This is a genomic window from Alphaproteobacteria bacterium (assembly GCA_040216735.1).
Taxonomy (GTDB): domain Bacteria; phylum Pseudomonadota; class Alphaproteobacteria; order SHVP01; family SHVP01; genus CALJDF01.
Map to the genome: position 1 here is coordinate 227,873 of JAVJOO010000005.1, position 56,620 is coordinate 284,492.

Consider the following 56,620-nt stretch of genomic DNA (forward strand, 5'->3'; position numbering starts at 1 on the left):
CACCAACGGACTACTTAAAAAAGAGCCCGCCTCGCCGGGCGCCAAGCGGGCGCACTACCGCCTGACCGACAAGGGGCGCGACCTTTTGCCCGTGGTCGTTGGCCTCGTCCAATGGGGCGATCGATGGGTATTGGGGCCGGAGAACGCGCCGGTGCGTATGGTCGACCGGACGACCGGAGACGAAATCGGCGAAATCAGGGTACAAACCAAGGAAGGCCGCCCCCTGGCCCTCCACGATATCGGCCTAGAACCGGGGCCGGGCGCCGACGACGCCATCCGGGAACGCTTCCAGGAGACGGTTGCCGAAAAAGGCGCCGTCCGCTGGCGCATCCGTCGCCACATGGCGGTGTAATCTGCCGTCTCGACGTCATTGCGTCTCTACGGCATCGAATTATCGACGCTCCCTAGAGGCGGCCCGCCCGCGACGGGGCGGGCCCCTGCCCTAGTGGATCGATAGAAGCGAGCCGAAGCCGTCGACCTTGTCCTTGATCCCGTTGCTGCGCAGCGCGTGCCAGTAGGTCGCTGTATTGATCGCGACGACCGGCTTGTTGAGCCACTTCTCGGCGATGCCGGCAAGGCGCGCCATTGCGAGGTTGGTGCCGGCCTGGACGATCGCGTCCACATCGTCGCCGTTGACCTCCATGATAGCCTCGCGCAGGCGATCCTCGGACTCATGGGCGATCAGCACCGGACTCTTGCACTTCAGCCCCAGAACGGTCTTCACATCGAACCCAAGATCCTCGAAGAAACGCCGCACGTTCTTATCGCCAACCGGCATATAGGGCGTGATGCAGGCGATCCGCTTGATCGGCCCGTACTGTTCGGACAGCACTTTGAGCGCTTCTTGCGAGGCATCCGACCCCATGGTAACGCCGCAGCCCGACACCTTCTCCATATGCTTTTGCAAGATGGCCGAGCCTTCGAGGCCGTCCCAGAACGTTTCCGCCGACATCCCCATGACCAAATGATCCATGTGCATGGTCTTCAGTCGTTCGACCGCTTCGTCCTGTTTCTCGGCGATCACCTTGATCAGTTCGTTGAAGTCGTCGTCGTTGGCCACCGGCATGTCCGGGATATGGATCCGCGCCATGTGGTTGGTCACGCCTTCCGGGCGCATCCGATCGAATTCGGGCTGGACCGAGGTATTGGTCGATGGGGCGATAACCCCGAATTTCATCCGATAACCCAGTGAATCAGGCATGGCTTGTCCTCCCTTGATGCGCCTTGTTGATCAGCGCCGCCATAATGCGAATCGCCGGGCCCACCCGCAAGGGCCGCGCCGGCGCCTGCCCACGGGGAGGGCGCCGGTCCCGGTCAGTGCGCTGAAAGAAGGCTTCCGAACCCGCTCCGCCGATCGTCGAATCCGTTGGTCCGCAGGGCATGCCAGTAGGTTGCCGTATTGATTGCAATCACTGGTTTGTTGAGCCAACTCTCCGCGATCCCCGCGAGGCGCGCCATCGCAAGGTTAGTACCGGCTTGGATGATCGCATCGACGTCGTCGCCGTTGACCTCCATGATCGCATCGCGCAATTCGTTCTCGCTGAAATGGGCGATCAGGACCGGGCTTTTGGCTTTGAGCCCCTTGATCCGCACGACATCGAAGCCGCATTCCTCGAAGAACCGTTTCACGTTCTTGTCGCCGACCGGCTGGTATGGCGTGATCACCGCGATCTTTTTCGCGCCGTAAGCCTTGAGCGCGGCTTGGCTCGCCTCCGATCCCATCGTGACCCCGACCCCGGCGATCGTCTCGATGTGTTTCTTGAGCTTCTTGGAGGCTTCAAGGCCGTCCCAGAAGGTTTCAGCCGAAATGCCCATGACGATGTGCCCAGGATGGCAGGTCATGACCCGCTCGATCGCGGCATCCTGGGCCTCGGCGATTTCCCCGATCAGCTTATTGAAATCGTCGTCGTTGGCGATCAGGTTGTCGGGGACGTGGATACGCGACATGTGGTTGGTAATGCCCGACGGTGCCATGGCATCGAATTCAGGTTGAACCGAGGTGTTCGTCGAGGGGGCGATCACCCCGAATTTCATGCGATATCCCAGCGAATCCGGCATTCCGGCCTCCCATGGTTGTTGTTGAGTCTTGGGCCAGAACTTTCTGCCGTGGGGCGGGGAACTGCCATGATCTGGGTCAACGGAACGGATCGCCAGGCTCCGGAACCAATCCGACTTCACCCTGTGGGCAGGTGCGCCGCTATCCGGTACACTGCGCCCAGACGTCGGCTAACAAAACGACGCAACGCATGGGTCGACACTGGCCCGAAGCCACAGGGAGTAGAACGCAAATGAAATTGACCACTTTCCTCGCCACCGCCGCGGCAACGGTATTGATCGCCGCCGCCGCGTCTGCGCAAACCGTCGGAATCGGTACCACCAAAGGCGGCGCCACCGCGCAAACCTCTACCGGCATCGCGCAAATCGTGACCGAGCACTCCGGCCTTCGGATGCTGCCGCAGCCAATGGGCGGGACGCAGCAGTACATTCCCATGGTCAACAACGGCGAGCTTGAATTCGGTATCGCCAACATGATGCAGACGATCATGGCCTATGAGGGCGTCGGACTTTCAGAAGGTGATGGGAAGTTCGATAACCTCCGGTTAGTCGCGACGATGATGCAATTCCGCGTCGGTCTGATCGTCCGTGCCGACTCAGGCATCAACTCGGTCAAAGACCTCAAGGGCAAACGGGTCCCCACCGGTTACAGCGCGGCCCCGTTGTTCGCACTTATCATGGAGGGCATGCTCGCCAACGGCGGGTTAACTCTCGACGACGTTCAGGGCGTACCGGTGACGGCGCTCATCCCCGGCGTCAACGCCTTCAAAGAAGGTAAGGTGGACGCGGTGATCGGCGGCGTCGGTGCAGGTTTCGTCGACGATGCGGCGGCGGCCGTAGGTGGCCTCAAGTTCATCTCGTTCGATACTTCGCCAGCCATGGCAAAGGCTTTCGCCGACAAAGCGCCGCGTACCTACCTTGCGGCGGTAGAGCCAGGACTGACCGGTATTGAAACACCGACCAACGTCATGTTCTTCGACTACATGCTTTGGACCCACAAGGACGCTTCAGAAGATGTGGTCTACAAGGTCACCAAGGCCATGTACGACAATGAAGCGCAGCTTCATGGTTTTGGCCCCCTGTGGGAGACTCATTCCTCCAAGACCATGGCCAAGGACCAGGGCATGCCCTACCACCCTGGCGCGATCAAATATTACAAGGAAGTCTCCGCCTGGCCGGGTAGCTGACGTCAGGCCGCATTTTGAGAACGCCCGGCACGTCTGTGCCGGGCGTTTCGTTTTGCTAAACCACGAGTCAGCAGGGGCGGCATGACTAGTATTCCGGTGCATCGAATCACGCCCATCTTGGGCACGATACTGACGGTTGTTGCCTTGGCGATGGCCGGCGACGTTCCATTTCATTTCGGCATCGCGATCTTCGACCAACAAGCCCTCGGTATCGTCCTCGGGCTCGGCTTGGCCATCGTGTTCATCAACATCCCGGCTCGCCGCAGCGCGGGTGTGGAGCGAAAGGCGCCGATCATCGACGTCGCTCTCGCCGTGCTCGCCGCGGCAATGGGCATCTTTTTCGCGATCCGCTACCCCGTCCTTTCCAACGAGTACTACTTCCACCAGACAGAGACCTTTCTCATCGGAATTGTTCTCATTCCCCTGGTGATCGAGGCGCTGCGACGCACCGCAGGAATGGGACTAGTCACGATATTGGTTGTGTTCCTCCTTTACGGGCTGGGCGCCGACCTAGTGCCGGGACAATTGCAGGGACGCGCCCAGGGATTCCCCCAACTCACCTCCTATCTCGGCGTCGACTACAACGCGATGTTCGGACTTCCCCTGGTCATCATCACGGGAGTCGTCATTCTTTTTATCTTCCTCGGGCAGCTTTTGTTGCGCTCCGGCGGGTCTGAATGGTTTACCGACGTCGCCATTGCATTGACTGGACGTTCGCGCGGCGGGTCTGCCAAGATTGCCGTCGTCGCCTCGGGGATGTTCGGCTCGATCTCCGGTAGCGCGGTATCCAACGTCGCGTCGACCGGCGTTCTCACCATCCCCCTGATGCGCCGGGGCGGCTACTCCGCTCCGGCTGCCGGGGCTTTCGAGGCGGTCGCGTCGACCGGTGGCCAGATCATGCCGCCGATCATGGGCGCGGCGGCGTTCCTGATGGCAGAACGCCTAGCGATCGGCTATTCCGAGGTGATCGTCGCCGCCTTGCTGCCGGCCCTGCTCTACTATTTCGCGGTCTTCATCCAGGCCGACATCGAAGCCGCGCGACGCAACATCCCACCGATCCCGCGCGAACAGATGCGCCCCATACTCCAGGTATTGCGTGAAGGTTGGTTTTTCGCGCTGCCCTTCGCGGTTCTCATCGTTTCGCTGTTCTGGCTCAACCGGCGACCGGAGACGGCCGCGCTTTGGGCGGCCGGTTCGCTGATCGTGGTTTCCATCGTGTTCGGCTACAAGGGAAAGCGTATCAACGTCCGCGACGTCCTTCAGTGCCTGTCGGGTACCGGCGCCGTCGCAGTAGACATCATTGTCGTTGGCGCTATGGCGGGCCTCATTATCGGGGTCATCGAAATAACCGGGCTATCCTTCGGCCTGACCTTCCTCCTCGTGCAAGTGGGTAAGGGTAGCCTCCTCCTTCTTCTGCTCCTGACCGCACTGGTCTCGATCATTCTCGGTATGGGGATGCCAACGACGGCGATCTACTTGATCGTCGCAACGCTGGCGGCACCTCCGCTGCGCGAACTCGGGATCGACCCTATCGCCGCCGACATGTTTGTTCTGTATTTCGGGCTCCTGTCGATGATCACGCCACCTGTAGCGATCGCGGCGTTTACCGCGGCAAACTTGGCGGGGGCGCGACCGATGCAAACCGCCTTGCTCGCCTGTCGCTATGGCTGGCCTGCCTTCATCGTGCCGTTCCTTTTCGTGCTCTCGCCAAGCCTTCTGCTTCAAGGTTCAGTTCTTGAGGTCGCCCAGGCGGTGGTGACGGCAGTGGCCGGCGTATGGCTCGCCTCAGCCGGCTTCGGTGGCTTTTTCCGCAGACGCCTAGATTTGGCCGGACGCATCGTGCTTTCGGTAGCCGGTCTCGCGTTGTTGGTACCTGCGAACGCCTTCGACGGCGCCATCTGGGTAGAGATCGGCGGCATTGTCCTTGCGCTTCTCGGCGTGTTGCGCGAGACCATGGGCAGCCAAAAGCGGCCAACATAGAGTCGGTGCTGCACACCGTTCGAACGATGGAGAGGCATACGACTACATTGGCGCCCAGACACGAAGAAGGAACGGAACATGGCTGATCAAGGCGCTCACGGCCTCCTGCCCGATGCCACCCACGACGAATCCGCGCAACAGGGGTTCATCTACAGTCTCAAGACTCATCTGCAATCCAACGTGATCGGCGGCAATGCCAAGGTCTATGCCGCCAACGTCGAACCCGCCTTCGTCAAAAAGAACGGCCGCGCGCCCAAGGATCGTCATGAGGTGCGCGCCAGCATGGCGCGCGAACCCTACTACCAGATGTATTCGACGCTGCAGAAAAACTTGCAGATGATGAGCCAGGACGCCGTCGGCGATAGCATCTTCCGTCAGCTGCCGGGCCTGATCGGCGCGGCGAAACACATCGCTGCGCGCGCAAAGAAAAAAGGATCTCTGCGGCTCAACCCCGATGTGGCAATGCCGCGCTATCTCACGGCGGTCGACATTCACTTTACGCCGGGCTCCTATTACACCGATATGGCCGAAGACGATGTCTCGGCGGGCGCAAGGTACGATCGCGGATTCTTCCTCTACGTCATGGGTGCCCTGGGCAAGTACAACGAGAACATGGGCGTCTCAAGCGCGCTGTGGCTCAAGAACAACCATCCTGATTTTAAGCCTGCGCGCATTCTCGAAATGGGATGCACGGCGGGGAACAGCTTGGTCCCCTATGTCGATATGTTTCCGAAGGCCGAGGTGCATGGCATCGACGTTGGCGCGCCGGTTCTGCGCTACGGACACGCCCGGGCGGAGTCGATGAACAAACCAATTCATTTCTCGCAACAGAACGCCGAACACACCGACTTCGCCGACGACACTTTCGATCTCATCGTCTCGCACATCCTGCTGCACGAAACTTCGCGCCGCGGTGTCTACGGAATCATGAAGGAATGCCACCGCCTCCTGAAACCGGGCGGCATGGTCATTCATCTCGAAGCGGCCCTACGCTATGCCGAAATGAAACCGTACGATGCGTTCATCCGCGACTGGTCCACCCACAACAACGCTGAGCCGTTCTGGGGCACCGTCAAGGAAATGGACCTGGTCGAGCCCGCGTTGAAGGCCGGCTTCCGAAAGCAAGATATCATCCAAGACTACACGCCCCTGGTGACCGGCACGACCTATCTGATGGACACCGGCCGTGCGGCCAATGCCGGTCCCAAACAGTTCGTTTACGGCGCGATTAAAGCCTAAGCGGAGGACGCCCCATGGCCCGCCCCAACGGACAGATCATTATCGACTCGGACTCCCACGTCGAAGAGGCCGACGACGTCTGGAACCACCTCGACCCGGCCTACGCCCATCGCCGGCCGGTCATCGTGCAGCACCCCGGTCTACCCGGCCCCTACGCCCAGGACGCCTATTGGCTGATCGACGGCCAGATGTTCCCACGCCCTTACGGCTATGGCCCACTGATCTACGGCACCCCCGTCAGTTCGAAATTCGCCAAATCGAAAAAATTCTCGATCGAAAGCCAAACCGTCGTCCCGCCGTCAGCCCGCATCGCCGACATGGACAAGCTCGGGATCGACATCCAGGTGCTGTTTCCCACGATCTTTCTCGACATGCTGTCGCTCGACATGCAGTTCGAAGCGGCCCTCATGGGCAGCTACAACACCTGGGCCGCCGAAACCTGTGCGGCCTTTCCCCAGCGCCTCAAGTTCGCCGCGCCCATTCCGGTGCGCAGTCCGGCACTGGCAGTCGAGGAGCTACGCCGGGTCAAGAAACTTGGTGCCGCCGCAATGCTGGTCTACGGCAGCGCCGGGGAACAGTTCCTCCACGAACCGCAGTTCGATCCGATCTGGGCCGAGGCAGAGGCGCTGGACATGCCGGTTGCCATGCACGTCGGCTGGAACATGCCCTCGGTCCACAAGAAAATGGACACGATCTTCGCGTCCGCCACCTTCGTCGCGGTCCCGATGATGTTCGGTCTATTCTCCATGATCGGCGGCGGCATCCTCGAGCGCCACCCCAAACTCCGGGTCGGGTTCTTCGAGGCCGGCGCCGACTGGCTGCCCTACCTCGTGCCGCGCATGGAACGCTACTGGGGTGTCTATTCGTCGAAGGGCTGGCCCGGCACGCCCAAGCGCAATCCCACCGAGTGGCTGGCCGGCGGCAACATCTACTTTTCGTGCGAAGGCGACGAACGCTACCTCCCCGACGTCGCCGAGATGCTCGGCGAAGACCACTTGATGACCTCGGCCGATCTACCGCACGAAGAAGCGCTGGAGGATTCCATCGCAGAGATCGAGCAGCGCCCCGACCTGTCGGACACCCTCAAACGCAAAATTCTGGAAGAAAACCCGGCGCGGTTCTTTGGGTTTTAGTTTTTGTACTCGTCCAACCGGCTCGCCGGAACGAAATCCAGCTTACCGCCGAAGTTGATATAGGCCAGCGCACCGCCCTTACTTGCGGGGCGGGACTGCACGGTCAGCGGCGGCTTGAACAGGTAGGTGCCGGCCCCATAGGTCGCGCCGTCGTCGGTCTCCATGCTCCCTTCGAGGACGAACAATTCCTCGTACACGGTGTGGAAATGATCGCCGTTGGGGCTTTCCCAGCCCGGCAGGAAGCGTACCAGCATCGACCCCTCGCCGGTTTCGGGGTGCTTGCTCAGCAGGCGCCGCCGGAGCGTGACCTTGCCGGTCGCATCCTTCACGTCGATCCAGTCTCCTGCCTCGGGGTCGGCCAGCACGGTGACGCCGCGCGGGTCCACTTTGCCGTTCAACGGATACGGCGTATCGGTGTCGGTATCAGGGTGCAGACAGAAGTCGAGCTCCTTGCTGCACCGTGAAAGGAACCAGGCCTCATCGTCGATCCGGCTACGGAATCCGTGCACGGTTTCGGCCGGGTGGAAGCAATAGGATTTGGGGCCAAGCCAGTTCTCGCCGTCGAAGGTGAAGGTGCCTTTGATGACCAACAACTCTTCGTCCATGTGGTGATAGTGCGCGCTTGGCGGCGGCTTGTAGCCGCGCTTGGGATCGATGCACTGGAACGCGGTGCGCGCGCCGTTCTCGGGGTCGTGGCTCAGCATCTTGGTGAACAGGCCCGGCTGTTCACCCTGCTCCCACTCCATCTTGTTGGTATCGAGGAAAGTATAGGGGCGCATCGCGTCTCTCCCTTATTCCACGACCGCCGGGACCCAGTTTTCCCAGACGATCTTGCCCAATTTTAAATCCCAGCTCACGTCGATCATCCAAGCCCGACCGGTGTTCTTGGGATTGAGTTTCCAAATGTCCGACATGGCTTGACCCGGCAGTTCGCAAAAGCCGCGGCCGCGCCACACCGAATGCGCCTTGAACGAGCCCGACAGGCCCTGGCGGATCACCTGTTTCAACGCCGGACGCCCTTCTTCGGGCATCTGCACCTTGCGCACCGACAACCAGTTGCCACCGAGCGGTACGTCCTTCAGCTCGCACGTATCCTCCAGCGTGACCGAGGCGCGCATGATGGTCTCGCCTCGCCGCGTGATCTTGGCGTTGACGCCGCTGCCCATGATCTGCAGCTCGTTATGGTCGCACACCAGCTTGGGCCGGCCCGAAACTTCGCGCGCCGCGATCATCGCCTCGTCCGTCGAGGTCCAGATGTAGGGAATGTAGCTGCCAAGCTCGTCGCCGAGCTTGACCTTGAGGACGATCATGCCCTCCTGGAACTTGAGCGAGGTCGGCATCTGGCGGTTGTCACCGATACAGCACAACGCCGTCGTACCTTCCGCCCATTGCAGCGGATCGGGGACCGACGCCCACGCCGCTTCGGGATCGGGCTCGAACTCGACGCAAATCATCCGTGCCGGATCCATCGGGTGCGGCGGTTTGGTATAGGGCGAGCTCGCGAACGGCGTGCTCCAGCCCTCCGGCTTGATCTTTTTCTTCGGCCCCGACGGGCGTGGCACCCAGGTCGGTTCGGTCGGGGTGATCTGGGCGCTCTTCAACAGATGTGCCGTGGCACTTGTCGTAGACGCCTTTGTCTTGGCCGGTTTCCCGTTGCTTCGCTTCAACGGCAAAGCCTTGCTTGCCGTTGATTTCGCCTTGCCCTTACGCGTCGACGCCATGATCCGCTCCCCTACCGCGTGCGACCGCTGTGGGCCGCGTCAGCTATAGTATAGTCCGTAATTAACCCGACGTAGCCGTGTCCCGTCGACCCCGGTCCACCAGGAGAACGGCGCCAAAGGCGCCTGCAAAACCCATGGCTCAACCCCTCGACGGCAAGGTCGCCATTGTCACCGGCGCGGGCGGCGGCCTGGGCCGCGCACAGGCCCACGCCCTGGCCCGATTGGGGGCGCAAGTGATCGCCCACGATCGCGACGCCGAAGCGGTCGCCAATACGGTCGCGGCCCTCTTGGCCGAGGGCGCCAGCGGCGAAGCCGCGATCGGCGACATTGCCGATACCGCCGCCTTCCGGCAGGCCGCCGCCGACATCGAACGGCGCCACGGCCGCATCGACATCCTCGTCAACAATGCCGGCATTGGCGGCGGCGAACCCTTCGAGGACGTCAGCGAAGCGCGTTTCGACGAGATCTTCCGCACCAACGTCCGCGCACCGTTCTTTGCCGCCCAGGCCGTGATCGGCGGCATGAAGGCCCGGGGCTGGGGGCGCATCGTCAATATTTCCTCGCTGATCGCGCTGCGCGGCGCCGACGGCAACCCGCACTACGCCGGCAGCAAGACTGCGTTGTTCGGCTTCACCCGCTCATGGGCGATCGAGTTCGCGCCCTACGGCATCACGGTCAATACCGTGGTCCCCTCTTTCATCGAAACGCCCATGGCGACCGCCCATTTCGACGACGCTGAATTCGCTCGGCGCGCCGCCGCCAACCCGGCCCAACGTCTTGCCACGCCCGAGGACGTCGCCGGCGTCGTCGCCTACCTTGCCGGCCCGGGTGCCGCGTTCGTCAACGGCCAAACCATCAGCCCCAACGGCGGCGACTTCGTCGGCGCGATGTAGCGCTAGGCGCGAACCGGCAACAGGTCGTGCGCCAGTTGCACCCAGTAACGGGCACCCAGCGTCAGGATGTCGTCGTTAAAGTCGTAATGCGGGTTGTGGACCATGCATGCGTTCTCCCCCGCACCGTTGCCGATCAGAATGTAGCACCCCGGTCGCGCTTGCAGCATGAAGGCAAAGTCCTCCGAACCCATTAGCGGCGGCGTGTTCGGATCGACGTTGGCCGCGCCGACGACCTTGGCGGCGGCCGCTGCGGCATAGCCGGTTTCGTCGCCGGTATTGACCGTCGCCGGATAGCAGCGGTCGTACCGCATCTCGAAGGATGCCCCGAACGCCGCACACAAACGCTCGCCCATCTCGCGCAATTGACGCTCCATTCGGTCGCGGGTATCGGTGCGAAAGGTGCGGATCGTACCGCCCAGTTCGATGCGGTCGGGAATGACGTTATAGGCATCCCCTCCGTGGAACTTGGTTACGCTCAGCACGACCGAGTCGATTGGATCGGTGGCGCGACTGACCAGGGACTGCCAGGCGGTGACCAACTGGGCGCCGACGACGATCGGATCGATCCCGGTTTGCGGCAACGCCGCGTGCGACCCCTTGCCCTGGATATGCACGGTGAACCGATCGAAGGCAGCCATGATCGGCCCTTGGCGGACGGCAAAGCGCCCGACATCCAGTCCCGGCATGTTGTGCATGCCGTAAACCGATTCGCAGGGAAATTTCTCGAACAGCCCTTCCTCGACCATCACCCCGCCGCCGCCCTCGTTCTCCTCTGCGGGTTGGAAAATAAAATGGACGGTGCCGTCGAATTCGCGGGTCTCGGCGAGGTACCGCGCCGCCCCCAGCAGCATCGTGGTGTGGCCGTCGTGACCGCAGGCATGCATCTTGCCCCGGTGGGTCGACCGATGGTCGAAGTCGTTAAGCTCTTCGATCGGCAGTGCGTCCATGTCGGCTCGCAACCCAATGGCGCGGTTCCCTGTGCCAGCCTTGAGAACGCCGACGACACCGGTCTTGGCCAGGCCGCGATGGACCTCGATCCCATAGGACTCGAGCCGCTCAGCCACCAAATCGGCGGTACGGAATTCCTCGAACGCCGTCTCGGGGTGGGCGTGGATATCGCGCCGCAGCGCCGTCAGATCGTCCTCCCAAGATGTCCACCGGTCTGCCATGCCATGCGCCTCCTTGATGAGGGACGATGGCACCACTCGCGCGGGACGGCGTCAAGGCATCGGGGAGCGGGACGGAGAACTAGGGTTGGGCGATGCGCCAGACTCCGGCTAAACCGTGCCCAGTGATGTCGCCCTCGTTCTTATCCTTCGACCAGCGGTAGAGCGGCTTTCCGGCGTAGGTCCATTGCACGGTTCCATCGTCGCGCTCGATGGCCAGGAAGCGGCCGATCCGCTCGTCCTTCTTGCGCGCGGTCAGCGGCGGCCAATTCTGCGCGCAGGCTGCCTTGCATGAGGATTCAAAAGCCGCGTCGCGGTCGTAGACATAAAGGGTCATGCCGTCGTCGTCGGCCAGTGCGCGTCCGTGTTCGGTCTTAACGACCTTAACGCCGCGCGGCGCGTCGAAAGACCAAGCAGGCGTTCCCCATAGCAACGCGGCAACCACGGCAGCGATCGTTCGGTGCAACATCGATTCCCCCAAATCGTTTCGTCACACTGGAGTCTCGTCACAGTCGGCGTGACCGTCTGTGACGGTCGTCACGCGATAGTTTCGGCCCGCCGCAGTCCTTCGATCATGGAGGAACGCATCAGGAAGTCCCGCGCTTTCTTTTTATCCAACGCGGTTTGCTGGGTTTCCCGGAAGTTGGCGAGCCGGACCTTGGGGTCGCGCTCGTTCAACAGCTTGCGATTGCGCTCGGCCTGGGCCTGCACGTTCTCCACCGCGATCGGTTGACGCTGGCGGGTGTAGCGGTCGAATAGGCTTTCGTCGCCCTCGCCGCGCCACACCGCAGTCAACTTGTCGGTCAGATTGACGGCATCGTGGATCCCGCCGTTCATGCCCATGCCGCCCAGCGGGTTGTTCAGGTGTGCGGCATCGCCGGCAAGGAAGATTCGGCCCATGTTGTAAGTCGTCGCAACGCGTTGATGGATCCGGTAGATCGTCTTGTGCAACAGGTCGTAAGGCTCAGACTTCGCGTGAATGCCGTTCAGACGTTTCTGAATGCTTTCGTCGGCAATGGCCTCTTCCTGGGTTTCGCCGTCCCGCGAGGGGAACAGCGCACGCCACTTGCCGATGACTCGCAACAGCACGAACCATTCGTCCGAATCCGACACGTAATTGATCAGCGACAGGTTCGGCATGTAGTCCCGGAACTCAAACGTCGTCGTGCCCTGGACGAACCACTCAGGATAGGTAACGCCCTCGAAGCCGATGCCAAGCTTGATCCGCACAGCGCTACTGGCGCCGTCCGCCCCAATCAAGTAGCGACCGCGAACCGTTACCTTTTCGCCCTCACGGTTCACCACCGCCCAGGCCGAATCGGCGTCCTGGCCGACGTCTTCTAAGCGGCTGTTGAACCAGACCTCGACATTGTCCCAATTCTTGATCTTTTCGAGGATCAACCGCGTCAGCTTGTGCTGTTCGCATTGCAGCCGGTAGGGATGCGCCGTCTCGTCCTTGATCAGACTAAGATCGAACTCGGCCCGTTCGCCGGTTTCCCGGTCGCGGAATTGCCAGGTGGGGGCCAGCAGGCCATCGGCGATCATCTGCTGGGTGATGCCGTATTCGTCGAGCATATCCAGGGTCGGCGGATGGTGGGTCGAGGCGCGCAAATCGATCGCGAGGTCAGGATTGGCCTCGACAACCAGCACCGGAATCCCTCGATCTGCCAAGCGTAGAGCAGCGACCAGGCCAACCGGCCCCGCCCCCGCGATAACTACCCGATCCTCAGCGGCCATGGGCCGTACTCCCTTCAAATTCTTGGCATTTCCCCGGGACCACGGAGCGAACGGCACCGCTCATTCCTCGAAACCGGGGAGCGCCTTGTTATATAATAGCGGTTAGGCAGATCAAACACGCTGAGGAGATCATTCGCATGGCGGTCGTCAATCACATGTTCCTGGAGGCCAACCACGACGAAAACGCCCGCGACGCGTTCGTCCTGAACCTCAAATGGCATATCAACCTCGGCCTCGCCCCTGGGCTGAAAAAGGTATACGAGCAGCGGGCCAAGCCCGCTTTCAAAAAGGAGACCGGGCGCGACTTCAAGAATCGCCACGAACTGCGCAAACAGATGCTCGACGAGGACTACTTTCAGTCCTGGGCCTCGATGTGGCGGACGGCCCAGCACCTTATGTGGGAATCGGCCGAAACCAAGATCGACCGCCAGTACGACGAGTTGGTCGACAAGACGACCGTCAAAGGGAAGAAGCTGGGAAGCCTCAAGACCAACCCCAACTTAGAAGTTCCGCGGTACGTCGCCGCGGTCGATATTCACGAGCAGCCCGGCGGCTATGGCTTCGACATGGGCGACGGCGATATTACAGCCGGGGCGTTCTACGATGCCGCCGGCGGCCTCTATGGTCGCGGCCAGGGCTTGGCGATGGGCGACAGCCCGGCCCAGGCACTGATCAATTTCATCAAGTCCCGCTACCCCGACCTCAAGCCGAAGCGCATTCTCGATCAGGGATGTTCGGTGGGCGGCAGCACGATCGCTTGGGTCGACGCCTTTCCCGACGCTGAAGTGCATGCCATCGACGTCAGCGCAGGGATGCTGCGCATGGCCCATGCCAAGCTCGAGAAGCTCGGCAGGCGGGTACATTTCTCGCAGCAGAACGCCGAGCACACGGAGTTCCCGGACAACTATTTCGACCTGATCATCTCAAACATCATGCTGCACGAAACCTCGGGCAAAGCGCTGCCGCGGATCATGAAGGATTGCTATCGCATCCTGAAGCCGGGTGGGGTCGTTGCTCACATGGATGTGCCCCTGCGCAACCGCGAACTGGACGTCTACACCCAGTGGTACCGGGATTGGAGCACGCACTTCAACAACGAGCCGTTCTGGGGCGCGCTGCACGATCTGGACATCAAGAAACCGATCCTCGCGGCCGGTTTCAAGAAAGAAGAAGCCTTCGACGAGCTTATCCCGAACACCGCCGGTAACGGTGGGGTGTGGTGGGCGGCCGGCGGGCGTAAAACCTAACCGCTCCCCCCAAGATTATACCCGCCGGCGCTCTTAACGGGCGCCGGCATCGACGATCCCTAGCCCGGAGGTAAGCCTAAATGGACACCCAGATCCGTCACCCCATGTTGGTTCGCGGCAAGCACGACGAGCTATCGCGCCAGCAATTCGTCCACAATCTCCGGCTTTGCCTCGCTGCCGACGTCATGCCGGGTAACCGCACGGTGTACGAACAGCGTGTGAAACCCGCGTTCCGCCGCAAGAAGAAGCGCGATCCGAAAGACCGTCACGAAGTCCGCCGCGAAATGACCAAGGACCCCTACTACCGCCTGTTCTCCGCGACCCAGCGGGCAAGCCAGGAAATGATGTGGGACTCGGTAACCGACAGCGTCGAACGCGAGCTTCCGGAACTTAAGAAGCGCGCGCGTGGCAACCCCCACAAGACCAAGGGAACGCTGCGGATCGGCAAAAACTTTGAGGTACCGCGGTACCACACCGCCGCGGACATTCACCTCCAGCCGGGCGGCTATCATGCGACGCCTGACGGCGAGGACTCAATCGCTGCCGGCGCGCTCTACGACCGCTCCGTGTTCATCTATGCGGTCGGCGGTATGGGCGACATGAACGACGACCTCGGCAAAACCGTGATCGACTATTACCGAGCGAACTATCCAGGCGAAAACCCGACGCGCATACTCGACATGGGATGCTCGGTCGGGCATAGCACCTTGGCGTGGGCCCAAGCCTATCCAAAGGCCGAGGTCCACGGTCTGGATTGCGGGGCCGGCATGGTACGTTACGCCGATGCGCGCGCGCGACATCTCGGCATTACCGCACACTTCTCCCAACAGAATGCCGAGAAAACGGATTTCCCGGACAATCACTTCGACGTCGTCGTCTCGCACATCATGCTGCATGAAACGTCTGCGAGCGCGATCAAGAACATCATCCGCGAAAGTCGCCGCATCCTGCGCCCCGGCGGGGTCATGATGCATCTCGATCTAGCCCGCAACGAAGGCATGAAGCCCTTCGATTCCTTTCTCATGGATTGGGAGGCCTACAACAACAACGAAACGTTCCTGGTGCGGCTGCGCGATATGGATTGGAAGAAGATCGCTGTCGATGCCGGGTTCAAACCCTCTAAGTGCAAGATCGACGGCTCGATGATGCATACCGCGCGCAAAATGCTGGAGGCAGGCCAAAAACCGCACTACACGGCAACCTTCCCGATCCTCGTCGGGTGTAAATAGGTGGCGTCCGTGCGCCGCAAAACGGCCAAGAAGGCCGCCTCCAAACCCGCCAAGGCCAAGGCAAGACCCGCCAAGAAGAAAGCCGCCACGGCCAAAAGGGGCGTGGCCAAACGCGCGGCGTCAAAGCGGGCCGTCAATGCCAAGGTGTCAACGGCAACCACGCCGATGGCGCGGGCGGCAAAGGGCAAACGGCCGCAATATTTCGAAGACCCTGCGGTCGATAAGCTGCACCTCATGGTCATGGCCCTGATCGAAGAACTATCCGTGACCCGCGACCGCCTCGACACGGTCGAACGGTTGATCGAGAAATACGGGCTGTTCAAGGTAAACGAGGTCGAGGACTATTTCCCTGACCCGAAGGCCGATGCGGCGCGTACCGGCCGCCGCATCGCCTACATTCGCCGGGTGATGAAGGGCATCACCGACGAAATCGAAAACCTACGCGGGCAAGATCCGGCGTTGGAGTTTGACGAGGTCGTGGACGTCATTTCAAGCTGATCGATCTAACGAGCAAAAAAAGGGCGGCTCAACCGAGCCGCCCTTTCTCTTTGTGCGCGTCGCGCGGGCTAGCCGCCCAACGACATGTTTTCGTAAACCAAGATGCGGTTCCAGTTGGTGAACCCCTGCACCCGTTTGGACAGACCGAAGATGTCCCTGCCATGCAAAATGGCGATCGACAGCGCATCTTCGTTCGCCTTGACCATCAGCTCCTGAAGCATTTTCTCACGCTTGCCGCGGTCCATTTCTTGGGCCGAGGCATGCAACAGGTCCATGTGCTCGGGAATGCAGATCGTCACCGCCGTCGAGTCGCAGGAGTACCACCGGAACGGAGTCGATGCGTCCATTTCCGGATCGACCAGGTACGAGAAGCCCGTTGCCTCGCCTTCCCACTTCTTTTGTAGAAGTTTGTTCAACCACTCGGAAAACTGAAGCGGCCGCAGCTCGACTTCAATCCCGATTTGTCCCAACTGTTGGGAGACGAAGGTATAGATTTCCGCATCGTTCGCGATGGCGCCGGTGATGACTTCGGCTTTCATCTTGAACCCGTTCGGATATCCCGCTTCGGTCAGAAGCGCCTTCGCCTTGGCCGGATCGTAAGGATACGGTTTCACATTCGGATTCCAGCCAAAGGTGTTGGGATTAGCGGGTTGGCTCGCCGGCACGGTAATACCGCCGAACAGGTTGGCGACGATTGCCTCTCGGTCGATCGCGTAGTTCGCCGCTTGGCGAACACGCTTATCGGCGAAAGGCGTCTTGCCGTCTTTCCACTTTCCGGTGAAGTCCTCGGAGAACACCATCAGCGACATCACATTGGGAGAGTCGTTCACGACGGCGACATTGCCGGACGCTTCGATGACCGCGATGTCGTCGGGTGACATGTTGGAAATGAGGTCGACCTGCCCTGCTTCGAGCGCTTGGCGCCGGGCAACCTGCTCGGGCAACTCCACAATGCGGATATTCTTGATCTTGCCCGGTCGCCACGACTTGTCGTGGGCGGTGAACAGGGCTTCGGTATCCTTCCAACTCACGACCTTCCACGGACCGGAGGTCACGGGGTCCGCGGCGTAACCGTCCTTGCCGCGATCGGCGAAGGCCTGCATTTCACCGATATATATGCGCTGGATGGTTGCCGGCCAGAGCGGGTCAGGCACTTTGGTTACGAACTCGACGGTCCGATCGTCGAGCGCTCTGTAACTTTCAAGTTTGCGGGCATCGCGCGCCACCGACGCAGGTTTCCCCTCTTCGGTGAGGAGGTAATCGAAGACTTTGACAACGTTATGTGCGCTGTTCTTGACGCCATTGGAAAAAACTACGTCGTCGCGCAGCGTAAAGCGCCAAGTGTTGTTGTTGACGAGTTCCCAACTGGTAGCGCCGTGCGGGACGATCTGACCCTTGTCATTGACCCGGGTGAGGCCATCGAAAATCCCCTCCCACCAATACATGGAAGGCACACCGCTGCCCGAGGAATAGACGTTGCCACGTGACGGTGCCTTGGAGTACATGCCGATCCGCAAGGTGTCGGATGCGTCTTGCGCGACGCCGACCGACGCCGGCAGCGCGACAGCCGCCGACAGGGCCAAGGCCGCTACCGATTTCATTAGTGTCGTTCTCATAAAGCCTCCCTTTGACCTTGTGCCGGGGTTTTCCCCAGCATTCCCGACAAGCTTGTGGCGCTTCGCGAATGGGGTCAAGGAAACGTTCTAGGAACCAAGGAAATCGGCCATTGCGGCTTGGCGCAGCGTCCCGTCGCCGGTCACTTTCTTGCATACCGCTTGGCTCAATGCCTGCGCGAGTCGGTCGGCGTGACTGTCGAGCAGATCCTCCGCTACAGACGCAATAAGCACCGGTTGCGACACCTGTCCAACGATCGAAGGGTCCATCCCAAGACATGCCCTGACGTAGTCGCCGTAGGTCGCTGGCGCCTTGAGCCAGTCCAACAACCGCTGCTGCAACTGGACTGAATCAATCTCCGGGTCAGACCAGCGAATGGCCTCGCGCCGCCGATCGTACCAGGGCCAAAAGAATGCCCGGTCGCGTAGCATGTGCCACGCGGTGAGCCAGTGCGTACCGTCCCATATCGGTTCGATCGTTGGTGCGTAATGCGCGGCCAGTTCTGCGCGGGCAGCGTCTTCCGCAAACACCGGACGATCAAGAACGACCTTTTCAACCCGTTCTCCGTCGTGCACTGCCAGGGCCAGCGCCAACGCAGCGCCAAGGGAATCGCCATAAACGTCGTAGCGATCGAACCCCGTCGCCGCCACCACAGCACTAACATCCGCGGCATAGGCAGACAGATCGCCGGCTGCGGCAAGCGAATCGGACTCGGCATTGCCCGCGACATCGAGGGCGACAAACGGACGTCCGCGACTGAGTGCTTCGGCCTGCGGCAACACCGTCCGTGAACTCCCCATGTCACCATGCAACAACACGACCGGCCGACCGATGCCCGTGCCGCCACGCCGGACCAGGCGCTGTCCACCGTCGATGCCGACATAGTCCCGCCACGTTGCCGCACGCGGCGTCGGCGGCACCGCTGCTGCGGTTTTGGAATCGCCCGCGTCACACCAGGCGAGGCTGGCTCGGATCGCCTCGATCCATCCGTCCTTGCCGGTCTCCAAGACCCGCACCCCCGCCGGTAAGTCGGTCAGGCGCTTTGCCTCGGGTGCCAGGACATCGCCCACCCGGGCCACGACGGTCGACTTGACGCCAAGCAGGTACATCGCCGCGCGGCTATCGTGACCGAACGCCGCTCGGTAGCCGAGCCAGTACCCGGCTGCATCCATTTTCGCCAGCACGATATCGTGGATATACGCCGGTGGCGCCATCGCCGAATCAAGGCGCCGCGCCTTCTCGGTCCGGAACCACGGGTAGAACACGATCTGGTCTCGAGTGTGTTGCCACGCCCAGGCCAAATGGGCGCCGTCGGCCGTCGGGTGAAACTCCGGGGCGTAGCGGTCAAGCCGCTCCTTGGCCTCTGCCGGTGTGTTGAAGGAAATCCCATCCAACACCAGACCGGCAACTCGCTCGGGATGACGCAACCCCACTTCGAGGGCGATATGGGCGCCCGTATGGGTGCCATAAATCGGCGCCCGCGCAATCCCGAGGGCATCCATCGCCGCCACAGTGGCATCGGCATAATCCATCGCGCTGGGCGCTTCCTGCGGCAGCGGATCTGATCCGCCGTAGCCCGGCGTGTCCAACCCGATCAACGTCCAATCCTGAGCCAACGGCAACAGTCCCGGCAAGACAAACGCCGCCGACTGCGGGCTGGAATGCAGAAGGATGAACGGCGGCCCCGATCCAGCGCGGCGATAATGAATCTCGCGATCGCCCACCCGGAGGAAATGCCGGGTCGTCGCAGGCGTCGTCATGCGGCAGCCCGTCGACCGAGGGCCGCAACGGCCTCTTCGGTGGTGACGAGTTTGGCGAAGAGAAATCCCATCGACTCGAGCGCCGACGCATGGCGACCGCGGTCGACCTCGCCCACGGCGTCGCGTACGACAAAGGTACGGAAATCGAGCTGCGACGCATCGCGAACGGTCGATTCGACGCACATGTTCGTCGTCACGCCGCACACGATCAAATTGACGACCCCCCGGTCGCGCAGTTGCTTCTCCAGATCGGTACGCATGAACGAACTCATACGACTTTTCTCGACCACCACATCGCCGGGTTGCGGCGTCAGTTCTTCGACGATTTCCGCATCCCAAGACCCCCGCGGACACACCTTGCTCGACTTAATGTTCGGCATCATCTCGCGCACGATGAACCCGCCGTCGCTGTAGTCGGGCTCGTAGGCAAGGTAAGAGAAGCAAACTAGAGCACCCGCCGCCCGTGCCGCCCCCACCAAGGCGCGACACGGCTCGATCGCGCCCGCCAGCATGCCGATGTCGAGACCGAGTCGGGCATGCGACCCCTCGGGCTTGCACATGCCGTTTTGCATATCCACGACCAGCACTGCCGTCGCACCGTTCAAACTGTCCATTTGCGCCCCCTTTTCCCCGACGCAGTGTAGCGAAAAGAAAAAGCGCCGGGCAATGAATGCCCGGCGCCCTTCAGTTCGCTCGATGTCTGAGTTGGCTTAAGCTACTCGGACATCCGTAGGTCGTGCCACCGGAGCGCGTGCTCAGGATGGAAGCCCACGCCGGACACCTTCTCCGACATCGCCCACTGCAGGCGATTCTCGACCAGTGGCGCGATCGCGACTTCCTTCATCAGGATTTCCTGAATCTGGGCCATCAAATCGTTGCGCTTTTTGTCGTCGGGTTCGGTCTTGGCCTGCTCCAACCACAGCTTGTCGACCTCGTCGTTGCTGTACTTGCTGTAGTTCGACAGACCGCCTTTTTCCGCAGTTACGTACAACAACTGGATCGCGTAGCCCGCTTCGACGCCGATCGGCTTGGAGTGGTCGATCAACGCAAAGGGAAGATCCTTCTTCACCAGCTCGCGGTCCGAAAACTGCGACTGGGGAATCGGGTTCAACACAACCGAGATACCGACTTTCTTGAGTTCGGTCTGGATGATGGTCGCTGCCGGCCCGAGGATGTTTTCTTTCTCGGTCGAATAGGTCAGCTGCATCGTGTCGGGAAATTTCTCCAGGCCATCGCCGTTCGGGTAGCCCGCTTCGGCCAAGAGGGCCTTGGCTTTGTCGATGTCCTGGTTCCGTTCGAACCCTACGTCGTGATAGCCAGGATAGTTCGACGGCAGCGACCCGTTGTACTTGGTGGCCTCGCCGAAGAAGACATCCTTCTGGATCTTGTCGTACGGAAGCGCGTAGGCAATGGCTTCGCGCAGTTTGATATTGTCAAACGGCGCCTGTTGCCAGTTCATGTGGACGTACGTCGTTGCGTTGCCCTCGACACTCACGACCTTGATGCCCTTCGCCGACTTCAGCGAATCGAATTCCTTGGGCGTCAAGTGTTCGGTAAGGTGGGCTTGTCCCGAACGCAGGATCACCAAACGCTGCCCGCTCTGCGGGATTTTGCGCATGATCACGCGGTCGATATCGGCCTTGCCTCGGAAATAGTCCGGGTTCGCCTGAGCGACGAATTCCTTATCCTTCTCCCAGCGAGTCAGACAGTAGGCACCGAAGCTCCCGACGCCCTCGTTATTCGCGTAATCGTGCGACCAAGGATCTTCGGCGGTCGCGTGCTTCTCCATTGTCTCCTTGTCGAAGATGTAGAGCGCGAAGATCGTCAACACTGGCAGGAATAGTTTGTTCGGCGCCGACTGGGTGAACTGCACCGTGTATTGATCGATCTTCTTGACTTCGTCGTCCTTAAGTTTTTTCGCTTCGATGTTCTCCGGCTTGTTGCCGAAAACGGCGGGCGTGAAGCCTTTGAAAGACGCAACGTTGGACAAGAACCAACCGACAGGCGCTTTACCGCTGACCGATTTCGCCCGGGCCATCGTGTAGATCACGTCGTCTGCATCAAAGGTCGCGCCGTCGCAGCCCTTCACCCCACGGCGAAGGTTGAACGTCCAGGTCAGCGTACCAGGATCGTAGCTCCACGATTCGGCCAACCGGCCCTCGAACTTGTTCAAGTCGAGAATGACGGCACCGTCGGCGCGGCGTTCCTTCTCCGCGTAGTAAATCAACGGTTCCATCAAATTGACCATGCCGGCTTGAGTCGGCGGCGCCGATGCGTTCGGGCCGTCGTAGTTCAGGCTCGGCGGTACATCTTCCGAAAGAAAAAGTAGGTCCTTCGCGGCGGCCGGGCCGGACAGGCCCATCGCAAGTGCGGCCGGCGCGAGGGCACCCAACAGCAGTTTTTTCACAGTAGTCCTCCCTATTCGATAGACCGACCGGTTCTTGATACGACCGTCGGCCAGCGACCCAATGGTCGCAGTCATCGCAGATACTAGCCTATTGTCCGGACCGGGTACACCGGGGCTCACGCTAGCCCTCAAACAAAAAAGAGCCTCGGGGACGGATCCCCGAGGCCCTTTTCTTCGCGTCTGGGTTGATCTTAGCTGGTCGGTGCCGACAAGCCGTTGACCTTCCCGATCGTGTCATTGAACTGCTGGGCGCAGTTCGCCCCGCAGCGCTCGGCCCACTTGGGCAGAACTGTTTCGAGCATGATCTGCCGCAACAGCTTCAGATCCTCGGCCGACGCGTCGACCCGCACCATGCCGCCCGGCTCGCCTTCGGTGCACGGACCAGTGGTGTTGCAGTTGATGCCGAGTTCACCCTCATTGCGGTTCAGCGTCCACATGTCGTCTTCGTGCTGCTGAATGGTGTCCGAAATGACCTTGCGGACATCCGCATCTAGCTTGTTCCAGGCTTCGATGTTCACGACGGTGACGCCGGCGGCAAAGTTGATCGGCAGCGTGTAGAGGTACTTCGCACCCTCATACCATTTGGCCGAATAGCCGCCGAGGGTGCCGGTGATGGCGCAATCGATGACGCCCTTCTGCAGGCCCTGCTGGACTTCGCTGAACGACAGCGGAATTCCGGAGGCACCCAACGCACCGAGGAAATCGGACTGCGAAATACCCGAGCTACGGACCTTGCGGCCCTTCAGGTCGGCAAGCCCCTTCACTTCGTCGCGGCAATACAGGATTTGCGCCTGGAACGACTGCATGGTGAGAATCTTGAGGCCGAAGTTCTCTTCGTAGAACTTCTCCAAGACCGGGCGGAACGCCATCGTCACCTTGTGGAACTCGTCAATCGTCGGGGACATACCGGCCAAGTCGGTGGTGTCGTTGATCGGCGCTTCACCCGAGACGTGTCCAAGCTGGAACGACGCGAACTGAGTCTGGCCGCGTTGGCTCAAACGCAGACCTTCCGGGCCCTTGAGCCCCATTTCGTTCCAGCCCTTGAAGTTTACCTTCACCTTGCCGCCGGTGAGCGCCGGGATCTTCTCGGTCCAATAGGGCTTCTGGATGTCACGGAACTGCGTGGTGACGCTGACGTTGCCGATAACGTTGATTTCCGTCTCCGGAAACTTGCCGTCGGGCTCGTCAGCAAGGACGGCGGTCGAGCCGGCGGCCACGAGGGCTGCCGCGGCGACGGCGCCGATGAGCTGATTTCTAAACATTACTTCCTCCCTGGTTTAGCGAAAATAGCCCCGCGCCGGCGCGGCTCATTTCTCGATATTGTGGACTCCGGCGAGTCCATTCCACTCAATTAAACACGCTTGGCAGCCACAATGCCAACTGGGGGAACGCCAGCAACAGCATCATCATGGCAATCATCATTAGCAGGAACGGAACCGATCCGAGTACCACGTCGCGGAACGGGCCCTTGCCGCGCACCGCCTGGACCACAAACAGATTGACCCCGATCGGCGGGGTAATCAACGCCGCCTCGATCAAAATCATGAACAGGATGCCGAACCAGACCTGATCGAACCCCAGCGCCAGAATGACCGGCACAACGATGGGCGTCGTCGCGATCATCAGCGACAACGTTTCCATGAACATGCCTAGGACCAAATAGAACGCGATGATCGCAATCATCGCCCAGGTCGGGTTGATGTTCAGGCCCTCCATGAAATCGCTCACGAAAGCCGTCACACCGATCGACTGCAAAACGAAATTCAAGAAGAACGCAATGACGACGATCAGCGTCACCATCGCCGTCGTGCGCATGGTTCCTTCGAACGCCATCAACAGGACCGTCCGGTTGATACGGCGACGGTATAAGCCGAACAACAGCGACGCCACGACGCCCAGCGAGGCGGCTTCGGTAGGTGTGGCCCAGCCCGCATAGATCGACCCGACCACAACCAAAAAGAGAACGATCGGGGGAAGTAAATGCTTCAGCGACGATATCCGGTCGTTCCACGACGCCTTGTCGTGGGTCCCGCTGAGCGCCGGTTTGATAACGCAGGCAAGAAAAATCGCCAGCGAAAACATTGCCGCGAGCAAAAGCCCAGGGATGATCGCCGCGAGATAAAGGTCGTTGACCGACGTGTCGGTCAAGACCGCGTAGATAATCATGTTGATGCTCGGCGGGATCAGGATGCCCAACGTCCCGCCGGCGGCGAGCGACCCCAAAAATAGCGGGGCGCTGTATTGACGAAGCTCGATATTGGGGATCGACACCGTGCCGATCGTGGCGGCCGTTGCAACCGACGAGCCCGACGTCGCCGCAAATAGCGCGCTGGACGCCACGTTGGTGTGCATCAGCCCGCCGGGCATCCAGTTCACCCACTTGTCGAGCGCGCGGAACATGTCCGTCGCAATCCCTGTCCGTAACAGAATCTCCCCCATCATGATGAAGAGAGGGACCGCAACCAGAACGAATTCGGTGCTTGCCGACCATGAAATGTCGCCCAACGCCGGCAGGAGAGAGATGAAGGAGAAGGTTTCGCCGAGAAAGATCGCAAGGATGCCGAGAATAGCGGCGACGTATATGCCGAGCGCGGCGAGAACCAGCAATACGCCGAGAGAGAGCGCGGCCATCAGGCACTCCTCCCGCTCTTGGGAGCGTCCGTGGGGGGGGCGTCGCCCGCGACGAGGCTCAAGGCCTCGGAAAGTTCCGCCTCCCCTTCCCGCTGTTCGATGCCGATCAGTGCCGTTACCGCTGCAAGGTCGCCCCGCGCGAAACTATAGACTCCGCGCAACAGATACACGACGCAAACGAAAGCAAACCAGGTTAACCCGAGAGCCCAAACCGACTGGGGAATCACCAGCGGCACGGCAAGATCGGACGCCGACACCGCGCCGAGCGTCCCTGGCCCCGGTAAACGGTAACTCTCCTGGGTCAAGGACCAAGCGTAATACGCGAATATCACCGCCAACGCGGTGAGCATCGCAAGGGCGATAATATCGAGGACCGCCCGGCCGACCCGCGGAAAGCGCGCATAGATCACGTCGATACGAATATGGGTCTTGGTGGTCAACGCAAAGGAGAACGAAAACGCGACCGTCACCGCATAGAGATAGATCGTTATTTCGAAGCTCTCGAACAGGTTGTCGTTGAAAAAGTTCCGGGCAAACACATCGAACGTCACCAGAACCGCGCAAAACAGGATCGCGCCGCCGGCCGCCCAGGCGAGATAGCGCGATAGACGCTCCAGCACGCCCTCCCGCCGCGTTTCGGTAGATTCAATCAACCCTGCGCTCTCCCTCTTTGCCCGCCATCTAACGCGGCGGTGCCTAGGTATTATGTCTTGGCATCGGGGCAAAGGGGAGTCAAACCCTGGCGCACGATTCCCTCACGATTCGGCGGCCACCGAATGACAGAGCGTGCCGACCCCGCCCACCTCGACCTCGATCGAATCGCCGGGCTTCAGGTAAACCGGCGGCGTGCGCGCGGTGCCAACGCCGCTCGGCGTCCCGGTACTGATGACATCGCCCGGACGCAAATCCGTCCACGACGAAATGTAGCGAACGATCTCCGGGATTGAGAAGGTCAACTCGTCCAGTCGCCCGGATTGCATTGCTGTGCCATTGAGACGGGTCTCCAATCGAATGTCGCGCGCCGGCGGCATCGCGTGGACCGGCACGAACCACGGCCCCATGCCTCCAGTTGCGGGAAAGTTTTTCCCGGCGATCAGGTTCTGCTTCTGATAGTCGCGAACCGAGGCATCCATGAAACAGGTGTAGCCCGCGACAAAGTCCATAGCGTCCGACTCGGCGATGTGACGGCCGGCTTTCCCGATCACCAGGGCAACCTCCCCTTCGTAGTCGAAGGCATCGCTGTTGCACGGTTTAATCAACGCACCGCCATGGCCAACCAGCGTGTCGTTCAGCCGCACGAAAACGGTCGGGTACGGCCCCTTCTCGGTCCCCATCTCGATCCGGTGAGGCTCGTAGTTCAGGCCGATGCACACGACTTTGCCCGGCGACGGTATCGTGGGCAGGAACGTGACGTCGGCCAGGGCGACATCGATCCCCCGCCCAGTTGCCGCGCGCTCCAAACCGCCAAGGTCGTTTGCCGCGATCGCTGCCGCGAGGTTTGGGTGCGATACCCGACCGGTCAGGTCAATTAGACCGTCGCCGTCGACAATGCCAAAGCGGTTGCGCCCATCGTGGACGAACGAACAAATCCGCATCAGTGGAACTCGACCAGGGCGCGGGGAACCTCGTGGAGCAACCGGCACCCGTTTTCAGTGACGAGGACTGAGTCCTCCAAATGAAAACTGCCAAGGTCGACGTCGCGGTAAAACACTTCCGTATTGACCACCATGTCCTGTTCGAGCGTGAAGCCCTTTTGCAGGCTGTCGGCGTAAGGGAACTCAAATACCTCAAGACCCAACCCGTGGGTGGTGACCGACGTCAACTCACCGCGCAGCCCGTGGGCGCTGATCGTCGCCCGCACTAGGTCGCGCAAGTCCTGGGTATGGACCCCCGGTTTGATCGCCGCCTCCACAGCCTCCAGCGCAGCGACGGTCGCCTCGTAGCGCTTGCGTTGGTCGGGGGTGGCGTCTCCGACGACAGCGGTGCGTGCGAGGTCCATGTGATAGCCCTTGTAGGTGCCGAGGCAATCCAGCACCACGGCTTCCCCGGGGTTCAGGGTTCGGGACTCCCCGGATGGCAAACTAAAACTGGAGCCGTCGCCGGCGCCGAACATCATCCCCCGGTCGCCGAGATGCCGGGCGTCGGCCTCGACCAATGTGCGTCGGTAGATTTGCGTCAACTCACGTTCCGCCATGCCAGCGTGCCCGCCGCCGATCACGTTCGCCAAAGCCTCGGCGTTGATCTGTGCGCCGCGGGTAAGAACCGCCACTTCATCGGACGTCTTGACCACCCGGACCCGCCGCATGGGTTGCAACACGTCGGCGATCCGGGTGTTGCCGCCGATCCCGCCGTCCTCAAGCATTCGACCAAGACGCGTATCGTCGCACCCGATTTGTGCCGCGGCGAGTCCGCGGTCGCGCAACGTCCGAGTGACCGCGTCGAGAAATGTCGGTTGCTGGGTCACGGCGAGCCGGTCGCGCAGGGTTTTCAGTTCCCGCCGCAGCGGAGTCTCGAGGTGCCGCTCAAGCGTCTCGCCCATGAATGTCCCCACGGTACTCCAGGGCGTGCCGAACGGGCGGATATCGTCGATCCAAGTGCCCGCTTCGACGAGGAATGGCAAATCGAACTCCGGCAGCACCAGGGCTGGCGGTAGATCGGGGTCGGCTGGCAGAACGACGGCCGAGGTATAGTCCTCGAAGTGTCCCAGCATGAATTCCGAGGCTAGGCCGCTGGCGTAAAGAACATTGGCCGGCGTCGCCAGAATCACGGCATCGAGCCCTTCCTCGGCCAAAACCGCGCGCGCACGCGACAAATTCAAAAGCATGGTTTTCTCCCCCCTCGTCCCAATCGAAGCCGCCAGCTTGCCGCCTTACTTATAACCAAGGGTGGCGAACCTGGCGACACCGGTTCAAGCCTTGCTGAGGGCCAAAAACTGCGCTACCAAGGACGCGATTGGGGAATTGGCGGGTAGGGTCACCCGCTAGGAGCAGGCGCTCTGGGGGCTGCCGAAACACCCCCTGCTAGCGTTTCTTTGCTTCGTCTGCGGTACAACTGAGTTGGCCATGTCGAAGCGAAGGCAGGATGGGTGCGGGATGGCGACGACAAAAGACGTTCTGGCGGCGGTTGAGCGCAAGCGCGGTTACCTGCTGACCTACCACCGTATGATCGGGTCCTCCGACCCAGACCTCCTCGCCGCTTACGACAATTTCTACGAGAACCTGACGCTCGCGCCGCGCGCTTTCACGCCGCAGCAGCGCGAACTCGTTTGGGCGGCGCTCCAAGTGGCGGCCGACGAAGAGCACGGGCATATTCATATGCGCCGCGCGGTTAAGGCCGGCCTAGGCGAAGGCATTCTCACCGATTCGATTGCGCTTGCCGGCGCGGCCGAGGCGCACCGTGCGCTCTGGTTCGGGTCGCACCATTGGAACGAATGGATTTCGGTCGAGGCCGCGACGGTGCGTTACCTCAATATGTGCGAAGCGGCGCGGGGCGAAGTCGAACCAGCGCTTGCCGAAATTATCCTAGCGGTGTGTCACGGTGCGCGACGCACCTACGACGCGATGCGCATCCACTTGAAGCGGGCGTTCGAATCGGGTGCCACAGTGCCGCAAATGTCCGAAGCGCTCAGCTATATGCTGCTGCCCTGTGGCGGACCGACGTTGATCGACGCCGTCGAGGTATGGGAGCAGGAAGGCGCTGCCGGCAACTGCCCTTCGCCCTATGCTGCAGACGCGGCGCCATGATCTGGGCGCGCGTCGCGCCGTAGGGGTGCGCTAGTAACCCAATGAGTTCCCCATTCGACGTCATCGTGGTCGGTGCCGGTACAGCTGGCATTCCCTGCGCGTCGGCTGCCGCGGCGCGGGGCGCCCGCGTCCTGTTGGTCGAACAGAACGAGGATGTCGGCGGCACCTTGCATCTTTCTGCCGGGCAAATGAGCGCCGCCGGCACCCAACTGCAACGGGATCGCGGCATCGAAGACGACCCGCGATTGCACTTTCTCGATGCCATGCGCATCAGCAAAAACACAGCCGACCCGACGTTGGTGAACCTTGCCGTCAACCTTGCGCCCGACGTGATCGACTGGCTGATGGTCGAGGGCTTTGCGATGCACCCCGACTGCCCGAAAATCTTCTACGGCCACGAGGCCTACAGCATTGCGCGCACCTACTGGGGAGTCGACGGGGGCATTTCGATCCTCGAAGTCCTCCGCCGGGTTCTCACCCGGCAGCTCCGACGCGGCCGGCTGGAGTTGCGCATCAACACCAGCATGGTCGGCCTGGAACAAAAGAACCGCTATGCGCCGGTTACCGGCGTAAAACTGCGCGGCGCCGACGGCAAGACCGAAACCGTACTGGGAAAGAACGTCGTGCTGACGACGGGCGGCTATGCCGCGAACCGGCGTCTGTTTTCGCGTCTGACCGAAGGATTCAGTCTCTTTTCCGCCGGCATGCCGACGTCCAATGGGACCGGCATTCTTCTCGGTTCGGCCGCCGGCGGGGCGATCCGCAACGGCGACAAATTCCTCCCGACCTTCGCCGGCATCGCCATCGACGGCCAACCCCACCGCGTCGATTTTTACCGGATGCCGTCGTTGACGCCGCAGGTTCGCCCGCCCTGGGAAATTTTTGTCAACCTCCATGGCCGCCGGTTCGTCGCCGAGGATCACCCCAGCGTCGACGAGCGCGAGCAACGCCTAATGGAACAGCCAGAGATGTCGTTCTGGATCGTGTTCGACGACCGCATCTTCAACGACGCGCCGCCCTTGTTAGATGCAGGTGGCGGCTTGGCCGGCGGCGACTGGACTACCGATGCGGTGACCGAGGCGTTTGCGAACCACCCCTCGTTCAAAACCGCGGACACGATCGCCGGTCTCGCCGAGGCGTGCGGCCTGCGTGCCAGCGCCCTCGCCGAAACAATCGCCGACTACAACAAAGCCGTCGCCGGCGGCACCGACGCCTTCGGACGCAAGCACTTGCCGGCCGCGATCGAACGAGGCCCGTTCCGCGCCATCAAGGCGCATGGCACCGTGCTCAAGACGCCCGCCGGGCTAAGCGTCAACACCGACCTCCAGGTCGTCAACCGGAAGGGCGTACCGGTTCCAAACCTCTATGCCGCCGGTGAAGCGCTTGGCGGTGGCACCCTATCGGGCAAGAGCTTCGTTGGCGGCATGAGTGTCACCCCTGCCCTCGCCTTCGGTCGCTACCTCGGCAGCAACATCCTGACCTGGTAGGCGCGTCGCCTAAGCCTGCCGCTGCGCGGCCGCGCGGCTCGTGACAACGGTCTCGACGTTGATGATCCGACGGAAACATTCCGCCAAATAGGATTCGAGCTGGGAGTCGATCCCATCGAGGTGGAACTCGAAATTGAGGGCGCCGCCCGCGGCGACCTCGGCATGCCAATAGGACGGGACCATGTCGCGCTTGGCAATCAGATCGAGGCAACGCGACATGACGTCCGGCGCAGCTACCGCGCGAACGTGAAATTGGGTGCGGCTAGAATTGAATCGAGAGGGAGTCATGACCTGCAGACTTTCGTGACGGGTGGGAAACGGCAACGGACAACGCCCGACTTCCGAAGGAAGCCGGGTCCGTAATTCGCCCAATCCGCGTCTGCAGGTCGATCATCGCGTTACGTTGCCCCCTCTCCCGGCCCCCGTCAAGGCAGCCGGGCGAGCCGAGTTCAGGCCGAAGGCCTAGAACCCCAGGGTGACGCTGTAGGTGCCGGTATAGGTGCCATCGGTGTAGCCGCCCGATTCCGATCCCGCACCCTGCCGCAATCGGGTCTTCAGCGTCCCGCCAACCATCACGTTCAGATCGCCGGCGCTGTCGGTCACTGCGTTGAAATCCATCGCCACGGCGGTCGGCGTAAAGTCGAACTGTGTCGCCACCGAGTCCGCCGGATTGACCAACTGAATCGTACTGCCGGGGGTGATCGTCAACGTAGTATTGGGCGGCGCCCCGTTGATCATGATCTTGCCGGGTTCAGGCGCCACGATCGTCAAAATGCGCGACTCCGATCCCCCCGAACCTTGGGTGATGCTCGCCGCACCGCCGATCGCCTGCATGACGATCTGCGCTTGGGTCCCGGCGGTCGGCGACGCGATCGCCGCCACGGTCCCGAAGGTCACACTTTCCCAGCCACCGACGGTGAAGGTGTTTTGCACCGTCACGCTGGCCGAATAGTTGACCGTCTGGCTCTGGGCTTGGGCCTGGCTAACACTCGTCGTCGCAAGGACCGTGAGTGCGACGGCAACAAGCGCCGCACGAATCGAAAATTGAATACCTACCGAATGCATACTGCTCTCTCCCGGCGTCGCATTGCCCTGCGCCTGTTAACCTTTGCGCTTCTGCGCATCACTCATCCGAGAAATGCAAAGCAAGGAGCGAGCCAAGGCGTCATGCGGCCTTCAAACGCACGAACTGCACTAAACCGGACGTCGGTAACGATTCGTTAGGGTTAACGGCGCAGGAAACGTCTGCCTGTCGGCACGAATTGCCGGGCAGTTTCTACCGGGTCAAGCGCGTTGCCGCGCCAGCGACCGGACATCCGTCACGACCGTTTCGATGCAGAGGATTTGGCGCAATCCGTTCGCCAAGCGGCGAATGTCCATCTCGGCCAAGCCATCGCATTCGAGCGTCACATGAACGCGTGCATCGCTCTGGTGCATATTGCCGACCCAACGGTTCGGCACCAAACCGTGTTTGGCGAACAGGTCGAAGACGCGCGGCAACGCACCGGGGTCGGCGGCGGCCTGGATGGTAAAAACGGCGGTAGATTGATTAGTTCGGTCGGGAAAGGACATCACGAAAAGACTCCGGAATCAGCGAATGCGAACGGGCGTCATCCCGGCTCCCCAGGGGAACCGGGCCCGTAACTCGCACGCATGCGACTGCCCGGTCCGCCTGAAAGGCCGGGTCCGTAAGTCGCCGCTGAGAGGTCTTCGTGATCATCGCGCGGGAAAATGGCGAACCCGCTCGCGGCTGTCAACCGTCAGACAGGGTCGAGCCCGCGCGCGAGGTCGTTTTTGAGCACCTTACCGAACCCGTTCTTGGGCAGCGCATCGATAAAGAATACCGCGCGCGGCACCTTGTAGCGCGCGAGGTTGGCGCGGCAGTGAGCGCGCAAGGTCTCTTCGACTGCGGGCCCTTTGGCGACCACGAAGGCCGCAACCTCCTCGCCCAGTTCACGCGAGGGCCACGCCACGACCGCGACATCCGCGACCGACGGATGCTGCAACAGAACCTGTTCGATCTCGGCGGGATAGATATTGACCCCGCCGCGGATGATCATGTCCTTGGCGCGGCCTACCAAATAGAGGCGCCCTTCAGAATCGAAACGGCCGAGATCGCCCGGATAGAACCAGCCCTCGTGGAACGACTCGCGCGTTGCCTCGGGGTCGTTATGGAACTGCGTCGCACAGGCGCCGCCCCGGTAGCGGACCCGCCCGACCTCGCCGACCGGCAGCGGCTTGTGGTCCTCGCCGACGACCTCGGCTTGCGCATTGTGAACCGGGCGGCCCACCGAGCGCGCCGCATCGCCGGTATCGCTCGGCCGCAACACCGACAGCCCGCCCCCTTCGGTCGAACCGTAATAGTTGTAGAGATTCGGCGTCACCCGTTGCAGCACCGCGTCACGTTCGTCGGGATGAAGAATGGCACCGGTCGTGTACACCGCGCGTGGGCCCGGCAGTAGGTGCCCGCGTTCGGGCGCGATCGCCACCAAGCGGCGCAGCAGCGTCGGCACCAGAAGCGTTACCGTGATCTGTGACCGGGCGATGGCCGCGACCAAATCCTCAGGTTCGTAGGGGAGCGCCATCATTTCGACCGTTGCGCCGTGGTACAGCATCCCCATCACAAAGCTGCGGCCGGCACCAAAATAGATCGGCAACGCGCTCAGGAACCGGTCGCTGGATTGGAACCCGAGGGTGATTGACTGGGTCGAAAACCGCGCGTGCATTTGCCGGTGGCTGTGCATCGGGCCCTTGGGTATGCCGGTCGTCCCGGACGATAGCGACAGCACCAGGCCGTGGTCGTCGCTGCTGGGGAAATCCCGGTTGGGATCGGCGCGGCCGACCGCCGCCCACCAGTCGTCCGCGACCGGGGCTTGATTGAGACCGGCGCCCACCGATTCGCCCGGTTCGGTAAGCACCAACTTTGCGCCGAAGAAACCGGCAATGCGGTCGCGCTCCGCCGCCGTCCACCGCACGTCCATCGGCAAGATGACCGCGCCCGACCGGGCGACCCCGTAGAGGATCGCAAGGTGCGCTGCCGTATCGCGCAGGCACACGCCGACGATATCGCCGGGCCCGATGCCTTGGTCGGCAAGATGCCCGCCGATCCGCCGTACCAGATCGCCAAGATCGCCGTAGGGTATGGTCCGTCCACCACCAACGATCGCCGGATGATCCGGCTGCGTGCGGGCAAAATGGTCGATGCGGTCGGCAATGTTTCCGGACGTTTCCATGGGCCGGTTATAGGGGCTCACCTCCCGACCCGGAAGGGCCGCGCCAATCCCTAGGCTAGCGCCCGATTTGTCGGGTTGTGCGCCGGCAAGCCCGTCAACCTCCCCCACTCGCCGTAGAAGTTGCGCATCATGCCGTCGTCCTGACCGGTCAGGTTCTCGTCCCGCGCAATGATCTGATAGCGCGCGGCGCCCGACCCGAAAGACGCCTCGCAGGCCTCGGCGGCGAAACCGTCCTCGGGCAAATTCCGGCTCAAGGGCCCCCAGTACATGTTGTGGTGCGCCATTCGTTCGCGGCGCTGTTCGGGCGTGTCACCCTTGACGCCGAGGCCGCGGCATTCCAGCACCATCCGATCCGGCGCCACTGGAATCACCGTATCGATTCGAATGACCGTACCGCGCGCCAGGATCATCGCGTTCGGAAACAAATGCGCCGAGCGCATCTCGCTCGCTTCCAATCCTGGCAGCGCCAGACTGTCGGACCGCTCTTGCCACCCTTTGTAGTTCTTGTAGTCGGCGCGAAGCCCCTCGCCCGCTGCGTGTCCGTTGGGATGGATCTTTATTTGGCGCGCAGAGTCCACCTGGGTGCGACGCAGCACCACATGCATGAACGTGTGGTAGGCGTCGAGGTTAGTCTCCATCCACGCTTTCCAATTTGCTGTCAGTTCGGCCCGGTGAAAGTGGAACACCTCCAGCGGTCGCGCACCCATCGGCTCCTCGAAATGATCCAGCAGATGGCCGAGATAGGACGAAAGCGGTGCCGCCGCTTCATCCAGAGTGATGAAAATCAGCCCCAGTTTGGTTTCGGTACGGACCGCCCGAAGCCCGCAGTCCTCCTTTGTCAGACCAACCGTCTCGTAGGCCTCCGGGCGCGGGATATCGATGCACCGACCTTCGGCGTCGTAGGTCCACAAATGATAGAAACAGGTAAGACGTTTGGCGTTTCCCGACACCTCGGAAACCAACCGCGCGCCGCGATGCGAACACACGTTGAAAAAGGTCCGCACCACGCCATCCGCGCCGCGAATGCTGATGAGTGGAATGCCGAGATGATCGTAGGTCCGGAAATCGAACGGCGCCGCCAATTCACTCTCGTGGCAGGCGATTCGCCACGTGCGGGCGAAGATCTCTTCCCGTTCGGTCTCGAAGATCGCCGGGTCGGCATAGACATCGCCGCTAACGTAGCTCTCGGGTGCCAGCGCCGGTGGCGTCCTCCACTGTTCCGCGTTGCGCGCGCTCACAGTTCGGCCCCGCCTGCGTCGATCGCGGCCATGGCCTCGTTGTGCGATACGACGCGCCCGAACCCGAAAGCAATCGCATCGAGCGACGCGTCGTGACGGGCCTGGGCGAAATCGCCGCACGCGTCGCGCACGACGAATGTGCGGTAGTCGCGCTGCCCCGCGTCCCGCGCGGTCGATTCGACGCACATGGAGGTCGTCACCCCGCCCATCATCAGGCATCGAATATCCAACGCGTGAAGCAGAGACTCCAGACCGGACGAAAAGAACGCCGAGTTGCGCGGCTTGTCGATGATGAAATCCTCGGGCGCGACGACTGCCTCCGGAATCAGCGCGGCATCGTCGGTGCCCGCCTTGATCCCGCCCGCTTCTTTGAGGCCGGGCCGGATTTCATGAATCATCAAACCTCCGTCGGCGTAGTCCGGGCGCAACGCGATCTTGGTCCAGATCACCGGCATCCCTTTGCGCCGCGCCGCCGCGGCAAGCTCGATACACCGCAGCGCGGCGTTGCGGCACGCGGTGATATCGCGCCCCTGTTTGGCCACGGATCCCGTGTCCGTACAGAACGCTTGCTGGAGGTCGATGGCCAGAAACGCGGCCCGCGATACTTCGAACTTCATCGAAATCTATGCCCTTTGTTGGTATCCGGTGTTAAGCGTTCATGGCAGCCTAATCAAGGTTAGGCCGCCGCGACACCGCCATCGATGACGATCTCGGCGCCGGTGATGTAGGACCCTGCATCCGACGCGAGCAGCAGGAGCGCACCGTCCATTTCCTCGTCCCGCGCGGGCCGGCCCATCGGGATTTTCGCCAGCATGTCCTGGCCGCGTTCGGTCTTGAGGTAATCAGCACTCATTTCCGTCACGAACAATCCGGGTGCGATCGAATTGACCCGGATGCGCAACGGCGCCAGTTCCATCGCCATCTGCCGGGTAAGGTGCGCTAGACCGGCCTTAGAGGCCATGTAGGCTGGCACCCGAATCATCGTGCGCGTCGCGCCTACCGAGGTTGTGTTGATGATGCTGCCACCGCCGGCAGGTAGCTTGTCGCCGCGCACCGCCATACGTTTGGCCACCGCGCTCGCCATAAACCAAGCACCGTTAAGATTGGTCTCGATGACCGCGCGCCAATCCTCGGTCGTGTGATCTAGCGGTGGCTTGCTCCGCGTCGTGCCCGCGTTGTTGAACAGGACGTCGATCGGCGCGAACCGCGCTTCGATGTCGTCCAACGCGGTTTCCACCGCTGCGGCATCCGAAACGTCAAGTCCGACCGCATAGGCCCGACCGCCCGCGCCCTCGATCTCCGCGACTAACGCGTCGAGCCGGTCGCGCCGCCGTGCTGCAACGGCAACCTTGGCCCCGGCCTCGGCAAACAGCGTCGCCGCGTGCCGCCCGATCCCGCTGGACGCCCCCGTCACCAAGACGCAGCGCTCTGTCAGGTCGAACCGATCCGCCATGATGTCCCCTCCCGCGCGTTTCCTGCACCCAGCATACAACAATCGGATTGAGCGATCCCGGCGGAGCCCCTAGGGTCGCGGACATGAGCGCCGACCTTCGCCAGTACGCCCCCGCCTGCGACCGCAACCGCGATCCCATTTTGGCCGTCCTCAAGCGCCACCTGCCGAACGCGGGCGATGGCCTGGTTCTGGAGGTCGCAAGCGGAACCGGCCAGCACACCGCGTGGTTCGCCCAGGCCTTCCCGCACCTGACCTGGCAACCGACCGACGCCCATGAGCCCGCCCACGACAGCATTCGGGCCTGGATCGCCCACGAGGGCGCTGCCAATGCGCGGGCGCCCCTGCACCTCGATGCCGCCGCGGGCGATTGGCCAGACCTTGGGGCCGACCCCGGCCTCATCGCGATGCTCAACGTCAACATGATCCACATATCGCCGTGGGCGGCGTGCGAGGGGCTGCTCGCTAACGCCGGCCGCCGTCTGCCGCCAACCGGCCTTCTCGTCATGTACGGCCCCTACAAGCGGGGCGGCGCGCATACCGCGCCCAGCAATGCGGCCTTCGACGAATCCTTGCAAGGACGCGATCCGGCCTGGGGCATCCGCAACCTCGAGGACGTGATCGAACGCGCCGATGCGGCCGGTCTTGACCATGTCGAGACGGTCGAGATGCCAGCTAACAACCTCAGCGTCGTCTACCGGCGGCGTTAGGAACGGGTGCAGCGCAGGCCCCCAAGCGCTACAATGCAACAACCTTGGGAGGGCCATTCATGACCAGCGAAGCCAGCGGCGCGAAGCGCTACAAATCCGTCCTCACAGGACCGGTGACTACGACCGAGCCCGCGTTCCTCCATGATATCGGGATGGATCGCATGGTCGGTGCGTTCGTCGCGCTCGCCTCCGAGGTTTACATTCTGCGCGACCGGTTGGCCGCTCTCGAAACCGTCCTCGCCAACAACAAGACTATGGCCGCCGACGCGATCGAGGCGCTGGAGGAAACGCCGGACCAATCCAAGGCCCGGCAGGAAGACGCCCAGCGCTTCGTCACCCGCGTCCTCAGCGAACTGCACCGCTCGGATGTGCCGATCAGCCATATCGGGCGCAAGGTGCGGGAGATGTCGGCATGACGGTGGAGCGCGCGAACAGCCCCTTCGGATTCTCGCCCGAGCGCGAATTTCGCGCCTTCCATACCTTCCTCGCAGCCGCGCGCAACCACCGCATGGGACCGCTCTACGAACAGACCTACGCCGACTACCGCCGCGCCGGGGGCAACGGTCAGAACATGACGACGGTCCTCGACGTCATCGACGATCTCCCCGCCTACCAGCTTTACGCGTGGGCGATGCGGCATATGCAACAGTTCAAGTACGACCACCCGGATTTCGGCATCGTGCCGGCGGTCGGCGCGCGCAAGAAAGATCTGCGCCAGCGCCTGCGCGACCTGTCGGACGAGGGCGTCAAGGCGGGCACCCTCGTCCTCGATCCCGACCTAGCGATGCCCGACTACTTCACGATGACCGATTTCCACCAGCACCCGGGCGGCGTCGCGGGCGATCCCTTAGCCGGGCTAGCCTATGAAATGGCCCGCGCGGTGCGCTTCAAACCGGGCACGGACTCGAACAACCTCTACCGCAATATTTTCTCCTACCTGCCGCAGGACCGCGACTACCGGCGGATGCTCGACTGGGGCACCAGTTTTGGCGCGGGCGTCCGCACCTGGCTCGATCTGCACCCCGGTACCGAGGCCCACGGGGTGGACCTCTCCGAACCGTGCCTGCGCCTCGCCTACGTGCGCGCCCGCGAGCGCAACATGACCGCGCAGTGGCGCCAGGAAGACGTCGAACATCTGTCCTACGCGGCCGGCACCTTCGACATCGCCCTTTTCGCCTTCATGCTGCACGAATTCCCGGCCGAGCGGTTCCCCGCGCTATTTGCCGAGGCGGCCCGGGTTCTCAACGAGCGCGGCGTCTTCGTCGGCTTCGAACTCGCCTACGTCGACGGCAGCCCGTTCCAGAACGCCCTGCAAGACCAAGAAGGCTGGCTCAACGACGAACCCTTCATGCCCGACTGCTTCAAGAGCGACTTCGCTACCCTGTTCCGCGACGCCGGTTTCACGACCGTCACCATCCGCCGCTTTGACCAAATGGCCGACAACGTCACCCATTCCTCGCCGGACATCCCGAAACGCCAGACCTGGAATATTTACGTGGTGGAGAAGTAGGCGCGCGGAGAACTGGGTATCGAACACCCACCGGGAATCGGCTAACGCCCGACAACCGAGTTCAGCGGGCCTAAGCCGCCCGAACCACGAAATCGACGTGCCCACCGTCGTACGAAAAACGACACGCCCGTCCACGGTGCCCACGATTGTTGTATCTCGCCTTCGCAAGTCGCTGGCCTGCGACTTCGTCACCGCCAACGATCGCTTGCGGGACCGGATGAAAGAGGCGGACCTCCCTATCCCGGCGCTTTCGTAACCCGAAGCCGCCGCGCTCTGTCGTTGAACTCAACCGGGTTCGTCGCTCGTCGCCCCGCTGCGTTCACGTTTCCGGTCCCCGCATTGACGCTCCGAAAAAGCCCCCCACATCCATTCCAGCCCCCGCTTGCCGCCGCGTTGTCACCCAACCGAGATCGACGCGCTGGCGACAATCCGCGCCGAGGGGCACCCGCCAGGACGGGCCTACCGACGCGGGAGACACTGAACTGGGAAAAAAGTCCGGGCCGTTGGGTTCGTTTGTTTTATCCACAGACGGGCCATTGTTTTTAAACGATTTTTTGGCTTCGTTCGTGGAAACAGCCTCATCGGCACGGATACGCCGAGACGGAAAGCGTCGCCGCCCCCATCCTGCGTTCTCGAATGAAGACTTTCATGCAATGTTCTGATTTGAAAAGTTTTTTTGTTTTCTATTGCTAGAGCCCTCTGTGCCTAACCGCCGCGCGCGCTGCGTTCACCGTGCCCCAATCCATCCGCTATGATGGCTCCCCGCTCCACTTGCCTGGGAAGACCCACCATGCGCTCGAACCAGCCCGCCGACGTGACCGACGTTCTTGAGGATCGTTCGTTCCGCGCCTTCCATACCTTCATGCGGGCGAGCCGCGCCTATATGGATGCCGCTGTCTACGACGAAACCTGGCACAGCTACCGGCGTGCCGCCGGCGACCGTGGGCTGACCAACGGCGACGCGCCGAGAGATGCCGACGCGGCCTTTGATGTGTTGGACGCGCTGCCCGCCTACCAGCTCTACGCCTGGATGTACCGCCACCTGCAACGCTTCAAATACAACTATCCGGATCTGGGCCTCCAGCCCAAGGCCGAAGGCGAAGCTGCCCACATCCAGCGCGAACTCGATGCCGCCGCCGACTCGGCGATCGCCGCCGGCACATTACGGCTCAACCCGGACGTGACCTACCCCGACTATTACCGCCTCACCGATTTCCACCAGCACCCCGGCGGTGTGTGGTCCGACGAGATCGACGGCCTCGTCTACGAACTCGGGCGGCGCACGACGCGGCCGCACGAGGACGACGCCAACGACCTCTACCGCCTCGCCTTTTCCTATTTACCCAAACGCGATTATGCGCGGGTGCTCGACTGGGGCACCGGTCAGGGCGGCTTCGCGCTGACCTGGCTCGAGTCCCACCCGGACGCCGAAGTGCACGGCGTCGACATCGCCGCTCCCTGTCTCAAACTCGTCAACAAACGGGCGATGGAGCGCGGCGTCACTGTGCATCTGTCCCAGCAGGCGGTCGAGGCGATGGACTACCCCGACGACCACTTCGATCTGATCCTGTCGTGCTTCATGTTCCACGAAATCCCGCCCGCGCCGACGCCGGGCATCCTGGCCGAGATCGCCCGCGTCCTGAAACCGGGCGGCATCTTTGCCGGCATCGAATTTCTCCCAAAGGAAAATAGCCCGTTCCAAGAAGCGATGATGCTCACCACGGCCTACACCAACAACGAACCCTTCGCGCCCGCCTCCTACACATATCCCTATGTCGAGAAAGCCAAGGAGGCCGGCTTCGCCAAGGCCGACATCGTGTGGTTCGACAAGATCATGGCCCCAGCGAGCGACAACTCGGCCGTCCCCCCGCGCACTCGTTACCCGATCTATTTGTTCGAAAAGTAGGCACCGCAGTTTGGCGGAGATAAAACCGCTCGCATGGCTCGTCGTGCGCGCGTTAGATTTCCGCCGGGCGGCACTCACCGCAAGCCCTAGCCGATCGGACGTCCCGCCTTCGACCGCGGTATTGACATCGCCAACGGCACAACCTATCTACGCCGCAACGGGTGAAGGCCCCGGCCGCTCGCAGGCGTAAGCCATGGTGAAGCCTTCAATGTTCGACCGATCCGCTCCGATGTGTTTTCGCGGACCGATGGCAATGCGAGCCCCATCACTCTTCCGCAGAGAGGCACATGTGTGAGGTTGTCATGCTTGGATCGTCGTCGCCCCCTTCCCTAGAAGACTTGAAAGTCCAGGCTAAACGCCTGCGCACCGAACTCGATGCCGGCGGGACGCCGGTCACCCACGCCCGCGCGCTGGAATTGCTCGCCCATCAATACGGTCACAAAGATTGGAACACGCTGCACGCTGCGGTCGGCAATCGTCCGCCGGCTTGCCCGTTTTCGATCGGTCAAAGGCTTCGCGGTGCCTACCTCGGCCAGGCCTTCGACGGCGAGGTGATTGCGGTCGGCATCCTCGGAAACGAGCGCTACCGAATCACCCTCGTCTTCGACGAGCCGGTGGACGTCGTCACGTTCGAAAGCTTTTCGGCGTTTCGACGACGGGTTTCAGCCACCGTCGACCGTCACGGGGTCACCGTCGAGAAAACCTCGAACGGTGTCCCGCACATGGTCTTGGCGCTTTAGCCCGCTTCTTTGAGACGATCTATCCGGCGGGTTGGTATCCCGCCGGATTTACTCGTCGATCAAGACGATGTGGAGCCGCCGGGGACCGTGCGCCCCCAAATACAGGGTCAGTTCGATATCCGCCGTGGACGATGGGCCGGAGACGAACATTGCCGTGCGCGGCATTGCGTTGGCACCTTCCCCCCGCGAAGCCCGCAGCGCATCCCATGCGTCTTCGAGCGTCCCGGTAATCTGACTCCGGCGCAGAACCACGACGTGATTGTCGGGCAACAGGTTGAGGGTGATCGGACTGCCCGGGCCGGAAGTCAGCATCAACGTGCCGGTTTCCGCAATAGCGACAAACGCCCCCGTGACGCCCACTTGGTCGCTCTCCACCGGCACGCCCGTGCGGGTTTGGAGCATCGGTTGATTGCCCCACCCTAGCCCTGCGACATCGGGTGCGAGGACCGCGGCAGCCGGGAGGTTGTGCTGCGCCAGGTAAGCCGCCACCGCGGCTGGCACCGCCGATTCGTTCGCCACCCGCGCCACCGTGGCATGCGTCCCGGTGATTTGTTCGACGAACATCTCGACCCGCCGGGCGGGCTCGACGTCGCTACGGGTTGGCACCACGTTGCGGGCGTGGTTCTCGATCCGGGCGGCGACCGCCACCCGCGCTGCCGCGTCGTTTCGGGGGCCCAGCGAATCGCGGATTGCGGCCAGGATTTTCTCACGCGCGCTCACGGTGTGCCTGCCTTGCGGCTCTGGGCCCACCGCGCGCTGAAGGTCCGCCCCTGCGGCGCCGGAAAATCGCGCGTCGCCGTCCACCCGCGGGCAAACGGTAGATCATCCATCCTCCCCAACGGTCGCCCGCGCCAGGCGAGATACCTCACGACGAGACCGGTCATCCGTCGATACAACGCCGGCCGCTTCGCCAACCAGGCCCAGGCGCGGATCGCCCATCGCTGACGGACGCCGTCGAGTTTCCGCTCGAAGGCCTGCTCGCGCCAGTGCCGCATCATCTTCGGCAACGGTATCCGCATCGGACACACCGCCTCGCAGCGACCGCAAAACGGCGTCGCGCTAGGCAAGTGATGGGCCTGATCGATACCGATCATCGCCGGCGTAAGCACCGCCCCCATCGGTCCGGAATAAACCCAACCGTAGGCATGGCCGCCGATCGACGCATAAACCGGGCAATGGTTGAAACACGCACCGCACCGGATGCAGCGCAAGATCTCTTGGAACTCGCTCCCGAGCAACGCGCTGCGCCCGTTGTCGAGGAGGACGACATGGTAGGCGTTTGGACCGTCCGGATCTTCCGTCCGCTTCGGGCCCGTCGAGAACGTCGTGTAGACCGACATTTGTTGACCGGTCGCCGAGCGCGCCAACACCCGCAGCAAGGTCGAAGCATCTTCGAGCGTCGGGACGATTTTCTCGAGACTCGCGATCACGATATGGGTCGATGGCAACTGCTGGGTCAGGTCGCCGTTCCCTTCGTTCGTCACGATCACCGACGACCCGGTTTCGGCAATCAGGAAATTTGCCCCTGTGATCCCGACATCGGCCGCCAAATAGCGCGGACGCAGGATCTCCCGGGCTTCGGCGACCAGGTCGACGCCTTCGATCAACCGTTGGGTCTTACCGTATTGACGATGGTGTTCGGCGAACAGGTCGGAAACCTGCTCCTTGGTCTTGTGTATCGCCGGCCCGATGATGTGGGATGGCGGCTCGTCGGCAAGCTGAATGATGTATTCGCCGAGATCGGTCTCGACCGGCGTAATCCCGTGTTCTTCGAGATAAGGGTTTAGCGCGATCTCCTCGGCGATCATCGACTTGCCCTTGGTCACCGTTCGCGCGCCCGCCGCCTGGCACAAGTCCAGCACGATCCGGCGCGCGTCTTCGGGCGTTTTGGCCCAATGGACATGTCCGCCGTTGGTGCGGACGATCTCTTCAAACTTCTCCAGATAGAGATCGAGGTGCGCCAGCACATGGTCCTTGATCCGAACTGCGTCGTCCCGCAGCGCTTCGAACTCCGGCATCGCCGTCACGGCCGCGGTCCGCCGCGCGGTAAAGTTCTTGTCGACCCGCGACAGAGCCGTCTGTAGATCCGTGTCTAAGAGGGCTTTAGTAACGTTGTCGCGAAACAGCGCGCTTGTGGGCTGCATCTACGATGCCTCCCCGATGGGCGGGTCGTCGGTCATCCCCGCCAGAATTTCGGCGACATGCCGCACGACAATCGCCGATCCGTCGCGTTTGAGTTTGCCCGCAATGTTGAAAAGACACCCGAGGTCGCCGGCCACGAGCGTCGTCGCGCCGGTCGAGGCAACGCTGTCTGCCTTTTTGCGAACAATTTCACCGGAGATGTCGCCGTACTTCACCGCGAACGTGCCGCCAAAGCCACAGCACGCTTCCCCGTTCGGTACCTCGACAAGGGTCAAACCGGTGACCTGAGACAGCAACGCCCGCGGTTGATTGCGCACCCCCATTTCGCGCAAGGACGAGCACGAATCGTGATAGGCCACTGTGCCGTCGTGGCGGGCCGGCAGGGCCGCAACCTTCAGCACATCGGCAAGAAATGAGGTGAGTTCCCACGTTCGCGCCGCCAGATCGCGGGCCGCCGCGGCATGCACCGGGTCGTCCGAAAACAAGCGCTCAAAGTGGACCTTAATCATCCCAGCGCACGACCCCGACGGCACCACCACGTAGTCGTATCCTTCGAATGCTTTGAGAACCCCGATAGCGATGCCGCGCGCGTCCTTGCGGTCACCTGCGTTGTAGGCGGGCTGACCACAGCACGTCTGAGCCGCCGGAACCTCGACAGTACACCCGGCATCCTCAAGGAGTTTAACCGCCGCAAACCCGACCGACGGCCGGAACAGATCGACCAGGCAGGTCACGAACAGGCCGACGCGCGGTGCCACGCTCATGACCGCGCCTGGTACACGACGTGCGCCGCGATCAATCCGTCGATCTCCATTGCCGAAAATCCCGCGTCGCGCAACACATCGCGACTGTTGGCGCCGTCTTCAACCGGCGGCGTCGGTTCTTTCGGCAATGTCCGGGAGAAGCGCGGCGCCGGCGCGGGTTGATCGATTCCGCCGACATCGATCATCGTTCGACGTGCCGCGATATGGGGATCGCGCGCGACTTCATCGCGGTCCAATACGGGGGAGACGCAAGCATCGCTCCCGGTAAAGACTTCAACCCATGCATCCCGTGTTCGCCCGCGGAATATCTCGGTAAAGCGGGCACGCAATATTGCCCACTTGCTGCGATCGTATTGGTCGGGAAGGTCCGCTGCGTCGAGACCGAGGCCATTGAGCAACGCGGTAAAGAATTTGGGCTCGATCGCACCGACCGCAACATACCGACCGTCCTTGGTTTCATAGGTATCGTAAAAAGGTGCGCCGCCGTCCAACAGGTTTTCGCCGCGCCCGCTGGGCCAGTGCCCCGCCGCTGCCAGCGCATTGAACATCGTCATCAGTTGCGCGGCGCCGTCCACCATCGCGGCATCGACGACTTGCCCCCGCCCGGTCGCCCGGGCCGAGACGATCCCCGCCAACATGCCAACGGCCAGATACATGGCGCCGCCGCCGTAGTCGCCGACCAGATTGAGCGGCGGGACCGGGCGCTCGCCGGCGCGACCGATCGCACCCAGCGCCCCGGCAACCGCGATGTAATTGAGGTCGTGTCCTGCGGTCATCGCTAACGGCCCGCTTTGCCCCCACCCGGTCACCCGGCCATAGACCAATGCCGGATTGCGCGCGAGACATACGTCGGGACCGAGACCGAGCCGCTCCATGACCCCGGGCCGCATCCCTTCGATGAGCCCGTCGGCACCGTCGAGCAAACGCAGGACCGCCGCCGCGGCCATTGGATGCTTCAGGTCCACCGCTATGGACGAGCGGCCCCGGTTGAGCAGTTGAAGATGTGACGGTAACGCTACGCCAAGGCCGGAATGTTGGGGTCGATCGACCCTAATCACCTGCGCGCCAAGGTCAGCCAGGACCATGGCGCAATAGGGCGCAGGGCCGATTCCAGCAATTTCGACGATTCGGATTCCGGTGAGGGGTCCCATGGGCGAAGAGTCACCCGTTGCGCGCTAAGGCGCAAGGGTCGCGTCGAGGGCGCCTGTTAGGACTTTTCGGGCGCCAGCATGTCCTCAAGGCGCTTGGTGGTTCGCAACCCGTCAAGCTCTTCGAGCCGATATTCCCAGCCCTTGACCTTTTGGTTGATCTCCAACGCCTTCTGGGTTGCTTCAGCGCGGCCATCCTCCGGCGCATCGGTCGCCACCTCGGCGCTCACCCGTCCCCACCGAGGCGGTTCGTCGAACCGGCTCGCGCCTTCGGGTTTTGGCAAGGTAATGACCTCAAACTTGAGGACCAATCCGTTAAAGAGCTCGTACTCGGCCAAGTGCCGAATGTTCTCGCTCCCCGCGAAGTCCTGGTGGGGCGCCGGTTCGACATCGGCAAATTCAAAGCGCTCCACGACAAGAGCCAACCGGTCGGCCTCGTTGTCGGTTTTATAGGTTCGGTTATCGGGAACCCCGTCGATTTCGACTTTCTCGCCCGGTGTTACCCGACGACCGGTAACGACCTCGCCATCCGGATGCCGAATGGTGTAGCGCTTCACCTGTTTGGGATCGAGTTCGAACACGTTGCGGTCGAGCCAATCCGCCGGCGACCTGCCAAAGTTCACTTCGCCTTCGGCGAGCCAAGAGCGCGCCTCACCTTCACGGCGCAAATAGGTACCGCCGCGCCCGTCGACGTAAAGAAAGAACTTACGGCGCCCGATGATGCCTGCCCCGAGTTGTTCGCCGTCACGGGCGAGGAAGCGGACGCCCCGTGCTTCGGACTCGTCCCCCTCCGGGTCTTCGACCTGGAGGTGTTTGTAGCGGTCGGGAAGCGACGTCTTGCCTTCGACCAACCTCAGGCTCGCCATTTCGAGGAGGAAGTTCCGAACGGTCTCGCGCTTAACGGTGTATTGGTTCTTTTCCTCGATCCCCCAGCCGTCGCCGGCACCGGTGATCGTAAAGCGATGATCCGCCGTCACGATTTCGATCGCACCGACATCGTTGATGCGCTCGACCAACTTGGGAAAGGCAGGTTCGCGGTCACCGACAACCGTCACCGGGACGGAGTCGCGAGCTAGGGTCACGATGGCCCCGATCACCGCGATGGCAGTGACCCCGGCCAACAGAACGAACGCACGCGTATTCACGATGCGCGCCCCCCCGTCACTGCGAGTTCGCCGCGCGTACTGCGAATGCGCCGACCGAACCGCTGACGTCGCAAGAAGAACAACACAATGGCAACTAAAGCGATCAACAACGGGATGGCACCGATATTGACGACCTTCAACGTGGCGTCGAGATCGTCGATATCCTGTTGCAACGCGTGTTGCACTTCCCGCAAGTCGGCGCGCGAACGGACGATATCGCGGCGGAGGTCGCTAATCGCCTTTTGCTGGTCGGCCGACAAAATGAACTGGCCTTCGTCGGTCCGCTGGAGCTCGGCAATCCGCGCCTGCGTCGTTTCGATATTCTGGAGCAGTTCGCGTTCCTTGGACCGAAACTGAAGTTCCGCGTCGCGGCGAATTTCATCAACCAGCGTAAAGGGACGCGCGGAAAGGCCACGACCCCGGAGGCCGATTAGGCTTGCAGATCCCGCGAGGTTCTCAAGCATGTTGACGAACAGGTCGCCGTTCTGCGCTACCGGTACCGCCTGATTGCCCCCGCCACCTTGCATCCAAATCTGATCCGCGAGCATGTCGGCGTCGGCAACCACGATGGCGTTGATCGATCCGTCCGACTTTGAGCGATGCTCGGCAACCAGTTCGGGATCGGGTCCGGTCGCATTGCGGTCGTCCTCGCGGTCCGGGGGCCCGTCGGGGAACGCCGATTGGGCCGGGCCGGTGAACCGTCCGGCGATGGTCATCACCTCGCCCGAGGCCTTGAAATCGGTCAGGATTTGAATTGGGTTGGGATTGGGCCGGATCGCCTCGATATCGAGGACCTGCGATTGTTCGCTTGAGAACAGCAGCGGTGTCATCGATAGGCCCGCGCCTTCCTTCACCCCGACTCTACCCGCAGCGATGAGATTGATCCGCTCCAGATCTTGGGTGACGACATCGTCGCGGTTGATGCTGATCGGCCCCAACGACAGCCACGGGAGATATTCGGTGACGACGCGGCGACCGCCAGACAGGGCGGCAACACGCTGTGCTGCAATGCGATCGCCGACGACGCCGTCCGGATCGGCCTCAATACCCCACGCATCCAGAAGCGCCCCCAACGCATGGCCGGTCGGCGGCGTATAGGGTTGACCCGGTTGGGTCTGCGGCGGTGGATTCACTTCGACATGGGGGTCCGCAAAAATCAACGCCTTGCCGCCGCGCATCACGAATTGATCAATCGCGTATTGAGTTGTCGGGCTCAGGTTGGTCGGCTGAATCAACAGGACCATGTCTGTATCGTCACTGATCCTCTTGATGTTCCCGCCGATGATCCGGATATCGAAGAACTGCTGCGCTTGCTCGTAGGCCACCCAGGGGGCGAAACGACGGGCCTGATCGGCCGCGATGGGCAGCGATGAAATCATCGCGACGACCGTCTTGCCGGGTTTGGACAGGTTAAACACAAGCTTGGAAATGTCGTATTCCAAAAACGCTTCGCGGCTCGGCGTGAAGAACGGAATAATGTCTTCGTCGTCGGTCGAGTTGGTTCCCGCGAGGCCGAAATACATGACCTCGCCAGCACTACTGATCGGCACCCCTTGGATGCCGAAACCGACCGCCTGGTCCTCTTCGACGGAGAACTGCTCAGGGACGAACTTTTCGAGTTTGATCTTGCCGTCGGCCAAGCCCGCATAACGGTCGAGCACCTCTTCAACACGGGTGGCATAGGCCGCCAACGCAGGGATTTGCTGCACCTGTTCGGAACGATAGAACTTCAACGTAACCGGTTCGTTCAACGACGCCAGGATATCGCGGGTCCCGTCGGTTACGGTAAAAAGCGCGTCTTCGGTAAGGTCGAGTTGGGCGCTCTTGAAGACGCTGTTCGAAATGATATTGACCGCCAGGAACAATACGATCGCCAAGACGATCGACAGGACCGTCATCGTGTTGCGGTCGAGCTTCAGACCGGCGTTGGTGGGTTGTTGGGTCATCGTCTAGGCCGACTTCTTAAGATCGACGATCGCGGTATTCGCAAACAGAAAAACGCCGATCATCGAAACGAAGAACACAATCTCGCGCAGGTCGATCACGCCCTTGGAGATTTGTTGGAAGTTGGTCAAGAAACTCAACGAGGCAATGACGTCGACAATCCAATCGGGCGCCCACGACCGGAACGCCCCGAGCACGATATCCAGGCCCGCCATCAGGAAGAGGAAACTCACCGCAGCGCCAACGACGAAGGCAATGATCTGGTTCTTCGTCAACGCCGACAAACACGAGACCAGCGACAGGAATGCTCCCGCCATCAACCACGACCCAAGGTAACTCGCCACAACGACACCATTGTCGGGATTGCCCAGGATATTGACGGTGATCCAAATCGGAAAAGTCAGCGCCAGTGCCAGCAGCGTGAACAGCCAAGCCGCCAAGAATTTGCCCGCAACCACCTGGAACGTCGAGATCGGCAGGGTCAGCAGCAACTCAATCGTCCCTGCCTTACGTTCCTCGGCCCAAAGCCGCATCCCGATCGCGGGAATGAGGAACAGGTAGAGCCAGGGGTGGAAGGTGAAAAACGGCTGCAGATCCGATTGTGATCGCGAGAAAAACGATCCGAGGTAAAAAGTGAAGGCCCCGATCGCCGCCAAGAAAATTACCAGAAACACATACGCCACCGGCGTCGAAAAGTACGCCCCAAGTTCGCGTTTGGTCACCACCAGCGTGTTACGCATGTCAGTGGCCCACCCTTCGCTGGGTGATCTCGCGAAACACATCGTCCAAGCTACCCGGGACCGGCATGATGTGCTCAGGCGCGACGTTCTCGCGGCCCATCAATTCGGTCACGGCGGCAAAGATGTCATCGGCGCCCTTTGGTGCCGCCGTGACATGCGCAATGCCCTCAACCTTACCCGTGATCTCAACGAACCCGACGCTAGAGATCGCGCGCAGCTTGGTCCGGATTTGTTCGGCGTGGGCCACCGGTACGCGAATAGATAGCGTGCTCGGGGCGGTTGAGGCGGCCCGCAGTTCTTCGGGTGTCCCATCAGCCAGCAATTTACCATGGGCAATGATCAATGCCCGCGTGCACACTGCGTCGACCTCTTCCAGAATATGCGTCGAAATGACGATCGCCTTGGTGGGTGCCATTTTTTGCAGCAGCGTCCGGACTTCGTGCTTTTGGTTGGGATCGAGGCCGTCGGTCGGCTCGTCCAGAATCAGCAGTTCGGGATCGTGCAGGATCGCTTGGGCCAGACCGACCCGCCGTTTGAAACCCTTGGAGAGCGTCTCGACCGGTCGGAAGATAACTTCTTCGAGGTGGACTTGCTCGATGACCTCCTCGATCCGGCGTTTTCGCTCCGCCTTCGATAGGCCGCGCACTTCAGCCACGAAGTTCAACAACGCCCGCGCCGTCATGTCGCCGTAGAGCGGCGCGCCCTCGGGCAAGTAGCCGATCCGGCTCTTGACGGCGATCGGGTCTGACGCGACATCGTAGCCCTGAACGACGGCGGTGCCTTCGGACGGCGACAGGAATCCGGTGATCATCTTCATCGTCGTCGATTTTCCGGCGCCGTTAGGCCCTAGGAAGCCGAGAACCTCGCCTTTGTTCACCTTGAACGACACCTGGTCGACCGCCGTGAGCGGTCCGAACCGCTTCGTCAACGCTCGAACATCTAGAACATCATCGGCCATAGTAATTCTATGTCGCGCAGCGGCCCCTCATGGAACCAAGCGATGCTGGCGTTCCCTCTCGGATTGGGGCGCAATTTAGGGGTCCAATCGCGGCGGTTCAACCATAACCGTCGCTTCTCACAGATATTTGGCACGGCAGCCCGGCACCGCGTCCGCCACTGCAGATGGATTCCCTATCGCGAGCAACCGATGTAGGCTAGCGCTGCTATGGGGGACGACAGCGACGAGGCCACAGGGACCGATCATGCCGGGTGGCGCGCACGCGTCCTCCAAGTACCCGCCAAAGAGACTCTTTTTCTCGAGGGCGACTCCGCGCGGCTCCTCTACGAGGTCGTGTCGGGCGTAGGAAAAATCTACAAAATGCTGCCCGATGGGCGATCCATTATTACCGGATTTGCCTATCCTGGGAGTTTGCTCGGTATCGCTCGCTCAGGCTTCTATTTCTACAATGTCGACGCCGTCACCGACCTGAACTTAAATGCCTACTCCAAGGTCGCGATCGAAGCTCGTCTTAGGGAAGATCCCGACTACCTGCGGCATCTTTTTGAGGAGACGAACGACGAGCTCGCACAGGCGCAGGAACGCATCGTGCTCCTGGGTCAGCAAACACCCGTTGAAAAGGTGGCGGCATTTCTTCAGCGTGTCCGAGTTTGGCAACGTGAGGACCGGCAGATTCACCTGCCCATGACCCGGCACGACATCGCCGACTATCTTGGCCTCACCACGGAGACGGTGAGCCGGACGCTCACCCAATTCCGCGATCAGAACATCGTTCGCTCGATCAACCAGCACGACATCGAAATACTCGACTTGCCCAAACTAACCGGGCTAACGGCAACCTAGGCGGCAGCGGCAGGGATGTGCAGGGTGACGGCTTCGTCCAGCGCGTGCCAATCCTCGTCCCCTGGCCCGCCATCCATATACATGAGAAGACCGAAGGTCGCGGGCCGGTCCAGGCTGGTAAGCGGAAAGTGCCAAGTTCCTGCGTTGTAGTTGATGCCCGCGTTCCCTGGGACAACGAAGGCCCGTAGCGTATCGAGATCCGGCGGGCCGCTAGCGCCCTGAGGCAGCGCCACAATAACGAGGTAGCGGTCGCAATCGAGCGGCAGAAACGCCTGGGACGACAGCGGATGCCGCTCCATCTTGGCAACTCGGATTGGCAGCTTTGCAGGCGGCATTGCCCGCACCACGCCAAGATTCACCGGCAGTTCCGGGCGGCTGTTGGTCAAGCGCGCCGCGTAATCGGTTCGGTTGGTCGGCCCGGGATCGACCAGAACTTGGCCGTAGACTTCGAACGCCGCCGGATCGAGGGGTTCAGCAACGAGGTCACGCATCGCGATTTCCCTTATGTGCGTTCGATCAGTTCGATCCATTCGCCCGCCGACCCGACGATTGTCGCGGCGCGGCGTTGGCGATAGAGCGGTCCCTGGCGCTGAATAACGTCGCCGCGGAAGGGCAACGTCACTTTGTCGAGCGAGTCCACCTCCAGGGAGAGAATAGCAATACCGGGTGGGATTTCACCCGGCCGGACCTCGCGGTGCTTTGCTTCCTTCGGGAAATTATCCAACTCCAAGGTCGCCTTGTCGGCCAGTCTGATGGTGGACAGGCGATGCTTGGTTTCGATGTCGAGACCGAACGCTACGTTCAAGCCGGTGACGCGCATGTCGTGTATGTCACCGAGCGTGACTTCGAAGTTGTCGCTATAGAATTTACGGCTACCCTCGAAGTTGTCGCTGCCCAGTATCGTGATGAAGAGGTGATCGACCAGCGTTTTGGCCTTCGGCAAGTAGCCGGTCTCGGGCGCTTCGTTAATCTGGGTGAGGTAAACCATCTCTTTTGCCACGGCCAGCGTTTGCATCGCGCGGATCGATCCGGATGGATAGAGATCGCGCGGCATACCAATAATCTTGAAGGGAGAGCCTTCAAGCTTGGCGGGCATCGCGTTGACGTCGGTGGTCAATATTTCCAACGCGTTCCAGCCAAAGGTCGTGAACGGCGCGTAGGATCCGAGCGCCTTGCCTTCGACAAATCGGAGTATTGCCCCGTTGCCCGATTCGCTCCGAATCGACACGACGCGCCGCCCCGCCATGGCCGGTGCACCCCAACTCGCGGCGATATCTTCGGGCACGGTCCCCTCGAGGACCTGCTTGTATCCCAGGTAGTCGACGTACGCAGCGGCGGCAGCGGCCGGATTGGGCGCCATCACGGTGGCGGCAGCGAACGGTCCGAGAACTGGTTTCGTCATGGCATCGTCCTTTTTAACTGGTCCCTGGCCGACAACGGCGCCACGTCTGGAACGCGGTGGCGGCGCCGACCGCCATTTGTACGGTGTCTTCGTTGACCATCACCATGCGTACTTCTTTTCCGGCGTCGGGTTCTCCGGGCGGCACGGTATAGATGAAGCCGTGTCGGTCATAGAGGCCCTCGATTCGGTTGCCACCGGGGGTATGGATCCGCGGCCCCTCGATCGCCAGGGTCCGGCCTTGGACCGAACACCACTCGCCGTCGATGGCGTCGGCCCAGGCCGTCCCGGCGACGAACGCACCCAAAAGAACGACAGTGACAAGCAACCCGCGCATGGCATTCCTCCTGCGTGTATGACGTAAGCATAGGGGCGCCGGCGCCCGGGCGCCACGGGCTTGCTGGTTCCCGTGCGGCGCTGGGCATGGCAAACTTGGGACTGAAGGAGACCGCTATGTCGGATATCGTCGCGCCAAACGGCAGCCCACTCAGCGTCGCAGTCCTCGGGACCGGCGACATCGACGCTTCACTCCGACTCTACCGCGACATGATCGGACTAGATGTCGTGGACTGGCGCACTTGGTCCGGGCCGGATCTTGAACGCCACTGGCAACTCCCCTCCGGCGCGCAGGCCGAGGCCGTGTTCCTCCAAGCCGGTGCCTCGGAGGTCGGCCGCATCTTGCTCCTGGACTGCGCAGCGCCCGAAAGGAAAGTTGTGCGGGCCGGGAAAGAAAACTGGCATTACGGGCTATCCAACCTGAATTTCTACACCGCCGACATTCACGGCGCCGCGAAGACGTTTGCCGCGGCGGGGTTCGAGTTCTGGAGCGAACCGAAGGCGCACCCCATGACACCGGAGGTCGGCACGCCGATCGAAGTCGTTTTCGAGGGGCCCGACGGCGTCCTGATCAACCTGGTCGAGCTCGCGACGACCGACCCCAAAACCCGGATCGGTCAGATGCGCGCCTACGTCGAAAAACACGGACGCACCAAGACCGGTTTCACACCCGTCGTCACGACCAACCACGTTTTGCAGTCCCGCGAACGCGGTAAGGAATTCTACGAGGAGGTCCTGTCGATGCGGCCCTTGATCGACGAGGAACTCGCAAGCCCGGAAGCCCGGCACTTTCTGCGCCTGGGCGAGAACCGGATTTGGACCCTGTTCATGCAGGGCAACCACATGTTCGGCAAGATCGCGACCTCGACGCCGATCGATTTCACGCCACCCAACACGACGCCCCGCGCGGTGCCGCCTAACCTGGGCTATCTCGCTCAGACCTTCGTCGTGGCGGACTTCAGCGCGGCGATGGCCAAATGCGAGGCGCTGAACGTCGAGACGTTTTCGCCGGAGATGGATATCGACCTGCCGGGGTTCGGGCGTCGGCGCACCGCCGTCGTACGCAATCCGGGCTCCGGCGCGCTCCAGGAATTGGTGGCTGCGGCCTAGGCTGCCTTCTGCGCACCCATCGCCCACCACCGGCCGCCGTTCGGCGTCGGGAGGTATTTTTCCCAAACGTCCTTAGTGCGAAAACCGCCTTTCTTCATCGGGTCGATCACGTCCATGTCGTGAAAAGTGCCCCAGAACGGTTCGGCGTTGTAGTGGGTGCTCCAGTCCCGGTACGACTGGAAATACAGGTCGTCCACGTCGCGGTGACGTAACGCCACTTCGAGATGCGCCATGACGCCGCCCGGCGACAACAGGCGGTGACATTCGCGGCACATGTTGTACATCGCTTTGAACGACATCTCGTGAAGCAACGTCCCGGAAACGATCAAATCGAAATAACCGTCGGGATAGTCGGTGCTCTCACCATTTTGAGTCGCAAAGTGGACCGGTACGCCCTGCATTTCGGCGCGTGCATGAGCGTAGCGCATCAACCCCGGGCCGATGTCAATGCCATGGACTTCAGCGTCGGGAAAAAACGCTTTCGCCGCTAGCGTGCTGCCGCCGGTGTTGCAGCCGATATCGAGAATGCGTCGGGGGTTCAGAGCCGGATAGGTCGCCCGTAGGTCTTCAAATAGGTGCTGAATGGACTTGTTGCCCTTCGCGACTACGCCCTGCCCACGCGCATAAATCCGGCCCGCGCCCTCGCAAAAGGCACCGGCTGTTACGTCGTCGTCGGAAAGGTTCAGATCATACCCGCCTGGTTGGCCATGAATATGAACGTCGGCGACATATCTTGGCGCGGCGAAATCCGGCACGACCCGAAGGCTCCCCTTCGCATGGGCTTTTGGCTTCGCCGATGCCCGGAGGTCTGAGTCGAGCCGGTGGACTTCCTCGCCAATGGCATCCCACATCATTTCCTGAGAGGTCGACCAGAGCGATGCCCAGGACTGCCAAACCGGCTCCTTCACCATCGCCTTGCGGATCTCGTGGCGATCCTTGGGGGGTCGGCCCAATTCTTTGCGCAGCTTTGGAGCCGCGTTCGCTTCGTAGACGCCGCGTAGCGACGGCCCAAGCCCAGTGTTGATATGGAGCTTCAGCGCCAGGACGAAGGCTTCCCGCGAAGCTTCGTCGTGAACAATATCGAGGTCCAAAAATCCGGTCATGTCGCCTCACAGGGTCAAGAGTCAGCCGACTATACCGAACCCGTCAGGGCGATGTCAGGCGCCGTGTTACCAAACGCCCCCGAGCGACGCCACGGTGGCAACCTTCACGCGCAAAACGCCATCATGACCGAGTCGAAACAGGGCGTTCGACGGCAAACCGCGGTCAGCAGATTGAACTGTAGCCTGCCGGTGGGTCAAAACGAGGGTATCCTCCTCCTCGGTCACGTGAAGCTGCATGAAACATGCTTCGGGGATCTCAGTATGATGAACCACCACTAGAACCAGTTGCTCGTCCCTAAACCCGAGGGCGCGGAGCATGAAGTACTTTGCCAACGCGAAGTCTTCACTATCGCCGGCTCGATTGTTCATCAGTTCGGTCGGCGTCGCCCAATAGTCCCGCACACCGTATGTCTCGATGTCCGGCGCATAGGGAATGGCATTGACCAATTCGTTTACCAGCAGAACTTGTTCGCGGCGCGGCACACCGCTCAGTCCTTCAAGGTAGCCTCGTAAGCGCGGCGGCAAGCAAGCGTTCCCACTGAGAGCGGCACACGCAACGTCCTGCCCTTGATGGCGTTGCGCAGTTGCGTCCCAACGCTCGATCATCATGCGAACCGGTGCGACGAATGAGTCTTTGGCGGCGACCGACCGCTGTGGAAGTCCAGCGATCGATGCAGCACATAGAGTCACTGCAAGAACAGTCCGCCACATCGTCGGTCTACTTCACGCAAATCGTTAGCCGAACGGTCTCCCTAGCACTGAGGTCCTGGGACCTCAGCAGGAGATCCGTTTGACCCATCTCGACCGATTTCACCTCTCTGACATATTCCAAAGTCGCCTGGTTGCGCCCTGATTGCGGCGACACGATGCTCGCAACGATCTCGTAGTGCGGCGCCTCGCGAATATGAGCCACAGGTACTACGACACTACCATCCTGGAGTGTCAGAACGTTTCCGTCGCCACGGTCAACCGGCGCAAGACCGACAAAACCTGACATTGTCAGGGCCGAGGCTTCGGCCACCGGCCCAGCCTCGACCGAACTACCAATACCTAACAAACTCACAGCGATTCCCGCGATCATCCACAACCGAATACGGGCTCTTACGCGTTTACTCATTTGCTTTCCCCTTTGTACGTTAGAAAGCATAGGGGCGCCGCGTAACGCCAGTCGGTCGCCAGTGTCTAAATTGGTAACTACTCTGTAAATTGGACCTAAGATCGATGAACCACACAATATTGGTGATCGACGATGATGACGCGGTTCGACTAACCCTCGAACGCTTCCTGACTCACCATGGTTTCGAGCCGGTTCTTGCTGCCGACGGAGAGGCAGGATTAACGCGTCTCGGCAATGAAAAAGTCGACCTCGTAATTCTCGACCTCAATCTTCCCGGCATGGATGGACTGGACATTGCTCGCGAAATACGGTCGCGCGGCGACACACCAATCATCATGCTGACGGGACGCGCTGACGAGATCGACCGCATCGTGGGATTGGAGATCGGCGCCGACGACTATCTCACCAAACCGTTCAACGCACGCGAACTCGTGGCCCGCATTCGAGCTGTACTGAAACGTTCGGCCGCTTCTGCGCCCGAACCCCTGTCGTCGACGGCGACCGGGCCGACGACAGGGTTCGGGCCTTGGCGAATTGATCACGACCGGCGTACGATTCACCATACTGACGGGCGCGTCGAACGACTAACCTACGGCGAATACGATCTCTTGTTGGTGTTCCTACAACATCCGAATCGCCTCCTGACGCGGGACCAACTCTTAGATTTGTCTCGTAATCGCGAACTGGAGTCCTTCGACCGTAGCGTCGACATCCAAGTCAGCCGCCTGCGTAAAAAGATTGAAGACGACGTGAAGGCCCCCCTCTTCATCGTCACCGTTCGCGGTGCCGGTTACCGATTTTCCACCCAACAGGGGGACTAGCGTTACGCAGGCGTTACACCGACCGGAACCAGCGACACCTGCCCGTTACCGGCGGGCCCTAATGTCCGGTTAGGTATTCGTTACACAACCACCGGGGGTCGGCATGAAAGGAATCGTTTTTTCCGAGTTTCTGGAGATGGTCGAAGACCGGTTTTCCCCCGAGGTTGCAGATCGCATCCTATCTAAGTCTGACCTTAAACAAGCGGACGGGTCATACACGCGGGTCGGCACATACCACCACAGCGATCTCGTCTCTCTGGTGGTATCCCTCAGCCAAGAGTCCGGCATTGACGCTCCGGGCCTCGTCAAAGCCTTTGGGCAATACCTCTTCGGCCGGTTTGTCGAAGAGTACCCTTCCCAATTCGAGGGTATCGCAAGCGCGACGGATTTTCTGAAACGCGTCCATGACTACGTTCATGTCGACGTCAAAAAACTCTACCCCGATGCGGAGCTACCTGCATTCGCATGGGAAAACGGCGAGGATCGTCCATTTACACTGATCTACACCTCCAGTCGCCCGTTCGCGGACCTTGCCG

The 56,620-nt window shown here is 61.7% G+C and carries 57 protein-coding genes (2 of these 57 cut by a window edge); 20 read left to right on the forward strand and 37 right to left on the reverse strand.

Going from position 1 to position 56,620, the window contains the following annotated elements:
• Nucleotides 1-352 carry the 3' portion of a helix-turn-helix domain-containing protein gene (locus RID42_14340; protein MEQ8248852.1) on the forward strand. It extends 182 nt beyond the left edge of the window, so the window shows 352 of its 534 coding nt (coding positions 183-534); the start codon falls outside the window, past its left edge; its stop codon occupies nt 350-352.
• Nucleotides 353-442: 90 nt separating this feature from the next.
• Here RID42_14340 and RID42_14345 read toward each other — a convergent pair whose 3' ends face one another.
• Both RID42_14345 and RID42_14350 read right to left on the reverse strand, forming a co-directional pair.
• Complete coding sequence (locus RID42_14345) at nt 443-1,201, reverse strand: arylmalonate decarboxylase (protein ID MEQ8248853.1); 759 nt, start codon at nt 1,199-1,201, stop codon at nt 443-445.
• A 113-nt stretch (nt 1,202-1,314) separates the two neighbouring features.
• Nucleotides 1,315-2,058, reverse strand: a complete 744-nt coding sequence (locus RID42_14350) for an arylmalonate decarboxylase (protein ID MEQ8248854.1) — start codon at nt 2,056-2,058, stop codon at nt 1,315-1,317.
• Nucleotides 2,059-2,288: 230 nt separating this feature from the next.
• On the opposite strand from RID42_14350, the gene RID42_14355 reads away from it, so the two are divergent.
• The 4 genes from RID42_14355 (at nt 2,289) to RID42_14370 (ending at nt 7,594) form a co-directional block, all read left to right on the forward strand.
• Nucleotides 2,289-3,242 carry a TAXI family TRAP transporter solute-binding subunit gene (locus RID42_14355; GenBank protein ID MEQ8248855.1) on the forward strand — a complete coding sequence of 318 codons (954 nt, stop codon included), beginning with the start codon at nt 2,289-2,291 and terminating at the stop codon, nt 3,240-3,242.
• A gap of 81 nt (nt 3,243-3,323) precedes the next feature.
• Nucleotides 3,324-5,222: a TRAP transporter fused permease subunit gene (locus RID42_14360; protein ID MEQ8248856.1), complete on the forward strand. Its 1,899-nt coding sequence runs from the start codon at nt 3,324-3,326 to the stop codon at nt 5,220-5,222.
• A 78-nt stretch (nt 5,223-5,300) separates the two neighbouring features.
• Nucleotides 5,301-6,461, forward strand: a complete 1,161-nt coding sequence (locus RID42_14365) for a class I SAM-dependent methyltransferase (GenBank protein ID MEQ8248857.1) — start codon at nt 5,301-5,303, stop codon at nt 6,459-6,461.
• A 14-nt stretch (nt 6,462-6,475) separates the two neighbouring features.
• Nucleotides 6,476-7,594: an amidohydrolase family protein gene (locus tag RID42_14370; protein MEQ8248858.1), complete on the forward strand. Its 1,119-nt coding sequence runs from the start codon at nt 6,476-6,478 to the stop codon at nt 7,592-7,594.
• On the opposite strand, the gene RID42_14375 is transcribed toward RID42_14370, so the two are convergent.
• The gene (locus RID42_14375; protein ID MEQ8248859.1) at nt 7,591-8,373 is read right to left on the reverse strand and encodes a cupin domain-containing protein; all 783 of its coding nucleotides are present in this window, start codon (nt 8,371-8,373) and stop codon (nt 7,591-7,593) included. The two genes, RID42_14370 and RID42_14375, sit on opposite strands and share 4 nt — an antisense overlap.
• A gap of 12 nt (nt 8,374-8,385) precedes the next feature.
• Nucleotides 8,386-9,315 (reverse strand): acetoacetate decarboxylase family protein, encoded by a 930-nt coding sequence (locus RID42_14380; GenBank protein ID MEQ8248860.1) that lies wholly within the window; start codon nt 9,313-9,315, stop codon nt 8,386-8,388.
• Nucleotides 9,316-9,449: 134 nt separating this feature from the next.
• Between RID42_14380 and RID42_14385 the strand changes: the two genes are divergently transcribed.
• Nucleotides 9,450-10,208 (forward strand): SDR family oxidoreductase, encoded by a 759-nt coding sequence (locus tag RID42_14385; GenBank protein MEQ8248861.1) that lies wholly within the window; start codon nt 9,450-9,452, stop codon nt 10,206-10,208.
• Between the two features lie 2 nt (nt 10,209-10,210).
• Here RID42_14385 and RID42_14390 read toward each other — a convergent pair whose 3' ends face one another.
• The 3 genes from RID42_14390 to RID42_14400 all read right to left on the reverse strand — a co-directional run bounded on the left by RID42_14390 (nt 10,211) and on the right by RID42_14400 (nt 13,111).
• Nucleotides 10,211-11,377 (reverse strand): M20 aminoacylase family protein, encoded by a 1,167-nt coding sequence (locus RID42_14390; GenBank protein MEQ8248862.1) that lies wholly within the window; start codon nt 11,375-11,377, stop codon nt 10,211-10,213.
• Nucleotides 11,378-11,456: 79 nt separating this feature from the next.
• Nucleotides 11,457-11,843, reverse strand: a complete 387-nt coding sequence (locus RID42_14395) for a hypothetical protein (GenBank protein MEQ8248863.1) — start codon at nt 11,841-11,843, stop codon at nt 11,457-11,459.
• 68 nt (nt 11,844-11,911) lie between these two features.
• Complete coding sequence (locus RID42_14400; GenBank protein ID MEQ8248864.1) at nt 11,912-13,111, reverse strand: FAD-dependent monooxygenase; 1,200 nt, start codon at nt 13,109-13,111, stop codon at nt 11,912-11,914.
• Nucleotides 13,112-13,248: 137 nt separating this feature from the next.
• Between RID42_14400 and RID42_14405 the strand changes: the two genes are divergently transcribed.
• The 3 genes from RID42_14405 (at nt 13,249) to RID42_14415 (ending at nt 16,085) form a co-directional block, all read left to right on the forward strand.
• Nucleotides 13,249-14,358 carry a class I SAM-dependent methyltransferase gene (locus RID42_14405; protein ID MEQ8248865.1) on the forward strand — a complete coding sequence of 370 codons (1,110 nt, stop codon included), beginning with the start codon at nt 13,249-13,251 and terminating at the stop codon, nt 14,356-14,358.
• 80 nt (nt 14,359-14,438) lie between these two features.
• Nucleotides 14,439-15,587, forward strand: a complete 1,149-nt coding sequence (locus RID42_14410; GenBank protein MEQ8248866.1) for a class I SAM-dependent methyltransferase — start codon at nt 14,439-14,441, stop codon at nt 15,585-15,587.
• A 9-nt stretch (nt 15,588-15,596) separates the two neighbouring features.
• Nucleotides 15,597-16,085 (forward strand): hypothetical protein, encoded by a 489-nt coding sequence (locus RID42_14415; protein ID MEQ8248867.1) that lies wholly within the window; start codon nt 15,597-15,599, stop codon nt 16,083-16,085.
• Nucleotides 16,086-16,153: 68 nt separating this feature from the next.
• Here RID42_14415 and RID42_14420 read toward each other — a convergent pair whose 3' ends face one another.
• The 9 genes from RID42_14420 to RID42_14460 form a co-directional block, all read right to left on the reverse strand.
• Nucleotides 16,154-17,701 carry an ABC transporter substrate-binding protein gene (locus RID42_14420; GenBank protein ID MEQ8248868.1) on the reverse strand — a complete coding sequence of 516 codons (1,548 nt, stop codon included), beginning with the start codon at nt 17,699-17,701 and terminating at the stop codon, nt 16,154-16,156.
• 87 nt (nt 17,702-17,788) lie between these two features.
• Nucleotides 17,789-19,459, reverse strand: a complete 1,671-nt coding sequence (locus RID42_14425; protein ID MEQ8248869.1) for an alpha/beta fold hydrolase — start codon at nt 19,457-19,459, stop codon at nt 17,789-17,791.
• Nucleotides 19,456-20,073: an isochorismatase family cysteine hydrolase gene (locus RID42_14430; GenBank protein ID MEQ8248870.1), complete on the reverse strand. Its 618-nt coding sequence runs from the start codon at nt 20,071-20,073 to the stop codon at nt 19,456-19,458. Before RID42_14430 ends, RID42_14425 begins: the two co-directional genes overlap by 4 nt.
• Nucleotides 20,074-20,174: 101 nt before the next feature.
• On the reverse strand, nt 20,175-21,866 hold the full coding sequence (locus tag RID42_14435) for an ABC transporter substrate-binding protein (protein ID MEQ8248871.1): 1,692 nt from the start codon (nt 21,864-21,866) through the stop codon (nt 20,175-20,177).
• 191 nt (nt 21,867-22,057) lie between these two features.
• Complete coding sequence (locus RID42_14440; GenBank protein MEQ8248872.1) at nt 22,058-23,128, reverse strand: TRAP transporter substrate-binding protein; 1,071 nt, start codon at nt 23,126-23,128, stop codon at nt 22,058-22,060.
• A gap of 85 nt (nt 23,129-23,213) precedes the next feature.
• Nucleotides 23,214-24,497, reverse strand: coding sequence for a TRAP transporter large permease (locus RID42_14445; GenBank protein ID MEQ8248873.1), 1,284 nt, complete (start codon nt 24,495-24,497; stop codon nt 23,214-23,216).
• Nucleotides 24,497-25,150, reverse strand: coding sequence for a TRAP transporter small permease (locus RID42_14450; GenBank protein MEQ8248874.1), 654 nt, complete (start codon nt 25,148-25,150; stop codon nt 24,497-24,499). The genes RID42_14445 and RID42_14450 overlap by 1 nt, the downstream gene beginning before the upstream one ends.
• A 102-nt stretch (nt 25,151-25,252) precedes the next feature.
• Nucleotides 25,253-26,092, reverse strand: coding sequence for a fumarylacetoacetate hydrolase family protein (locus RID42_14455; GenBank protein MEQ8248875.1), 840 nt, complete (start codon nt 26,090-26,092; stop codon nt 25,253-25,255).
• Nucleotides 26,092-27,321: a Xaa-Pro peptidase family protein gene (locus RID42_14460; GenBank protein ID MEQ8248876.1), complete on the reverse strand. Its 1,230-nt coding sequence runs from the start codon at nt 27,319-27,321 to the stop codon at nt 26,092-26,094. Before RID42_14460 ends, RID42_14455 begins: the two co-directional genes overlap by 1 nt.
• A 268-nt stretch (nt 27,322-27,589) precedes the next feature.
• Between RID42_14460 and RID42_14465 the strand changes: the two genes are divergently transcribed.
• Nucleotides 27,590-28,240 carry a hypothetical protein gene (locus tag RID42_14465; GenBank protein MEQ8248877.1) on the forward strand — a complete coding sequence of 217 codons (651 nt, stop codon included), beginning with the start codon at nt 27,590-27,592 and terminating at the stop codon, nt 28,238-28,240.
• 41 nt (nt 28,241-28,281) lie between these two features.
• Nucleotides 28,282-29,727: an FAD-binding protein gene (locus tag RID42_14470; protein ID MEQ8248878.1), complete on the forward strand. Its 1,446-nt coding sequence runs from the start codon at nt 28,282-28,284 to the stop codon at nt 29,725-29,727.
• 9 nt (nt 29,728-29,736) lie between these two features.
• Here RID42_14470 and RID42_14475 read toward each other — a convergent pair whose 3' ends face one another.
• The 7 genes from RID42_14475 to RID42_14505 form a co-directional block, all read right to left on the reverse strand.
• A complete protein-coding gene (locus tag RID42_14475) occupies nt 29,737-29,946 on the reverse strand; it encodes a hypothetical protein (GenBank protein ID MEQ8248879.1) in 210 nt (69 codons plus the stop codon).
• Nucleotides 29,947-30,189: 243 nt separating this feature from the next.
• Nucleotides 30,190-30,792, reverse strand: a complete 603-nt coding sequence (locus tag RID42_14480) for a DUF4402 domain-containing protein (GenBank protein ID MEQ8248880.1) — start codon at nt 30,790-30,792, stop codon at nt 30,190-30,192.
• A gap of 219 nt (nt 30,793-31,011) precedes the next feature.
• A complete protein-coding gene (locus tag RID42_14485) occupies nt 31,012-31,302 on the reverse strand; it encodes a hypothetical protein (GenBank protein MEQ8248881.1) in 291 nt (96 codons plus the stop codon).
• A gap of 185 nt (nt 31,303-31,487) precedes the next feature.
• Nucleotides 31,488-32,960, reverse strand: a complete 1,473-nt coding sequence (locus RID42_14490; protein ID MEQ8248882.1) for an AMP-binding protein — start codon at nt 32,958-32,960, stop codon at nt 31,488-31,490.
• 50 nt (nt 32,961-33,010) lie between these two features.
• Complete coding sequence (locus RID42_14495; protein ID MEQ8248883.1) at nt 33,011-34,198, reverse strand: aromatic ring-hydroxylating dioxygenase subunit alpha; 1,188 nt, start codon at nt 34,196-34,198, stop codon at nt 33,011-33,013.
• The gene (locus RID42_14500; protein ID MEQ8248884.1) at nt 34,195-34,815 is read right to left on the reverse strand and encodes an isochorismatase family cysteine hydrolase; all 621 of its coding nucleotides are present in this window, start codon (nt 34,813-34,815) and stop codon (nt 34,195-34,197) included. The genes RID42_14495 and RID42_14500 overlap by 4 nt, the downstream gene beginning before the upstream one ends.
• 59 nt (nt 34,816-34,874) lie before the next feature.
• Entirely contained in the window at nt 34,875-35,651 is a 777-nt protein-coding gene (locus tag RID42_14505) for an SDR family NAD(P)-dependent oxidoreductase (protein MEQ8248885.1), read from the reverse strand.
• Nucleotides 35,652-35,734: 83 nt separating this feature from the next.
• Here RID42_14505 and RID42_14510 point away from each other — a divergent pair, with 83 nt between their 5' ends.
• From RID42_14510 to RID42_14530, 5 genes are all read left to right on the forward strand, one after another.
• Nucleotides 35,735-36,358: a DUF938 domain-containing protein gene (locus RID42_14510; protein MEQ8248886.1), complete on the forward strand. Its 624-nt coding sequence runs from the start codon at nt 35,735-35,737 to the stop codon at nt 36,356-36,358.
• 59 nt (nt 36,359-36,417) lie between these two features.
• Nucleotides 36,418-36,774 carry a hypothetical protein gene (locus tag RID42_14515; protein ID MEQ8248887.1) on the forward strand — a complete coding sequence of 119 codons (357 nt, stop codon included), beginning with the start codon at nt 36,418-36,420 and terminating at the stop codon, nt 36,772-36,774.
• Nucleotides 36,771-37,868, forward strand: a complete 1,098-nt coding sequence (locus RID42_14520; GenBank protein MEQ8248888.1) for a class I SAM-dependent methyltransferase — start codon at nt 36,771-36,773, stop codon at nt 37,866-37,868. The genes RID42_14515 and RID42_14520 overlap by 4 nt, the downstream gene beginning before the upstream one ends.
• A gap of 790 nt (nt 37,869-38,658) precedes the next feature.
• On the forward strand, nt 38,659-39,774 hold the full coding sequence (locus RID42_14525) for a class I SAM-dependent methyltransferase (GenBank protein MEQ8248889.1): 1,116 nt from the start codon (nt 38,659-38,661) through the stop codon (nt 39,772-39,774).
• Between the two features lie 287 nt (nt 39,775-40,061).
• Entirely contained in the window at nt 40,062-40,514 is a 453-nt protein-coding gene (locus tag RID42_14530) for a glyoxalase superfamily protein (GenBank protein ID MEQ8248890.1), read from the forward strand.
• Nucleotides 40,515-40,562: 48 nt separating this feature from the next.
• On the opposite strand, the gene RID42_14535 is transcribed toward RID42_14530, so the two are convergent.
• Genes RID42_14535 through RID42_14570 form a run of 8 tightly spaced genes read right to left on the reverse strand, consistent with a single transcriptional unit; the run spans nt 40,563 to nt 49,355 of the window.
• A complete protein-coding gene (locus RID42_14535) occupies nt 40,563-41,234 on the reverse strand; it encodes an LUD domain-containing protein (GenBank protein MEQ8248891.1) in 672 nt (223 codons plus the stop codon).
• Nucleotides 41,231-42,658: a LutB/LldF family L-lactate oxidation iron-sulfur protein gene (locus tag RID42_14540; GenBank protein MEQ8248892.1), complete on the reverse strand. Its 1,428-nt coding sequence runs from the start codon at nt 42,656-42,658 to the stop codon at nt 41,231-41,233. Before RID42_14540 ends, RID42_14535 begins: the two co-directional genes overlap by 4 nt.
• Nucleotides 42,659-43,420: a (Fe-S)-binding protein gene (locus tag RID42_14545; protein MEQ8248893.1), complete on the reverse strand. Its 762-nt coding sequence runs from the start codon at nt 43,418-43,420 to the stop codon at nt 42,659-42,661.
• The gene (locus RID42_14550; protein ID MEQ8248894.1) at nt 43,417-44,571 is read right to left on the reverse strand and encodes a CaiB/BaiF CoA-transferase family protein; all 1,155 of its coding nucleotides are present in this window, start codon (nt 44,569-44,571) and stop codon (nt 43,417-43,419) included. Before RID42_14550 ends, RID42_14545 begins: the two co-directional genes overlap by 4 nt.
• Nucleotides 44,572-44,627: 56 nt before the next feature.
• On the reverse strand, nt 44,628-45,713 hold the full coding sequence (locus tag RID42_14555) for a DUF4340 domain-containing protein (protein MEQ8248895.1): 1,086 nt from the start codon (nt 45,711-45,713) through the stop codon (nt 44,628-44,630).
• A complete protein-coding gene (locus RID42_14560; protein ID MEQ8248896.1) occupies nt 45,710-47,659 on the reverse strand; it encodes a Gldg family protein in 1,950 nt (649 codons plus the stop codon). Before RID42_14560 ends, RID42_14555 begins: the two co-directional genes overlap by 4 nt.
• Before the next feature lie 3 nt (nt 47,660-47,662).
• Nucleotides 47,663-48,397 (reverse strand): ABC transporter permease, encoded by a 735-nt coding sequence (locus RID42_14565; GenBank protein ID MEQ8248897.1) that lies wholly within the window; start codon nt 48,395-48,397, stop codon nt 47,663-47,665.
• Between the two features lies 1 nt (nt 48,398).
• Nucleotides 48,399-49,355 carry an ABC transporter ATP-binding protein gene (locus tag RID42_14570; protein ID MEQ8248898.1) on the reverse strand — a complete coding sequence of 319 codons (957 nt, stop codon included), beginning with the start codon at nt 49,353-49,355 and terminating at the stop codon, nt 48,399-48,401.
• A 207-nt stretch (nt 49,356-49,562) separates the two neighbouring features.
• Between RID42_14570 and RID42_14575 the strand changes: the two genes are divergently transcribed.
• Complete coding sequence (locus RID42_14575; GenBank protein ID MEQ8248899.1) at nt 49,563-50,198, forward strand: helix-turn-helix domain-containing protein; 636 nt, start codon at nt 49,563-49,565, stop codon at nt 50,196-50,198.
• Here RID42_14575 and RID42_14580 read toward each other — a convergent pair.
• Genes RID42_14580 through RID42_14590 form a run of 3 tightly spaced genes read right to left on the reverse strand, consistent with a single transcriptional unit; the run spans nt 50,195 to nt 51,934 of the window.
• Entirely contained in the window at nt 50,195-50,689 is a 495-nt protein-coding gene (locus RID42_14580) for an ureidoglycolate lyase (protein ID MEQ8248900.1), read from the reverse strand. The genes RID42_14575 and RID42_14580 overlap by 4 nt on opposite strands.
• Before the next feature lie 11 nt (nt 50,690-50,700).
• The gene (locus RID42_14585; protein MEQ8248901.1) at nt 50,701-51,600 is read right to left on the reverse strand and encodes a hypothetical protein; all 900 of its coding nucleotides are present in this window, start codon (nt 51,598-51,600) and stop codon (nt 50,701-50,703) included.
• 13 nt (nt 51,601-51,613) lie between these two features.
• Nucleotides 51,614-51,934, reverse strand: a complete 321-nt coding sequence (locus RID42_14590; protein MEQ8248902.1) for a hypothetical protein — start codon at nt 51,932-51,934, stop codon at nt 51,614-51,616.
• Between the two features lie 116 nt (nt 51,935-52,050).
• On the opposite strand from RID42_14590, the gene RID42_14595 reads away from it, so the two are divergent.
• On the forward strand, nt 52,051-53,043 hold the full coding sequence (locus RID42_14595; GenBank protein ID MEQ8248903.1) for a VOC family protein: 993 nt from the start codon (nt 52,051-52,053) through the stop codon (nt 53,041-53,043).
• On the opposite strand, the gene RID42_14600 is transcribed toward RID42_14595, so the two are convergent.
• The 3 genes from RID42_14600 to RID42_14610 form a co-directional block, all read right to left on the reverse strand.
• Nucleotides 53,040-54,146 carry a class I SAM-dependent methyltransferase gene (locus tag RID42_14600; GenBank protein MEQ8248904.1) on the reverse strand — a complete coding sequence of 369 codons (1,107 nt, stop codon included), beginning with the start codon at nt 54,144-54,146 and terminating at the stop codon, nt 53,040-53,042. The genes RID42_14595 and RID42_14600 overlap by 4 nt on opposite strands.
• Before the next feature lie 66 nt (nt 54,147-54,212).
• Nucleotides 54,213-54,857: a transglutaminase-like cysteine peptidase gene (locus RID42_14605; GenBank protein ID MEQ8248905.1), complete on the reverse strand. Its 645-nt coding sequence runs from the start codon at nt 54,855-54,857 to the stop codon at nt 54,213-54,215.
• Between the two features lie 7 nt (nt 54,858-54,864).
• The gene (locus RID42_14610; GenBank protein MEQ8248906.1) at nt 54,865-55,263 is read right to left on the reverse strand and encodes a hypothetical protein; all 399 of its coding nucleotides are present in this window, start codon (nt 55,261-55,263) and stop codon (nt 54,865-54,867) included.
• 104 nt (nt 55,264-55,367) lie between these two features.
• Between RID42_14610 and RID42_14615 the strand changes: the two genes are divergently transcribed.
• Together RID42_14615 and RID42_14620 are read left to right on the forward strand one after the other, a co-directional pair.
• Nucleotides 55,368-56,084: a response regulator gene (locus tag RID42_14615; protein ID MEQ8248907.1), complete on the forward strand. Its 717-nt coding sequence runs from the start codon at nt 55,368-55,370 to the stop codon at nt 56,082-56,084.
• A gap of 103 nt (nt 56,085-56,187) precedes the next feature.
• On the forward strand, nt 56,188-56,620 hold the 5' portion of the coding sequence (locus RID42_14620; GenBank protein ID MEQ8248908.1) for a heme NO-binding domain-containing protein. 119 nt of this gene lie beyond the right edge of the window; the window shows 433 of its 552 coding nt (coding positions 1-433); its start codon is at nt 56,188-56,190; its stop codon lies beyond the right edge, outside the window.

Excerpts from the sequence above, each read along its gene's own strand:
- RID42_14345 (MEQ8248853.1), bottom strand. The coding sequence starts at position 1,201 with ATGCCTGATTCACTGGGTTATCGGATGAAATTCGGGGTTATCGCCCCA.
- RID42_14350 (MEQ8248854.1), bottom strand. The coding sequence starts at position 2,058 with ATGCCGGATTCGCTGGGATATCGCATGAAATTCGGGGTGATCGCCCCC.
- RID42_14355 (MEQ8248855.1), top strand. The coding sequence starts at position 2,289 with ATGAAATTGACCACTTTCCTCGCCACCGCCGCGGCAACGGTATTGATC.
- RID42_14360 (MEQ8248856.1), top strand. The coding sequence starts at position 3,324 with ATGACTAGTATTCCGGTGCATCGAATCACGCCCATCTTGGGCACGATA.
- RID42_14365 (MEQ8248857.1), top strand. The coding sequence starts at position 5,301 with ATGGCTGATCAAGGCGCTCACGGCCTCCTGCCCGATGCCACCCACGAC.
- RID42_14370 (MEQ8248858.1), top strand. The coding sequence starts at position 6,476 with ATGGCCCGCCCCAACGGACAGATCATTATCGACTCGGACTCCCACGTC.
- RID42_14375 (MEQ8248859.1), bottom strand. The coding sequence starts at position 8,373 with ATGCGCCCCTATACTTTCCTCGATACCAACAAGATGGAGTGGGAGCAG.
- RID42_14380 (MEQ8248860.1), bottom strand. The coding sequence starts at position 9,315 with ATGGCGTCGACGCGTAAGGGCAAGGCGAAATCAACGGCAAGCAAGGCT.
- RID42_14385 (MEQ8248861.1), top strand. The coding sequence starts at position 9,450 with ATGGCTCAACCCCTCGACGGCAAGGTCGCCATTGTCACCGGCGCGGGC.
- RID42_14390 (MEQ8248862.1), bottom strand. The coding sequence starts at position 11,377 with ATGGCAGACCGGTGGACATCTTGGGAGGACGATCTGACGGCGCTGCGG.
- RID42_14395 (MEQ8248863.1), bottom strand. The coding sequence starts at position 11,843 with ATGTTGCACCGAACGATCGCTGCCGTGGTTGCCGCGTTGCTATGGGGA.
- RID42_14400 (MEQ8248864.1), bottom strand. The coding sequence starts at position 13,111 with ATGGCCGCTGAGGATCGGGTAGTTATCGCGGGGGCGGGGCCGGTTGGC.
- RID42_14405 (MEQ8248865.1), top strand. The coding sequence starts at position 13,249 with ATGGCGGTCGTCAATCACATGTTCCTGGAGGCCAACCACGACGAAAAC.
- RID42_14410 (MEQ8248866.1), top strand. The coding sequence starts at position 14,439 with ATGGACACCCAGATCCGTCACCCCATGTTGGTTCGCGGCAAGCACGAC.
- RID42_14420 (MEQ8248868.1), bottom strand. The coding sequence starts at position 17,701 with ATGAGAACGACACTAATGAAATCGGTAGCGGCCTTGGCCCTGTCGGCG.
- RID42_14425 (MEQ8248869.1), bottom strand. The coding sequence starts at position 19,459 with ATGACGACGCCTGCGACGACCCGGCATTTCCTCCGGGTGGGCGATCGC.
- RID42_14430 (MEQ8248870.1), bottom strand. The coding sequence starts at position 20,073 with ATGGACAGTTTGAACGGTGCGACGGCAGTGCTGGTCGTGGATATGCAA.
- RID42_14440 (MEQ8248872.1), bottom strand. The coding sequence starts at position 23,128 with ATGTTTAGAAATCAGCTCATCGGCGCCGTCGCCGCGGCAGCCCTCGTG.
- RID42_14445 (MEQ8248873.1), bottom strand. The coding sequence starts at position 24,497 with ATGGCCGCGCTCTCTCTCGGCGTATTGCTGGTTCTCGCCGCGCTCGGC.
- RID42_14455 (MEQ8248875.1), bottom strand. The coding sequence starts at position 26,092 with ATGCGGATTTGTTCGTTCGTCCACGATGGGCGCAACCGCTTTGGCATT.
- RID42_14460 (MEQ8248876.1), bottom strand. The coding sequence starts at position 27,321 with ATGCTTTTGAATTTGTCGCGTGCGCGCGCGGTTTTGGCCGAGGAAGGG.
- RID42_14465 (MEQ8248877.1), top strand. The coding sequence starts at position 27,590 with ATGGCGACGACAAAAGACGTTCTGGCGGCGGTTGAGCGCAAGCGCGGT.
- RID42_14470 (MEQ8248878.1), top strand. The coding sequence starts at position 28,282 with ATGAGTTCCCCATTCGACGTCATCGTGGTCGGTGCCGGTACAGCTGGC.
- RID42_14475 (MEQ8248879.1), bottom strand. The coding sequence starts at position 29,946 with ATGTCGCGTTGCCTCGATCTGATTGCCAAGCGCGACATGGTCCCGTCC.
- RID42_14480 (MEQ8248880.1), bottom strand. The coding sequence starts at position 30,792 with ATGCATTCGGTAGGTATTCAATTTTCGATTCGTGCGGCGCTTGTTGCC.
- RID42_14490 (MEQ8248882.1), bottom strand. The coding sequence starts at position 32,960 with ATGGAAACGTCCGGAAACATTGCCGACCGCATCGACCATTTTGCCCGC.
- RID42_14500 (MEQ8248884.1), bottom strand. The coding sequence starts at position 34,815 with ATGAAGTTCGAAGTATCGCGGGCCGCGTTTCTGGCCATCGACCTCCAG.
- RID42_14505 (MEQ8248885.1), bottom strand. The coding sequence starts at position 35,651 with ATGGCGGATCGGTTCGACCTGACAGAGCGCTGCGTCTTGGTGACGGGG.
- RID42_14510 (MEQ8248886.1), top strand. The coding sequence starts at position 35,735 with ATGAGCGCCGACCTTCGCCAGTACGCCCCCGCCTGCGACCGCAACCGC.
- RID42_14515 (MEQ8248887.1), top strand. The coding sequence starts at position 36,418 with ATGACCAGCGAAGCCAGCGGCGCGAAGCGCTACAAATCCGTCCTCACA.
- RID42_14520 (MEQ8248888.1), top strand. The coding sequence starts at position 36,771 with ATGACGGTGGAGCGCGCGAACAGCCCCTTCGGATTCTCGCCCGAGCGC.
- RID42_14525 (MEQ8248889.1), top strand. The coding sequence starts at position 38,659 with ATGCGCTCGAACCAGCCCGCCGACGTGACCGACGTTCTTGAGGATCGT.
- RID42_14530 (MEQ8248890.1), top strand. The coding sequence starts at position 40,062 with ATGTGTGAGGTTGTCATGCTTGGATCGTCGTCGCCCCCTTCCCTAGAA.
- RID42_14540 (MEQ8248892.1), bottom strand. The coding sequence starts at position 42,658 with ATGCAGCCCACAAGCGCGCTGTTTCGCGACAACGTTACTAAAGCCCTC.
- RID42_14545 (MEQ8248893.1), bottom strand. The coding sequence starts at position 43,420 with ATGAGCGTGGCACCGCGCGTCGGCCTGTTCGTGACCTGCCTGGTCGAT.
- RID42_14550 (MEQ8248894.1), bottom strand. The coding sequence starts at position 44,571 with ATGGGACCCCTCACCGGAATCCGAATCGTCGAAATTGCTGGAATCGGC.
- RID42_14560 (MEQ8248896.1), bottom strand. The coding sequence starts at position 47,659 with ATGACCCAACAACCCACCAACGCCGGTCTGAAGCTCGACCGCAACACG.
- RID42_14565 (MEQ8248897.1), bottom strand. The coding sequence starts at position 48,397 with ATGCGTAACACGCTGGTGGTGACCAAACGCGAACTTGGGGCGTACTTT.
- RID42_14570 (MEQ8248898.1), bottom strand. The coding sequence starts at position 49,355 with ATGGCCGATGATGTTCTAGATGTTCGAGCGTTGACGAAGCGGTTCGGA.
- RID42_14575 (MEQ8248899.1), top strand. The coding sequence starts at position 49,563 with ATGGGGGACGACAGCGACGAGGCCACAGGGACCGATCATGCCGGGTGG.
- RID42_14580 (MEQ8248900.1), bottom strand. The coding sequence starts at position 50,689 with ATGCGTGACCTCGTTGCTGAACCCCTCGATCCGGCGGCGTTCGAAGTC.
- RID42_14585 (MEQ8248901.1), bottom strand. The coding sequence starts at position 51,600 with ATGACGAAACCAGTTCTCGGACCGTTCGCTGCCGCCACCGTGATGGCG.
- RID42_14590 (MEQ8248902.1), bottom strand. The coding sequence starts at position 51,934 with ATGCGCGGGTTGCTTGTCACTGTCGTTCTTTTGGGTGCGTTCGTCGCC.
- RID42_14595 (MEQ8248903.1), top strand. The coding sequence starts at position 52,051 with ATGTCGGATATCGTCGCGCCAAACGGCAGCCCACTCAGCGTCGCAGTC.
- RID42_14600 (MEQ8248904.1), bottom strand. The coding sequence starts at position 54,146 with ATGACCGGATTTTTGGACCTCGATATTGTTCACGACGAAGCTTCGCGG.
- RID42_14605 (MEQ8248905.1), bottom strand. The coding sequence starts at position 54,857 with ATGTGGCGGACTGTTCTTGCAGTGACTCTATGTGCTGCATCGATCGCT.
- RID42_14610 (MEQ8248906.1), bottom strand. The coding sequence starts at position 55,263 with ATGAGTAAACGCGTAAGAGCCCGTATTCGGTTGTGGATGATCGCGGGA.
- RID42_14615 (MEQ8248907.1), top strand. The coding sequence starts at position 55,368 with ATGAACCACACAATATTGGTGATCGACGATGATGACGCGGTTCGACTA.